This window comes from Syntrophales bacterium, from assembly GCA_023229765.1.
Classification (GTDB): Bacteria; Desulfobacterota; Syntrophia; order Syntrophales; family UBA5619; genus DYTH01.
Genome location: JALNYO010000029.1, coordinates 1 through 45,973, shown reverse-complemented (window position 1 = coordinate 45,973; position 45,973 = coordinate 1). Strand labels below are relative to the sequence as shown.

The 45,973-nt window shown below is 54.4% G+C and carries 44 protein-coding genes and 2 pseudogenes; 23 read left to right on the top strand and 23 right to left on the bottom strand.

The window, feature by feature from the left end:
- Positions 1 to 128: 128 nt before the first annotated feature.
- Positions 129 to 671: a (4Fe-4S)-binding protein gene (locus M0P74_13440; protein MCK9364588.1), complete on the bottom strand. Its 543-nt coding sequence runs from the start codon at positions 669 to 671 to the stop codon at positions 129 to 131.
- On the bottom strand, positions 661 to 2,625 hold the full coding sequence (locus M0P74_13435) for an aldehyde dehydrogenase (protein MCK9364587.1): 1,965 nt from the start codon (positions 2,623 to 2,625) through the stop codon (positions 661 to 663). The genes M0P74_13440 and M0P74_13435 overlap by 11 nt, the downstream gene beginning before the upstream one ends.
- 438 nt (positions 2,626 to 3,063) lie before the next feature.
- Here M0P74_13435 and M0P74_13430 point away from each other — a divergent pair, with 438 nt between their 5' ends.
- The gene (locus tag M0P74_13430; protein MCK9364586.1) at positions 3,064 to 3,522 is read left to right on the top strand and encodes a redoxin domain-containing protein; all 459 of its coding nucleotides are present in this window, start codon (positions 3,064 to 3,066) and stop codon (positions 3,520 to 3,522) included.
- An 8-nt stretch (positions 3,523 to 3,530) separates the two neighbouring features.
- Here the strand turns inward: M0P74_13430 and M0P74_13425 are convergent, their stop codons facing one another.
- Both M0P74_13425 and M0P74_13420 read right to left on the bottom strand, forming a co-directional pair.
- Positions 3,531 to 5,123 (bottom strand): methyl-accepting chemotaxis protein, encoded by a 1,593-nt coding sequence (locus tag M0P74_13425; protein ID MCK9364585.1) that lies wholly within the window; start codon positions 5,121 to 5,123, stop codon positions 3,531 to 3,533.
- 478 nt (positions 5,124 to 5,601) lie between these two features.
- Complete coding sequence (locus M0P74_13420; protein ID MCK9364584.1) at positions 5,602 to 6,984, bottom strand: S8 family serine peptidase; 1,383 nt, start codon at positions 6,982 to 6,984, stop codon at positions 5,602 to 5,604.
- Positions 6,985 to 7,175: 191 nt separating this feature from the next.
- On the opposite strand from M0P74_13420, the gene M0P74_13415 reads away from it, so the two are divergent.
- The 6 genes from M0P74_13415 (at position 7,176) to M0P74_13390 (ending at position 12,605) form a co-directional block, all read left to right on the top strand.
- Positions 7,176 to 7,886, top strand: coding sequence for a phosphoglycerate mutase family protein (locus M0P74_13415; GenBank protein MCK9364583.1), 711 nt, complete (start codon positions 7,176 to 7,178; stop codon positions 7,884 to 7,886).
- A gap of 190 nt (positions 7,887 to 8,076) precedes the next feature.
- Positions 8,077 to 9,288 (top strand): acyl-CoA dehydrogenase family protein, encoded by a 1,212-nt coding sequence (locus M0P74_13410; GenBank protein MCK9364582.1) that lies wholly within the window; start codon positions 8,077 to 8,079, stop codon positions 9,286 to 9,288.
- 11 nt (positions 9,289 to 9,299) lie between these two features.
- Entirely contained in the window at positions 9,300 to 9,986 is a 687-nt protein-coding gene (locus tag M0P74_13405; GenBank protein MCK9364581.1) for a TetR/AcrR family transcriptional regulator, read from the top strand.
- 331 nt (positions 9,987 to 10,317) lie between these two features.
- Complete coding sequence (locus M0P74_13400; protein MCK9364580.1) at positions 10,318 to 11,385, top strand: phosphotransferase family protein; 1,068 nt, start codon at positions 10,318 to 10,320, stop codon at positions 11,383 to 11,385.
- Positions 11,386 to 11,488: 103 nt separating this feature from the next.
- On the top strand, positions 11,489 to 12,250 hold the full coding sequence (locus M0P74_13395; GenBank protein ID MCK9364579.1) for an SDR family oxidoreductase: 762 nt from the start codon (positions 11,489 to 11,491) through the stop codon (positions 12,248 to 12,250).
- 58 nt (positions 12,251 to 12,308) lie between these two features.
- Positions 12,309 to 12,605 carry a hypothetical protein gene (locus M0P74_13390; GenBank protein ID MCK9364578.1) on the top strand — a complete coding sequence of 99 codons (297 nt, stop codon included), beginning with the start codon at positions 12,309 to 12,311 and terminating at the stop codon, positions 12,603 to 12,605.
- Positions 12,606 to 12,660: 55 nt separating this feature from the next.
- Here M0P74_13390 and M0P74_13385 read toward each other — a convergent pair whose 3' ends face one another.
- Positions 12,661 to 14,100, bottom strand: a complete 1,440-nt coding sequence (locus M0P74_13385; GenBank protein MCK9364577.1) for a pyruvate carboxylase subunit B — start codon at positions 14,098 to 14,100, stop codon at positions 12,661 to 12,663.
- 202 nt (positions 14,101 to 14,302) lie between these two features.
- On the bottom strand, positions 14,303 to 15,787 hold the full coding sequence (locus M0P74_13380) for an FAD-dependent thymidylate synthase (protein ID MCK9364576.1): 1,485 nt from the start codon (positions 15,785 to 15,787) through the stop codon (positions 14,303 to 14,305).
- Positions 15,788 to 16,266: 479 nt separating this feature from the next.
- Here M0P74_13380 and M0P74_13375 point away from each other — a divergent pair, with 479 nt between their 5' ends.
- Both M0P74_13375 and M0P74_13370 read left to right on the top strand, forming a co-directional pair.
- Entirely contained in the window at positions 16,267 to 16,713 is a 447-nt protein-coding gene (locus M0P74_13375) for a putative zinc-binding protein (protein MCK9364575.1), read from the top strand.
- A 335-nt stretch (positions 16,714 to 17,048) separates the two neighbouring features.
- Positions 17,049 to 17,279: an addiction module protein gene (locus M0P74_13370; GenBank protein ID MCK9364574.1), complete on the top strand. Its 231-nt coding sequence runs from the start codon at positions 17,049 to 17,051 to the stop codon at positions 17,277 to 17,279.
- On the opposite strand, the gene M0P74_13365 is transcribed toward M0P74_13370, so the two are convergent.
- Positions 17,261 to 17,530, bottom strand: coding sequence for a hypothetical protein (locus M0P74_13365; GenBank protein ID MCK9364573.1), 270 nt, complete (start codon positions 17,528 to 17,530; stop codon positions 17,261 to 17,263). The genes M0P74_13370 and M0P74_13365 overlap by 19 nt on opposite strands.
- Positions 17,531 to 17,691: 161 nt before the next feature.
- Between M0P74_13365 and M0P74_13360 the strand changes: the two genes are divergently transcribed.
- From M0P74_13360 to M0P74_13340, 5 genes are read left to right on the top strand one after another with little or no spacing between them, the layout of a single operon-like run.
- Entirely contained in the window at positions 17,692 to 17,883 is a 192-nt protein-coding gene (locus M0P74_13360; protein ID MCK9364572.1) for a hypothetical protein, read from the top strand.
- Positions 17,874 to 18,494: a site-2 protease family protein gene (locus M0P74_13355; GenBank protein MCK9364571.1), complete on the top strand. Its 621-nt coding sequence runs from the start codon at positions 17,874 to 17,876 to the stop codon at positions 18,492 to 18,494. The genes M0P74_13360 and M0P74_13355 overlap by 10 nt, the downstream gene beginning before the upstream one ends.
- Before the next feature lie 14 nt (positions 18,495 to 18,508).
- The gene (locus M0P74_13350) at positions 18,509 to 19,216 is read left to right on the top strand and encodes an ABC transporter ATP-binding protein (protein MCK9364570.1); all 708 of its coding nucleotides are present in this window, start codon (positions 18,509 to 18,511) and stop codon (positions 19,214 to 19,216) included.
- The gene (locus tag M0P74_13345) at positions 19,200 to 21,584 is read left to right on the top strand and encodes an ABC transporter permease (protein ID MCK9364569.1); all 2,385 of its coding nucleotides are present in this window, start codon (positions 19,200 to 19,202) and stop codon (positions 21,582 to 21,584) included. Before M0P74_13350 ends, M0P74_13345 begins: the two co-directional genes overlap by 17 nt.
- Positions 21,585 to 21,587: 3 nt before the next feature.
- Positions 21,588 to 22,796 (top strand): HlyD family efflux transporter periplasmic adaptor subunit, encoded by a 1,209-nt coding sequence (locus tag M0P74_13340; protein MCK9364568.1) that lies wholly within the window; start codon positions 21,588 to 21,590, stop codon positions 22,794 to 22,796.
- A 69-nt stretch (positions 22,797 to 22,865) separates the two neighbouring features.
- Here M0P74_13340 and M0P74_13335 read toward each other — a convergent pair whose 3' ends face one another.
- The 3 genes from M0P74_13335 to M0P74_13325 all read right to left on the bottom strand — a co-directional run bounded on the left by M0P74_13335 (position 22,866) and on the right by M0P74_13325 (position 24,747).
- Positions 22,866 to 23,012 (bottom strand): hypothetical protein, encoded by a 147-nt coding sequence (locus M0P74_13335; GenBank protein ID MCK9364567.1) that lies wholly within the window; start codon positions 23,010 to 23,012, stop codon positions 22,866 to 22,868.
- Entirely contained in the window at positions 22,970 to 24,118 is a 1,149-nt protein-coding gene (locus M0P74_13330; protein MCK9364566.1) for a glycosyltransferase family 9 protein, read from the bottom strand. The genes M0P74_13335 and M0P74_13330 overlap by 43 nt, the downstream gene beginning before the upstream one ends.
- 143 nt (positions 24,119 to 24,261) lie before the next feature.
- Positions 24,262 to 24,747: a hypothetical protein gene (locus M0P74_13325; protein MCK9364565.1), complete on the bottom strand. Its 486-nt coding sequence runs from the start codon at positions 24,745 to 24,747 to the stop codon at positions 24,262 to 24,264.
- Between the two features lie 320 nt (positions 24,748 to 25,067).
- On the opposite strand from M0P74_13325, the gene M0P74_13320 reads away from it, so the two are divergent.
- Complete coding sequence (locus tag M0P74_13320) at positions 25,068 to 25,859, top strand: FkbM family methyltransferase (protein ID MCK9364564.1); 792 nt, start codon at positions 25,068 to 25,070, stop codon at positions 25,857 to 25,859.
- A 39-nt stretch (positions 25,860 to 25,898) separates the two neighbouring features.
- On the opposite strand, the gene M0P74_13315 is transcribed toward M0P74_13320, so the two are convergent.
- The 8 genes from M0P74_13315 to M0P74_13280 form a co-directional block, all read right to left on the bottom strand.
- Positions 25,899 to 27,059 carry a glycosyltransferase gene (locus M0P74_13315; GenBank protein ID MCK9364563.1) on the bottom strand — a complete coding sequence of 387 codons (1,161 nt, stop codon included), beginning with the start codon at positions 27,057 to 27,059 and terminating at the stop codon, positions 25,899 to 25,901.
- An 8-nt stretch (positions 27,060 to 27,067) separates the two neighbouring features.
- Positions 27,068 to 28,024, bottom strand: a complete 957-nt coding sequence (locus M0P74_13310) for a hypothetical protein (GenBank protein ID MCK9364562.1) — start codon at positions 28,022 to 28,024, stop codon at positions 27,068 to 27,070.
- Between the two features lie 7 nt (positions 28,025 to 28,031).
- A complete protein-coding gene (locus M0P74_13305) occupies positions 28,032 to 28,871 on the bottom strand; it encodes a class I SAM-dependent methyltransferase (GenBank protein MCK9364561.1) in 840 nt (279 codons plus the stop codon).
- A complete protein-coding gene (locus M0P74_13300) occupies positions 28,858 to 29,781 on the bottom strand; it encodes a glycosyltransferase family 2 protein (protein MCK9364560.1) in 924 nt (307 codons plus the stop codon). Before M0P74_13300 ends, M0P74_13305 begins: the two co-directional genes overlap by 14 nt.
- 248 nt (positions 29,782 to 30,029) lie before the next feature.
- Positions 30,030 to 30,944 carry a glycosyltransferase family 2 protein gene (locus M0P74_13295; protein MCK9364559.1) on the bottom strand — a complete coding sequence of 305 codons (915 nt, stop codon included), beginning with the start codon at positions 30,942 to 30,944 and terminating at the stop codon, positions 30,030 to 30,032.
- Between the two features lie 59 nt (positions 30,945 to 31,003).
- Positions 31,004 to 31,834, bottom strand: coding sequence for a glycosyltransferase family 2 protein (locus tag M0P74_13290; GenBank protein MCK9364558.1), 831 nt, complete (start codon positions 31,832 to 31,834; stop codon positions 31,004 to 31,006).
- 264 nt (positions 31,835 to 32,098) lie between these two features.
- The gene (locus M0P74_13285) at positions 32,099 to 32,425 is read right to left on the bottom strand and encodes a hypothetical protein (GenBank protein ID MCK9364557.1); all 327 of its coding nucleotides are present in this window, start codon (positions 32,423 to 32,425) and stop codon (positions 32,099 to 32,101) included.
- On the bottom strand, positions 32,422 to 32,841 hold the full coding sequence (locus M0P74_13280; protein ID MCK9364556.1) for an FkbM family methyltransferase: 420 nt from the start codon (positions 32,839 to 32,841) through the stop codon (positions 32,422 to 32,424). The genes M0P74_13285 and M0P74_13280 overlap by 4 nt, the downstream gene beginning before the upstream one ends.
- A 477-nt stretch (positions 32,842 to 33,318) precedes the next feature.
- Here M0P74_13280 and M0P74_13275 point away from each other — a divergent pair, with 477 nt between their 5' ends.
- Complete coding sequence (locus M0P74_13275) at positions 33,319 to 34,080, top strand: DUF268 domain-containing protein (GenBank protein ID MCK9364555.1); 762 nt, start codon at positions 33,319 to 33,321, stop codon at positions 34,078 to 34,080.
- Here the strand turns inward: M0P74_13275 and M0P74_13270 are convergent.
- Entirely contained in the window at positions 34,044 to 35,273 is a 1,230-nt protein-coding gene (locus M0P74_13270; protein MCK9364554.1) for a glycosyltransferase family 4 protein, read from the bottom strand. The genes M0P74_13275 and M0P74_13270 overlap by 37 nt on opposite strands.
- Positions 35,274 to 35,317: 44 nt before the next feature.
- The gene (locus M0P74_13265; protein MCK9364553.1) at positions 35,318 to 35,854 is read right to left on the bottom strand and encodes a YtfJ family protein; all 537 of its coding nucleotides are present in this window, start codon (positions 35,852 to 35,854) and stop codon (positions 35,318 to 35,320) included.
- Positions 35,855 to 36,119: 265 nt separating this feature from the next.
- On the opposite strand from M0P74_13265, the gene M0P74_13260 reads away from it, so the two are divergent.
- The 7 genes and pseudogenes from M0P74_13260 (at position 36,120) to M0P74_13230 (ending at position 42,698) form a co-directional block, all read left to right on the top strand.
- A complete protein-coding gene (locus M0P74_13260; protein MCK9364552.1) occupies positions 36,120 to 37,604 on the top strand; it encodes a long-chain fatty acid--CoA ligase in 1,485 nt (494 codons plus the stop codon).
- A gap of 68 nt (positions 37,605 to 37,672) precedes the next feature.
- Positions 37,673 to 37,843, top strand: a pseudogene (locus M0P74_13255) (GIY-YIG nuclease family protein).
- Positions 37,844 to 37,855: 12 nt separating this feature from the next.
- On the top strand, positions 37,856 to 39,208 hold the full coding sequence (locus tag M0P74_13250; protein ID MCK9364551.1) for an acetyl-CoA C-acyltransferase: 1,353 nt from the start codon (positions 37,856 to 37,858) through the stop codon (positions 39,206 to 39,208).
- 112 nt (positions 39,209 to 39,320) lie between these two features.
- Positions 39,321 to 39,440, top strand: a pseudogene (locus M0P74_13245) (hypothetical protein).
- 78 nt (positions 39,441 to 39,518) lie between these two features.
- Positions 39,519 to 40,613 carry an acetyl-CoA C-acetyltransferase gene (locus M0P74_13240; protein MCK9364550.1) on the top strand — a complete coding sequence of 365 codons (1,095 nt, stop codon included), beginning with the start codon at positions 39,519 to 39,521 and terminating at the stop codon, positions 40,611 to 40,613.
- An 80-nt stretch (positions 40,614 to 40,693) separates the two neighbouring features.
- Positions 40,694 to 41,476 (top strand): enoyl-CoA hydratase-related protein, encoded by a 783-nt coding sequence (locus M0P74_13235; protein ID MCK9364549.1) that lies wholly within the window; start codon positions 40,694 to 40,696, stop codon positions 41,474 to 41,476.
- Between the two features lie 73 nt (positions 41,477 to 41,549).
- Entirely contained in the window at positions 41,550 to 42,698 is a 1,149-nt protein-coding gene (locus tag M0P74_13230) for an acyl-CoA dehydrogenase (protein ID MCK9364548.1), read from the top strand.
- A gap of 176 nt (positions 42,699 to 42,874) precedes the next feature.
- On the opposite strand, the gene M0P74_13225 is transcribed toward M0P74_13230, so the two are convergent.
- The 3 genes from M0P74_13225 to M0P74_13215 form a co-directional block, all read right to left on the bottom strand.
- Positions 42,875 to 44,923, bottom strand: coding sequence for a heterodisulfide reductase-related iron-sulfur binding cluster (locus tag M0P74_13225; GenBank protein MCK9364547.1), 2,049 nt, complete (start codon positions 44,921 to 44,923; stop codon positions 42,875 to 42,877).
- 66 nt (positions 44,924 to 44,989) lie between these two features.
- Positions 44,990 to 45,223 (bottom strand): hypothetical protein, encoded by a 234-nt coding sequence (locus M0P74_13220; protein ID MCK9364546.1) that lies wholly within the window; start codon positions 45,221 to 45,223, stop codon positions 44,990 to 44,992.
- Positions 45,224 to 45,289: 66 nt separating this feature from the next.
- The gene (locus M0P74_13215) at positions 45,290 to 45,766 is read right to left on the bottom strand and encodes a 4Fe-4S dicluster domain-containing protein (protein MCK9364545.1); all 477 of its coding nucleotides are present in this window, start codon (positions 45,764 to 45,766) and stop codon (positions 45,290 to 45,292) included.
- Positions 45,767 to 45,973 lie beyond the last annotated feature (207 nt).

Sequence of the window (45,973 nt, the reverse complement as noted above, 5' to 3'; positions counted from 1 at the left end):
CCCGCATTGATAGCAGAACTTGAAAACCTCTCCGCCGTTTTCCTTGATGACGTCTATTATCTCCCTGTAAGGAGCTACTGTCTCCATTGCGTTCCTCTATGCTCTTGTTTCGCCTTGACTTTTGCTGATCAGCACTTGCTGGACATTGATATCCGGGCAACGGTATCCGCGATCTTCTGCAATCCGTATTTGTCGATCATCGCTTCCAGGCCTGTTTCCACGTCTCCAAGCTTTTCGCCTTCTTCGACTTCCTCTTCGCGCTCTTCGTAAACCAGGGCTTCATTGATGCACCACTGAACGCACAGGGGCTTCTCCTGGGGCGGATCGGCCTCGCACATATCGCATTTCAGCGGAAGACCGGAATCCGGTTCCTTGAAAAGCGTCCGGGAGGGGCAAGAAACCCGGCAGAAGGCGCACTCGTCGTATTCCTTTCCGTCAATTACATATTTGTCTCTCCCCATGCATTCGGCGGAGGAATATTCACCTGCGTAAACAGGAACATATATGTCCTTGAGGGGATCGCGTATCACCCGAATCCGTGATCTCTCCGGATTGTTGCTGCTGTATTGCGGGTTCGCGTGAAAGGCGGAGCAGATCATCTCACAGGCCCGGCAACCATTGCACTTATCAACGACTACCTTGATTGTCTTGATTTTCTTCTTAACCTTCATTTTTTATGATCCCTCTTCGTTCCAAATCTTCGCTGACGTAATCCATCGCCAACTCATGTAAAGACTCTTTCGTGGGAATGCCTTGACTATTCCACCCCTTGAATTTGTAGTACTCATCCCGGAGCTGCTCTTCCAGCTCGGGGAATCTCTTCTTCCAATGGTCTTCAGGCGGCTTCTCGTCGGCCCTTCTCAGGCCTCTTCTACTGTTAATCGCCCGCAGCAACGTCCGGTTCCGCCTCGCTATTTGCGAAAGCTCGGCCTCGCCAATATCCATCCCGGTCGCCGCGGAGATGAAAAGCGGGTAATTGTGTATATGATATGGAGGTTTCAGAGGAAATGATGATAAACCGGCGCATACCCCAAGGGCGTCATCAATGTAGTGCATCTTTTCCATCCAGTCAACAATTTCACAGGACATCCCAACCGTCGGGTAATAGGGGTTTGAGTTTTCTCCGCGTGGTTCCCAGTCCAGAAAATACTGCTTGAATTTTTCATCAGGAACCTGGAACCAATCCTTTACAAACTCTTCCCGAGCCTCCTTCGTGTCAAAAGGCGCCTGGGGGAACTGTCCTTCAATCTGGGTAATGCCAATCTTTTCGCCGGTCGAATACATGAGAAAATAGATGGGATTCAGCATTCCCAGTTTGAGAGGAAGTTGCTCATGTTTCTTGATATTATTGTGGGCATAGGCTTCCGCCCCCTTGCCAATCTGCTGGGCGGCCCAATAGGTGCCATTGGCCAGAATATCGCCAATACCCTCGCGCCGCACAATTTTGTCGAGCAGCCAGTAAAATCTGTCCTTGTTATCGGTCGGGAATCCCGGCATATCCTGGTCGGTCAAAATGCCGGCTTCGTAAAGCTCAACGGCGAAGGCCATGGTCTGCGGGGCGGAAAATGCGTCCACTCCATATTCCGTGGCTTTCTGGGCAATCTTGAAGCCAAACTCCAGATCGGACATGGCCGCCATCGTGTAGGTAAGTTTGGAGTAGCATTTCATCATATAGACCGGCGTATTGGGAACGGAAACAGTTGCCCCGCATTTCATCGGACAGTTATAACAACTTATCAACCGCTTCCGGGCGTTTTCCTGGGTTTCCCTCCAAGTTTTTTCTACTTCCTCTGTCCAGAAACCTTTTCTCCGAGTACGGGCATTCCCCCAGGCGAAGTTCTCTGTATGCCACGACTCATCATGGATTGCCATCTCCTGGGGCGACCCGAGTCCGGTTAAAATGGCCGGCACCCCGGGAATAGGATTTTTTTCGCGGAATTGAATATATTTCAGCACATCATTGCAAAGACCCATATATTGGGTCGGGTTGGCAATATTGATGTCCTTTGTTCCCCGGACAACTATCGCCTTTAAGCCCTTGTCGCCCATAACGGCGCCGACTCCCCCTCGGCTGGCGCTGGAGCGGCCCTGCTCGATGGAGGCATAATAGACCCTGTTTTCTCCGGCCAGACCGATGGAGGCCACCTGGGCTTTCGGTTCTTTCAACTCCTGCCGGATAAGCTCCGCCGTTTCCCCAGCGCCCTTCCCCTGCAGATGAGAGGCATCGCGTATTTCTACCTTGTCGTTGTTTATCCACAGATAAACAAGTTTGGGAGACCTGCCGCGAATGACCACCTTGTCATAACCCGCGTACTTCAATTCCGGGGCGAAAAACCCGCCCATCATTGAAAAAGCCATTAACTTGGTCTGGGGAGAGAAGGTGGAAACGATGGTGCGATTAGCTCCGGGGGCTGGGGTGCCGCATAAAAGACCGGTGCCGAAAATCAGCAGGTTTTCCGGAGAAAAGGGATCGGCATCGGCAGGAACCCTGTCCCATAAGAGCCTGGCATTAGTGCCCAGACCACCCAGATGAAGTTCAGTCAATCCTGGATCAGTCTCCACCCTGTCAACGCTGCCCCGAGATAGATCAACTTCCAAATTAAATCCTGTCTCTGCGTACCTCATTTTCTTCCCCTTCTAAATTATCTTAATTTGTAATGCATTTTTCGTTTGATAATGGAAAGGTTCAAATCAAACACTGCCTCGCCGCGTCTTTCGAACAGATTTTATAGAACGTGTCAAGCACTTTTTTAAAACCCTCAGATTCAGCCAATTATAAGTCCCTATCCTGCGAGGTAATTGCAAAACTCCCCATTCTTGTCATTCCCGCAACGATTCTGAGCGGGAATCTGGTTCTAACTACTTGAAAAACCATATTCGTCCCCGAATGCCGTTATCGGGGATAGAGACATTCGGGAATGACAAATGGTTTTGCAATTGCCTCCTGCGTCAAAAAACAACATCAATCATATTATTGACTAACCGACTCAACAATTGTATTGTCTTCATGTAACGACAGCGCGTTTCGATTAAAACAATTTGTCCGTCGCAAGGAGGCTTATTATGGCTAACGCAGCGAAAGAGGGAAAGAAGGTTAAGGATTTTACTCTAAAGGATCAGAACGGCCAGGATTTTCGGCTTTACGAATGCCAGGGAAAACGGGTGCTGCTCTCATTTCATCCGCTGGCCTGGACGCCCGTCTGCGCCCAGCAGATGCAGGCGCTGGAGAAAAGCAAAAAGGCCATGGACAAGCTCAACACCGTCGCCCTCGGCCTCAGCATCGACAGCGTTCCGTCCAAGGCGGCCTGGGCCAAAAGCCTGAAAATCAAAAACACCAGGCTTCTCGCCGATTTCTGGCCGCACGGGGGGGTGGCCAAATCCCTGGGAATTCTCCGGACCGAAGGTTTTTCGGAAAGGGCCAACATCATCCTGAATGAAACGGGCAAGGTCATTTTCATCAAAATCTACCCGCTCCGGCAGCTTCCCGATATCGAGGAAATATTGGCGGCGCTGCAGGGCTGATTCAACTTTTAGAAATCCTTGAAATCTCCTTCATCCAGGGGGATTACCTGCTGGGGCGTGGGCGCCCTCAGCGCTCTTCCACCCTTACTCTTCGGCGGCTGGCCAGCGGCTCTCTTTACAGTTAAGGCCAGAGACTTATGACCATCCTTCGGTAAAACCTTCCTGGCCATTCCATATCCTGTCGGTGGCGCCGGGACGCCGGCATCCTTGGCGCCGCCTATCACCTGCTGCAGATCAGCCACATAAATCTTCAACTGCTCGGCCTGGGCCGTCAATTCCTCCGCGGCAGCAGCCGATTCTTCCGCGTTGGCCGCCGTCTGCTGGGTAACCTTGTCCATCTCCGCGATCGCGATGTTCACCTGTCCTATCCCCTGCGACTGCTCCTGCGAGGCCGCGGCAATCTCATCCACCAACTGTTCAACCTTGACCGAAATCGAGGCATTCTCCTGAAATGCCTCCTGGGTTTGATGGGTCAGCTCATTGCCGTGCTCAACCGCCTTGATGGTGCCTTCTATCAGTTTCCCCGTGGTTTTGGCCGCCTCCGCCGCCCGCAGCGCGAGACGGCGCACTTCATCAGCCACCACGGCAAAGCCGGCGCCCGCCTCGCCGGCCCGCGCCGCTTCCACAGCCGCATTCAGGGCCAGCAGGTTCGTCTGAAAGGCAATCTCGTCAATCGTTTTGATAATTTTGCCTGTTTCCTGGCTGGAACGCGTAATCTCCTCGATGGCCTTCACCATGTTCCCCATCTGTCCATCTACCTTGCCGACGATTTTCCGCACCTCGCCCATCATCGTTTTGGCGTGGACGGAATTGTCGGCATTCTGTTTGGTCATCGAAGACATCTCTTCCAGCGAAGAGGATGTCTCTTCCAGCGAGGCCGCCTGTTCCGAGGTCCCTTCCGCCAATGCCTGGCTTGACGAGGAGATTTGCCCGGCTGCCGCCGCCACCTGCTCGCCACCCTCGGCCAGCGCCGCCGCCACCCGTTGGATGGGGCGTATAACCACCCGGCCCAGCATGAGGTTGAGCAGCAAAATCTCCAGGATAATCCCCACGCCGGAGGCAATGAGGGAGTTCCAACCGATTGACGTCAGGGCCGCGACAACGCGATCAGACCGCAAGGATACGGATACCGCGCCAAATACATCGTTCTCCTTGGCTGTATTGTGACAAGAAAGGCAGTCCTTCTTGGCAATAATGGGAAGAACAAACCGGATCAGGCTCTTGTCCCTGTAAACATTGAATGTTTCCTTCCCCGTGGAGAGTACCAGCTTTTCCAGCTCATCCTGCGGCTGCCCCCCCTGACGCTCTTTGAACTGCGCGGCGACGGCAGGGTCTCGGATGGCATGAACGCTTTCCACATCCTTGCGAGCAGCGGTGGCTTTCAGGAACAGCCCCAAGCCATTCATATCGCCCGTTTCGCCATAAGCCGTCACGGTATCGCCGATAGTCACCGCGATCTGCCTGGAGGCACTCAAGGTTTCTGCCTCCATCGCCGCTCTGGTTTTGCTGTAAATCTGGTACGAAGAGGCCCCCAGGATCACGGTAAGGCTGACAAAAACGAGCAGGGTAATCTTTATCTTCAATGACATGTCTTTCAACATCGGCTGCGACCTCCTTCAGGTAATAATAACTTTCATATACCCGTAACTGCCTCTATCATCAACAAACCCGACATTGCAAGACCGAAAAACCCCGATCAACCAGAAGCTTCTGCTGCCGGCGCCTTTATTTATCAGGGCCGACTGGGCAAACAAATAACAGCACAAATACAGTCGCAAATTCAATACCGTTCAGCAATCTATCAATATCAAGCCGTATCCCCCGCCGCCAAAAGAAGGCGCATCGCGGGGAGACGGTGCAAAGGTTGCAGTTAAGCGATGGGAAAAAGATTTTACAGGAAAAAGTATTGATATAGGCAATTGCAAAACCATTTTTCATTCCCGAATGTCTCTATCGGGAAAGCGAAGCTTAATGTTCATAATATGGTTTTTCAAGTAGTTAGAACCAGATTCCCGCTCAGAATCGTTGCGGGAATGACAAGAATGGGGAGTTTTGCAATTACCTCGATATATTTGATTTTTAATTTATCCGCAGTTTGCTGTCCTGAACGGCTGCCTTAATTTGCTGAATGCCGCTTTCCGGAAATTTCGACAAATAATCAGCGATGCGGTTGGCGGCAAAGGCAGCGGAAATCGATGTTCCGCCATAAATACCCGGATCGCCTTTGTAGCCCACCGGCAGTTCAGCGAAGCCGGGGGCGTACAGGCTTACAAAACTGCCGTAATTTGATTTTTCCCAGGTTTTGCCATTGGGATATACCGCCCCCACGCCAAGCACTGAGGGATAGGCTGCCGGATAAACCGGTTGCCCCGTGGGCTCATTTCCCGCAGAGGCCACAATGATCATCCCTTTTGCCGCGGCATAGTTCAATATTTTTTCCAGGAAGTCGCTCCGTTTTTCCGATCCCCAGCTCAGACTCATCACCCGGGCGCCATTTTCAATCGCAAAATCTATCCCCTTCAGGATCGTAAAATCGGTCGTAAAGCCGTTGTCATCCATCGCCCGGATGGCCACCACCGGAATCTGCCCTCCGCCCTCAGCTTGCGCCCCAATGGGTTTGACCAGACCGGAGGCAATTAACGCCATCTGGGTTCCATGCCCGAGATGATCAGACAGGGGCCAGGCGGGAATAACCGCGTCAAAGGATGCGATCACAAAACCGTCCGGCCCTATTCCCTCCTGCAATCCCGTATCCAGCACCGCCACGGGAACCTTGCCCTCCTTGCGAAACACCTTGGCGATCTCCCCGGTCGGCAGGGATAGGTCGGCGCGATATGGGTAAAAAGACGGATAGGCAAAATCCGGTTCCGCCTGAACAATGCCCGGCAGGGTCTTGAGCCTGGAGATGATTGCCGGAAGATCCGCATCCGGCGGCAGGCGAATTTTGTAAATGCCCAGCGTTTCATTCTTGTCTATGACCCGGCCGCCGCTCGTTTTAAGAAATCCCCCCAGATCCGCTCCGGATTTTACCTGCAAAAGCAATTCATCGCGAACAAAAAGCGTTCCGTCCTGCGGGTCTTTCGCAAGTAAAAAGACGCGGGGATTCAGCTCCTGAATCAGCTCCTTTTTGCCGGGCCTGAATATCTGAATTTCCGCAAGCCTGAAGGAGGCGGGCGTTTGCGGCATTTTTTCCCAAACCAGGACATGATCATAGGATTTTAACAGAATAGCCATGGTCTCCCAGAGATCGCGATTTTCATAAGCGGCGGAAACGCGGGGATTTACCTGTGGATCAACGCGCACCCGGACTCCCTGCTGCGCCATCCCCCGCAAAATGTTCTGCAGGGGCTCATCAACGGCGCGCAGATCAATCCTTTCCCCGGCTAGTCTAAGATCAAAAGCCAGGGCATGGGAAGCCAGCAATGTCAGAATTGCGACGGAAATCATTATTATTTTCAGCATGGACCCTCTATTTTCATGAAAGCAATGGCTGCATTCTATCCTGAGCCGGGCTGAAAAACAAGGCCTATCCGACAGCCGCCCCGGTGGGCGATGGAACCTCTCGTTTTCAACCGCTCATCTCGATATTAAAAACGAGCGCTCGCTCTATAAAGTTATTGACACCCCTTACACGCTGTAGTAAAAGCATAGACATGGGAACTATCTACATGATCCGTCACGGACAGGCATCCTTTGGCAGCGAGGACTACGACCGCCTTTCCCCCAAGGGAATAATACAGTCCCGGGTGCTGGCCGAGCATCTTGCGGCAGTCGGCGTCGCCGCCGATATTCTTTATTCGGGCAAGATGAAAAGGCAGGTCGACACAGCTCAACAGACGGTGGAAATGTATAAAAATGCCGTTCCCGCTATCCAGGCCCCCCGGATCGACAAAGCCTTTAACGAGTACGGCTCTCAGGAAATTCTGCTGTCGTTTGTAAGGGAAATCGCCGGCGAGGAGTCCTCGTTGCCCGAAAACATCCTTCAGAAATATGCGGACAAAAAGAAATTCCAGGAATTATTCGAGCAGGTTTTATCCGGCTGGGCAACCGGAAAATACAAAAAGGAAGGCCTCCCCACCTGGGAGGAATTTACTTCTCGAGTCTGGAACGGAATAGAAAAGATCATCAAAGATCATCCTGCGGGCAGGACAATCCTCATCTTCACCTCGGGCGGGCCAATTTCCGCGGCCCTCCAGAGGGCGCTTAAACTTTCCAACGAGGAGACGATCCGGCTTGGCTGGCAGATAGCCAACGCCTCGATAACAAAATTTCTTTACAAGGGTGATCGCTTTACCATGGCGTCATTCAATGAAACCGCACACCTGTCCCTCCGGAGGGAGCAGGAGCTCGTCACATACAGGTAGCGGATTAATGTCTATTAACATTTCGCCGCGCTGCGGCTGGATTGCTGGCTATATGAAATTCGAAAATTACGGAGTTTAACGTTCATAAAATGGAGGGACGCGCTCCGTCGGGTCCTCCGGCTGGGTCAGGCTTCAGCCTGACTGCATGAGCAGTTACTTGCAGATAATAACTTTTTTCTTTCAGGAGGCAATGATGGATTTTTCGCTATCGGAAAAGATGCAGGCAATAACCGGAATGATCAGGGAATTCGTTGACCGGGAATTGATCCCGTTGGAGGCGGAATATTTAAAGAAACCCTTCCGGGAGCTGCTCCCCGTTCTCGAAGAAAAACGGGCGATGGTCAAGCGGATGGAGCTCTGGGCGCCCAACCAGCCGCAGGAATACGGCGGCATGGGGCTGAGCCTCTTGGAGCACGGTCTCGTCTCGGAGGAACTCGGACGGACGCCCATTGGCCATTATGTCTTCGGCTGCCAGGCGCCCGACGCCGGAAATATGGAAATACTCTACAAATATGGGAACGAGGCACAAAAAGAACGCTGGCTGAAACCCCTCGTCGCGGGTCAAATCCGGAGCTGTTTTTCGATGACGGAGGTTAATCTCGCCGGTTCCAACCCCGTCATGATGGACACGACCGCGGTAAAAGACGGCGACGACTATGTGATAAACGGCCAGAAATGGTACACCTCGTCCGCGGACGGCTCCGCCTTCGCCATTGTCATGGCGGTGACCAACCCCGACGCCCCGGCGCATCTGCGAGCCAGCATGATTATTGTCCCGACGGACACACCGGGCTTTAACCTGGTGCGCAACATCCCCGTCATGGGGCACGCGGGGGATGATTATTTCAGCCACGCGGAGATCCTCTATCAGTCCTGCCGCGTGCCGCAGCAAAACCTCCTCGGCCCCGAGGGGATGGGCTTCGTGATCGCCCAGGAGCGCCTCGGTCCGGGGCGCATCCACCACTGCATGCGCTGGCTCGGCGTTTGCAGCCGCGCGTTCGATCTGATGTGCAAGAGGGCGTCGGAACGGATTATCACCTCCGACGGAAAAACACTTGCCTCCAAACAGATCATCCAGGCGTGGATCGCTGAATGCGCCGCCGCTATCCAGGGGGCGCGGCTGATGACGCTCAATGCGGCGTGGAAGATCGACAATTTGGGGGTGAAAGAGGCCCGCGAGGATATTTCGCTGATCAAGTTCCACGTGGCCGGAGTGATGCAGAATGTTGTCGATAAAGCCCTGCAGGTGCATGGCGGACTGGGAATGACCGACGATGTCATCATCCCGTTTTTCTACCGCCATGAACGGGCGGCCCGTATCTATGACGGCGCCGATGAGGTGCACAAGATGTCCGTCGCCCGGCGGATCTTGCGGGAATACGCCGGCAAAACCGTTAAATAAAGGAACACGACGTGCAGGGTTTTCAGGCATTCAAAAATTCGGTGAACCTCTCCAGCGAACAGATCTGCAGCGAGTTTCTCAGCGCGAACAGGGAGCAGATCCGGATAAAGAAGGACGAAACCGCCGTCCGCAATCTTGTCCGAATATTCGACTCAACGCTTGCGCTCAGCAGCAGCAAGGGCTTTCAGGCGATGAGCGTGCGCGATCTGGCCAAAGAGGCGAACCTCAGCATGGGGGCGCTCTATTCGTACTTCAAAAGCAAGGAAGAACTGCTCGCCATGATCCGCAACCTCGGCAGCCGGCTTATGAATACGGCGCTATCCGGCGAGATAAGGCCGGATTCCGCTCCCGGCGAACGGCTGGTTCAGGCAATAGAGACCCATCTATACATGAGCGAAATCATGAAACCCTGGTTCTACTTCAATTACATGGAGGCCAAAAACCTCCGGCGGGAGGAGCAGAAAAAGGCCATCGAGATGGAGCTATACACAGAGGGCATCTTTGTGGAAATCATCAAAGACGGCATCGCGGCGGGATGTTTCCGGGCGATTGAGCCAATTCTGACCGCCGCGGTTTTAAAGGCGATGCTTCAGGACTGGTACCTGAAGCCCTGGAAATACCAGAAACGCGCCGTCTCCGTGGAAGACTACGCCCGTTTTCTGATTGAAATGATGGACTATTTCCTGAAGGAAAACTAATGACGACGCGCCGTCATAAATAAGGATAAAATTGGAGGAACGTGCTTAAGTCGCGTCCGGGGCGGTTGTCTGAAAAGGAAACTACATAGAGCCAATTGCAAAATGTTTTATGAACATTAATCTGCGTTTTATGAACATTAAACTTCGTTTTGTCATGCCCGAGTGCTTTTGTCGGGCATCCATGATTCAAGGCAGTTAGATGCTGGATTTCCGCCCAGAGTTTACCCCCGCGCAGGCGGGGGCGGAAATGATAGACTTGCGACTTTTGCAATTACCTCTATAAAGCAAAATTTATGCACGCATTTACAATCCCAAGTCGAAGGAGGGGAAAATGGATGTAGCGGATGAGACACGCCCGATTCGCGAGGGCGAAGAGTTCGACATAAAAAGGGTGGAGCAGTTTCTCAAGGACAATATCCCGCAATTGAGCGGCGCACTCACGGTATCCCAGTTTCCCGGCGGCCACTCCAATCTTACCTACCTGATTCGCGTCGGCGAGCGCGAGCTGGTCTTCCGCAGACCGCCGTTTGGCCGCAAGGCAAAAACAGCCCACGACATGGGGCGGGAGTTCCGGATGCTCCAGGCGCTCCGCCCGGCCTTCCCCTATTGCCCGGAGCCGCTGGCCTACACGGATGACGAGACGCTTATCGGCTGCCCCTTTTACGTCATGGAGCGGATAAAGGGGCTGATCATCCGCCGGGATTTGCCGAAATCGCTCGCGCTCCAGCCGGAAGAAGCGGCCCGGCTTTGTGAAAAACTGATCGATGTCTTCGTCGAGCTGCACCAGGTCGATTACCGGGAAATAGGGCTGGAAGACTTCGGCAAACCGGCGGGGTACGTCAAAAGGCAGGTTGAAGGATGGTCAGAGCGCTATCGAACGGCCAAGACCCCCGACGCCCCCGATTTTGAAGGAATAATGGCCTGGCTGCACGAAAAGATGCCGCTGGAAAGTCCCCACGTTTCGGTGATCCACAACGACTACCGTTTTGACAACGTGGTTTTGCACCCGGACGATCCGTTTCGGATAGTTGGCGTCCTCGACTGGGAAATGGCGACGATCGGCGATCCGCTGATGGATCTCGGCGGGGCGCTGGCCTACTGGACCAATCACGACGACCCGCCCGCTATGCAGGCCATCCGGATGATTCCGACGCACCTGCCCGGGATGTTTACGCGGCAGGAGTTTATCAAACGCTACTCGGAGAAGATGGGAATCCCCGTTGAAAAAAGCGATTTCTACTATTGTTTCGGAATGTTCCGGCTTGCCGGAATCGTCCAGCAGATATACTGGCGCTTCTACCACGGCCAGACCAAAGACGAGCGCTTTAAACTGATGATCGCCGCCGTTCAGGTTCTCGAAGCAGCTTGCAGGCGGCTGATCGAGAAATCGGCATTGTAAATTGTTCCATAGTTAAACACTCATGACGGCACGCCTTCACAAAGGGGATTAAAATTGGAGGGACGCGCTCCGTCGCGTCCGTAACGATTGTCAAAAGGAGGAAATGATGGATCTGTTCAGTCTAAAAGGAAAAACGGCATTGGTAACGGGCGCCAGTCGCGGCATCGGCGAGGCTATCGCTTGCATGCTCTCCGCCCACGGGGCCCGGGTGATTCTGGTCAGCAGAAGGCCGGAAAACCTCCAGCGCGTGGAGACGAAAATCAAGGAGGCAGGCGGCGAGGTTGAATCGCTCGTCTGTAATATGGGGGACATTGAGCAGATTCAGACATTGTTTGCCGAAGTCGCGAAACGTTTCCCAAAGCTCGACATTCTGGTGAACAACGCCGGCGCCAACCCGTCCTTCGGCGACGCGTTGAGCATTGAGGAAAAGGCCTGGGACAAGACCTTTGCCGTCAACCTGAAGGGACCCTTTTTTGCCTGTCAGTGCGCCGCCCGACTGATGCAGAAATCAGGCGGGGGGGCGATCGTCAATGTCGCCTCGATAAACGGCGTCCGGCCCGCGCTTTTTCAGGGGGTTTACTCGATCACCAAGGCGGGGGTTATCTCCATGACGAAGGTCTATGCCCGAGAACTTGCCCCGTACCACATCCGGGTAAACGCCCTTCTGCCGGGGCTCACCGACACCAAATTTGCCTCCGCGCTGACGCAAAGCGAGGAAATCATGAAGATCGCGCTGCCGATGATTCCGCTGGGGCGAATCGCCAAGCCGGCGGAAATGGCCGGGGCGGTTCTCTACCTCGTCTCCGATGCGGCATCCTACACGACGGGGATGTGCCTGACGGTTGACGGCGGCATGCTGGCGTAAAAGGGGGCGAAATCATTTGTGAATGGGCGACCACAGGGGGCCGCCCCTACGGGGATGCATGACCGAAAACGATAACGTTCATCGCCGCCGTTCCATCCGTCTGCCGGGTTACGATTATTCAACAGCGGGCGCCTATTTCATCACCATTTGCGTTGAAACCCGAACATGTCTGTTCGGTAGAATTGTAGGGGCAGGCCCCTGTGCCTGCCCTGAACCCAATGAATCAGGGAATATGGTAAAGGAGATTTGGGATAAAATACCCCTGTTTTATCCTGGCATCGGCATAGATGAATTCGTTATCTTGCCCAATCACATCCATGGCATCGTTCTTGTAGGGGCAACCCCCCGTGGTTGACCGAATTCGTGATTGAACAAATTTAAAGGGGCGACCACAGGGGGTCGCCCCTACATTATTTTTCTTTCGTGGGGGCGGGCTTGACGCTGTCCGGCATCGGTTCTATCCCGTATTTCCATTTCAGAAACTGCTCGCCGGTCGCCGGGTATAGTGCGTAAGTAAGCAGATCTTCATCATTTTTTGCCAGATCGCCGATCTTCGCCCTTGCGTCTGCCAGTTCCGGCTCGATATAATCGGCGGGCCGGCCGGTAATCGGCGTCTGACCGCGCTTGTTGCGCTTCAAAACGATCGTCTGCACCTCGGGATCAATGGGGGTCGGCGTTTTTCCGTACAAACCGTAAATCAGGTCCTTGAACTGGTTGTTAATCATCTTGTACCGGCCGGCCACGACATTCATCACCGCCTGCACGCCGACAATCTGGGAGGTCGGGGTAACCAGGGGCGGGGTACCCGCTTCCGTTCTGGTCCGCGGAATCTCGGCATAAACCTCGCCAATGCGATCCAAGGCGTTCATCTCCCGGAGCTGGCTGACCAGATTGGAGATCATGCCGCCGGGGATCTGGTGTTCCAGGACGCCGGCGTCGATCAGGGAAAGCGTATTCGATGCCAGATTCTGCTTATACTTGGGGGCAATTTTCTCCAGGTGGTCGCCCATTTTAATCAGCTTGTGCAGATCCATGCCGGTGTCCCGCTTTGTCCCCTGCAGAGCTACCATCAAGGGCTCGATGGCAGGCATCGAGGTGCGCAGCGCGTAGGGGGCAAGGCAGGTATCGACAATGTCCACGCCGGCCTCGATCGCCTTGATATAGGCCATCGACGCCATCCCGCTTGTGTAGTGGGTATGCAGGTGCAGGGGGACCTTGACGACCTTCTTCATCTCCGTGATCAGATCGTAGATATCGTAAGGCGAGATGATCCCGGCCATGTCCTTGATGCAGACGCTGTCCGCCCCCATCGCCTCCAGTTTTTTGGCGAGCTCGACATAATACTCCATGTTGAAAACCGGGCCGCCGAGATGACGCTCCGTCAGGGAATAGGAAATCGCCCCCTCGAAATGCTTGCCGTTCGCCTTGATCCGCTCGACCACCGTCTCAAAGTTGCGCAAGTCGTTGAGGGCGTCGAAAACGCGGAACACGTCAATTCCCACATCGCAGGCCTTATCGACAAAGAGCCGGGCCACGTCGTCGGCGTAATTGCGGTACCCGACAAGATTCTGCCCCCGCAGCAGCATTGAAAACGGTGTCTTTTTTATGTATTTTTTGAGGATTTTCGGCCTCTCCCAAGGATCTTCGCCAAGGAAACGGTGCATTGTGTCAAACGTGGCGCCTCCCCACACCTCCATCGCCCAGAAACCGGCTTCATCCATCTGTTCGGCAATGGGCAGCATGTCTTCCGTCCGCATCCGCGTCGCATAGATGGACTGGTGCCCATCGCGAAATGTATTGTCCTGTATCTTCACAGGATTAACAGGTCCATCCTTCATAATATCAATCATCTCTATTCTCCTTTACCCTCATTTTTATAAAAACCCCCATGCCCGTGTCGGGCACAACGAAGTATGAAAATCCCCCCTTACCCCCCTTTGGCAAAGGGGGGATGGGGGGATTTTCATACAAACGAGATCATCCGCAATCCCGGACGTGTTTAGCAGAAGTGAGCCCCAATTACAACTTGAACAATGAGCAGCCCGCCCGTCCTCATCCCCCCTTGCCGAATACGTCCGCATAGATAGCGGCAAATTCATCCTTGCCGCCGGCAAGCAGCGAGGCAAGCGGCAGCGCCTCTTTCCCGAGATTTACTATTCTTGCCGCCATCTGGCGGACATCCCACTGGGCGTGACGATCAGCGCGAACACGGGCAATATGGTAAAGCTCCCGGGCGTTTACAGTCATGATAACCCGGCGGCGGTGGGCATTCGTCAGGAGATAGGCGGCGGCAGTCGGGCCCGTTTCCGCTATCTTCCGGGCAACCTTTTCCGCTTCGAGACACAGCTTGCGCAAGTCAGCCTCCCTGCCGATTGCCGTCACGGCCGGGGGAATCGTCACCCCGAGCGCCGGGTTATACCCCTGGACAGAAAGCGTCGCCATTCTGTGGCGCTTCAACTGAGCATAGCAGGAAGCGCTGACGACAAGTTCAAACGTCAAAGACGCGTGCTCAAACTCCCGGGGTGCGGCGTCGTGGGCCCTCATTTCCTGAAGCGCCGTTTTGAAAAGACCCTCCTTTTCGCTTAAGGTCATCCGCTCGACGATGCGGGAACACTCCGCAAAAGAGAGGTTGGAAGCGGACATCAACAGCGCCGACGCGATTTTGTCGTCTCCCCGGGGGTCAAAAGACAGCAGGCGGACGACGCTCTGCGCCTCGCTGTCATCCATCCTTCCAGCATAGTCGGATATTTTGTCGGCCAGCCGCGACGCCTCCGCGCGCAAGACCTCCGCCCTTTCGCGGTCGTAGGGGGTGGGGCTGGTGTAGCGGACAAGCGACGGGGCGATGCCGCTTACCGCCTCGTAAAGCATGCCGCTGAACCTTCTCGCCTCGGCGAGGGGCGAGGCGGCAAGGCGGCGGATCATCAGTTCGGCATTCCGGGCGTTGATCGTCATCCCCAGTTGCGCCTCGGTCGCAAGCGCCAGACAGTAGCGGGCATCCTCCTTGGCCCAGCCCTCCAGCAAAGCGACATTCGCCGGATCCGCGGCAAGTTCTTTATTTTTTTCAAATACATACGGTCTGAGCTGCCCATATAGTTCATGGTAAAAGACGTTCTGCCGGCGGATGGCGGCAACAAAAATCTCCTCCAATCCGGCGCCACGAACCTCATCCGGAATGACGAAATCATCGGCGAGCAGCACATAACGCTGCGATTTTTCCGTATAGGAGACAAGCCGCGATCGCTCTATTTCCTCGACAAGCAGCCTGGACACGCCGATAATGTCGATGTTGAAGACGGCGTGCTCGGCGATGGAGCTGTGCCCCATTGCAAAGACAATATTTTTATTGGAGAGGCGGGCCTTTTCCACCTCGCCCCGCGCGCTTGCCCGCAACTCGTTCACCGGCGCCGGATTGCGGCTGATCCGCGCATAGGCGGCGGCGATCGTCTCCGGCGTCAGATCCCGGCGTTCCGGCTGCAAGTATTGAAACTCATTTATGATATCACGGTCTATATTGTGTCCGGCAAGAAGAATCTTCACTTTTGACTGCTCCCAAATTTCATTTGAAAAGTTGGCGTACCTTACCATCCCCCAAGGCAAGCGGCAAGAAATTATTGCCCTGCTGCCCGCTCTATTCATCAGCAGCCGAAACCGCGCCTCCCCCGTCGCTCTTCCGGCGGCCGCCTCGCAATTTTTGACGCGTCGTCTTGCATTAAAGGATGAATCTGACCCCTGCCATTTACGTATAAAGTCCAATAAAGGCATATATAATACTATTAACTATGCTATATTAAATGTTTATTAAATTCTTATATATTTATATTGCAATATATAAGAATAGGTATATAAGCACCTTTCGTGCTGAACGATTTGAGTCAGATAAAACGGGAAGGCTCAACCTGGTAGGCATTGCCGGGCTTGCGGCAGGCGAACCAGGGAAGCTTTGCTTCAACCGCGGAGGCTGCGGTTGAAGCTGAGGGGTATGCAGCCTTGGATTATTTATTTGAGGAGATTGTAAAATGGAAAAGATACCGGTTCAGGAAATCAAAATGGAGATGGCCAAGAAAACTATCACGACTCAGCATGCGCAATTCGGCAAAACAATTGGAGTAAATGGCTGTTTTGGGAGCTCCAACCTGGGGCAAATGAGCGGATTTATTCCCAGGGATGTCGTCAAGGCCATTCCTGATGCCTTTATGCGTTGCCCCTTGGCCCTTTTCCCGGAAATTGAAGGGCCGAGCCAGGTTTTGCTGTACGACGACTATCAGGTTGTCATCGACGGATGCGAAGCCCGCTGCATAAAGAAGGCACTGGAGAAGGTCGGCGTTAAGGTTGATTTGAGCTATGCGCTGGATGAGGATTTTAAACTCGAAAAGAAGCCGGGCCCCGATTTTGATCAGGCGAAGATGGCGGAAATTACCCAACGGATCATTGCTGATATTGAGAGGCTCAAACAAGCAAAATGATCGCGTAAACGATTTTTGGTCAATTAATTCAGCGCAGAGGGAATAATTTAAGGGCCCGCCCCGCCATCGAATTGCGATGGCGAGACGCCCCCTTCCCGCCTGTCCCGTAGGTCGGCGACAGCGATCATATCCGACTTATGTCACTGTCAGGTTTTGCGATGCCGACTCTCTTAATGTATTTGTTTCCTGTAATATTTTTCTCTTTTCATTTTTCGCAAATTACAGTACGATCGAAGGGAAGTTAGGGGAAGCCAGATCAGTATATTATTTTTGCAACCGCAAGAAAGCGCAAGAAAGCAGATCGATATCTGGGAAAGAAGAGGTACGGTGGCGATATGAGTCTTACTGCAGACAAAATTGTAACTGATGCAATGGCGCTTCCCCCCGTGCTCCGGGCGTTCGTGGCGGAAAAGCTGATAGAGAGCCTCGATGAGTCGGCAGACACCCCCTTGTCGGTAAAATGGAAAGAAGAAATCCACCGACGTTGTGCCGAGATCGACAATTCCGTAGAGACTCTGCGCAATGCCGAAGAGGTGTTCAAAAATGCCTATGCATCGCTGACATGAGGACTGTTGTATTTCAAGCTGACGCTGAAGCCGAGATGATCGAAGCGGCTGCTTATTACGAGACTCGGCAGCGGAATCTCGGCAGACGTTTCCTTGCTGCTGTGCAGGATTCCCTCAACCGCATTGTAATTAATCCCCAGCTTTATCCTCTTGTCGAACTCGATGTCCGTCGCTGTCTTACGCGAACATTTCCTTTTGGCGTTTTGTTTCGAGACCGTCTCGACAAGCTCGAGGTGATTGCGATCATGCATCTTCGTCGTGATCCTGATTGCTGGAAAGAAAGATAATTGGACACCCGCTGGCATCGCCGCCGTCTATTCATACGATCGCAAACACCCTTCACGCATCGAACCCTTAAAAAAATTGAAGCCTGAAATGGCCTTACCATTGCCTTGACAGAGACAGTCGAACAATGTTAGAAATAACTCAACTTATGAAAAACGCTGAACTTACAGACATTGTCCCCCTGGTAAAGCATCTTTTCTGGTGGGTGCCGGAAAATGAGCTTAAGTCGCTCAGCCCAGACGCCATCGTTGAAACTGCACTCAGCAACGGCAACGAGGATAGTGTGGCTAATTTAGTGGAGAAAAATATATGGGGTTGATAAATCTGCTGTTCAAGGATCCGCTGACGTTTTTTCTGGTGGCGATTCCACTTTTGTATTCAATAATTTTTCATGAACTGGCCCACGGCTGGGTCGCCTGGAAACTGGGGGATCCGACGGCAAAAAACGCCGGCCGACTGACCTTGAATCCGCTGAGCCACCTTGAGCCGATCGGCACGCTGATGCTGCTTTTCGTCGGCTTCGGCTGGGCCAGGCCGGTGCCGATCAATATGGGCTACATTCGCACCCGCTCCGGACTGATCATGGTCGCGGCGGCAGGCATTGTTGCCAACATGATCATGGCTTTTATCGCTGTCTTGCTGATCAAGCTGCTGGCCCCGGAATCTTCCAGTTCGCTCGGCCTGCTTTTGTACTACATGATGCAGATCAACATCATGCTCGCGGCGTTCAACCTGATCCCGATCCCGCCCCTGGACGGCTCGAAGATCCTGATGGGGTTTCTGTCGCACCGGACCCAGTACGCCCTCTCCCGCCTCGAACCATACGGGTTTTTCATTATCATCGGTCTTCTGTACATCGGGGCGCTTGACCCGGTGATCAAGTTTTTTCGGTGGATTATCATGACAATTATCGGGTTTTTTATTTTCTGAACAATGGTCTATAGATGAGCGACACGGTATTTCAGGTAACAAATCTCGCCAAGGTGTATCTGATGGGAGAGGTAGAGGTTCATGCCCTCCGAGGGGCGAATCTCGAGATATTTGCCGGGGAGCTGGTGGTGCTGCTCGGTCCCTCGGGAAGCGGGAAATCTACACTGCTGAACATCATCGGCGGCCTGGATACGGCGACCAGCGGGACGGTGTTTTACCGGGAAAAGGAACTGACGTCCGCCGGCGAGCGGGAGTTGACCGAATATCGCCGCACCAGCGTCGGGTTCGTTTTTCAATTTTACAACCTGATCCCAAGCCTGAACGCGCTGGAGAACGTTGCCGTCGTCACCGAAATCGCCCACAACCCGATGAGGCCGGAAGAGGCGCTGACGCTGGTCGGCCTGGGCGAGCGGCTCGACCATTTTCCCGCCCAGCTTTCCGGAGGCGAGCAGCAGCGGGTCGCGATCGCCCGCGCGATTGCGAAGAATCCGGCGGTGCTGCTCTGCGACGAGCCGACCGGCGCACTCGATTCCCAAACAGGAATCGTCGTCCTCGAGGTCCTTGAAAGAATCAACCGGGAGCTCGGCACGGCGACCGTTATCATCACCCACAACGCCGACATCGCCGGGATGGCGGACCGGGTCATCCATTTAAGCAACGGCCTCATCACGGAAATCGCGGAAAACAAGGTGAAAAAATCGTCAAGTGAACTTCAGTGGTGAGTGCGTGAAGTCGCTCGATCGAAAAATATTCCGGGATATCCTGCACCTCAAGGGGCAGGTCTTCGCGATCACCCTCGTGGTGGTAAGCGGCCTGGCGACCTTCATCATGTTCATCAGCACGATCGATTCGCTTTCTCTTACCAGGGACGCTTTCTACCGCAACTACCGCTTTGCCGACGTCTTCGTTTCGCTGAAGCGGGCGCCGGAGAGCCTGAAGCAAAAAATCGCCGAGATTCCCGGCGTATCCCTTGTCGAAACAAGGGTCTGCGGCTACGCCAAACTTGACATCGCCGGTTTTGCCGAGCCGGTGACGGCGCGGCTCGTGTCGCTGCCGGAGGAGGGCGAACCGCTCTTGAACCGCCTCTACTTGAGACAGGGCAGACTGGCCGATCCGACCCGGGACAATGAGGTCGTAATCAACGAGAGCTTCGCCCTCGCCCACCGTTTTGAGCCCGGCGACCGTTTCGCGGCGATCATCAACGGCAAGCGCAAGGAGCTGGCGATTGTCGGCATCGCCCTTTCCCCGGAGTTCGTGCTGCTGATGCGTCCGGACGCGACCAGCCCCGATTTTAAGCGTTACGGGGTGCTCTGGCTGGGACGCAAGGCCCTTGCCCAATCGTACGACATGGACGGCGCCTTCAACGACGTCGTCCTGACCTTGTCGAGGAACGCCCGCCCCAGCGATGTTATCGCCGCGCTCGACTCGGTTGTCGATTCCTCCGGGGGACTGGGCGCCTATCCCCGCAAGGATCAGATCTCCCACCGGCTGCTCACGGGCGAGTTTCAGCAGCTCCGGCAGAGCGCCCGGATCTTTCCGACGATCTTCATCTTCGTCGCCGCCTTTCTCTTGAATGTCGTCATGAGCCGGACGATCAACATGCAGCGCGAGCAGATCGGCATCCTGAAGGCGTTTGGCTACACGAACGCCGCCATCGGCTTCCATTACGCGAAGCTGGTCGTTCTGATCATCCTGCCCGGTCTCTGCGGAGGCGTGGCGGCCGGAATCTGGTTCGGCCGAATGCTGGGAGACATCTACATGGCCGTTTACCGTTTCCCCATGCTTATCTATACCTTATATCCCCATGTCGTCATTGAGGCGCTCTTGATCAGCATCCTTGCCGCCCTGGCCGGCACGCTCTTTTCCCTGGCCCGGGCGGCCCGGCAGCCCCCCGCCGAGGCGATGCGGCCCGAGCCGCCCGCCCGCTATCGGGTGACATTTCTCGAAAAGGCGCTACTCGGCCGCATGCTTTCTCAGCCCTCCCGGATGATTCTGCGGAACCTCTCCCGCAAACCGGTAAGAACCCTGCTTTCGATAATCGGGATCGCCGTTGCCTGCGCAACGATGATCGCCAGCGGTTTCTTCAAGGATTCCGTGAACTTCATAGTTGATGTCCAGTTTGTCCGCTCGCAGAAGGAGGATATGCGGATAAGCTTTGTCGAGCCATCCTCCCTTAAAGCCTTGTACGAGCTGAAGAATCTGCCGGGCGTGCGGAATGCCGAGGGCTTCCGCCGGGTTCCGGCGCGGTTCGTCTCCGGCCATAAAAGCTACCGGACGGCAATCTACGGGATCGAGCCGGGAAGCCGCCTGCATCTGCTTTTGGACACGAATCTGCAGCGGGTGGCGATTCCTCCCGAAGGCATTGTTATCAATGACTATCTGGCCAGAATGCTCAACATCCGGACCGGCGATCTGCTGACCGTCGAGATTCTCGAAGGGGCAAAACCGGTACGCCGGATTCAGGTCGTCGGCACGGCCAAGCTTTTTCTCGGCGTGCTGGGATACATGGATACAGGCGCCCTCAACCGGTTGCTGCGGGAGGGAAACGCGCTTTCCGGCGCGTATCTGCTGACCGACTCCCTGCAGAACGAGGCTCTGTTTCGGACTTTCACCGAGATGCCGAGGGTGAGCGGGATTGTTATTAGACGTAATGAGATCCGAAATTTCCACGATGTGCAGGCACGGGGTATGCTCTTTTTCACGTTCATTGCGACGCTGATGGCCTGCTCGATCGCCTTCGGCGTTGTATATAACAGTGCCAGGATAGCATTTTCAGAACGAAGCCGGGAACTTGCAAGTCTCAGGGTGCTGGGATACACACGCGGGGAGATATCGTATATCCTGCTGGGCGAGCTGGGGCTGCTCACGCTTGCCGCCCTGCCACTGGGCTTTATCGCCGGGCGCCTGCTGTGCGCGTATATCGCCGGGGCGCTCGCCTCCGATCTGTTTCGCGTTCCACTGATAATAGAAATGCATACATACGCACTGGCCGCCGCCGTCGTGCTGATATCGGCCTCCTTTTCGGGGCTGATCGTCCGCCGCCGGTTAGACACGCTCGATCTTGTCGAAGTATTGAAAACGAGGGAATAAATTATGAAAGCTGCAACACGAAGAACGCTTCTTTTGACCATCATCATCCTCGCCGTTATCCTGGCGACAATTTACGGTTTTCTGCCCAAACCAATCGCGGTCGATCTCGTCGCGGCGGAACGGGGGCCGCTCCGGGTGGCAATAGAAGAGGAGGGCCGCACCCGGCTGAAGGAGAGGTTTCTCGTTTCCGCACCGGTTGCCGGATATATTACCCGCAATCGTTTGAACGTAGGGGATGCCCTCCGCAAGGGACAGGTTCTGGTTTCTATAGAACCGCCCCGGTCGCAGCCGTTAGACAGGCGCACCCGCGAGGAGGGGAATGCCCTCGTACTCGTAGCGGAAGCCGGATTCAAGGCGGCGCGGGAAAAGGAACAGGCCGCGCAGGCCGATGTCGAGTATAGCGAAAAGCGGGTCGAACGAATAAGAAATTTATATTTAAAACGGTATGTTGCGAAGGATCAGCTCGATCAGACGGAGGCAGAGGCAAAGAAGGCGAAGGCAGTTCAGCTCGCAGCCGCGGCTGCGGCTGAAGCCTCCCGCTTCGAGCTCGAACGGGCAAAGGCGGCGCTTAAAAACGTCTCTTCCCGCGTAAACCATGAAAAGCCGGAAACCCTGAAGATTGCCTCGCCGTTAGACGGGGTTGTCTTCCGGGTGCTTCGCAAAAGCGAGGGGCCCGTCAGCGCCGGGGAACCGCTCCTGGAGATCGGCGATGTCCGGGCGCTTGAAGTCCGCGTCGAGGTGCTTTCCTCCGACGCGGTGAGGATAAAAAAGGGGACAAAGGCGGTTTTTAAACGCTGGGGCGGCGAGGAGACGCTGGAAGGGGTTGTCCGCACCGTGGAACCGGCGGGATTCACCAAGATCTCGAGCCTCGGCGTCGAGGAGCAGCGGGTGCTGGTGCTTGCGGATATTGTTTCTCCTCCGGAAACATGGCGGGCAGTCGGCGACGGCTACCGCCTCGATGCGAGTTTTATCGTCTGGGAAAAAGAGGGGGTTTTACAGGTTCCGGTCGGGGCGCTGTTCCGTTCCGGTCAGAACTGGGCCGTTTTTGTTGACGAAAACGGGCGGGCAAGGCAACGAGTCCTGAAAATCGGTCAGCGCAACGGCCTGGCGGCAGAGGTTGTCACCGGCCTCAAGGAAGGCGAGCGGGTCATCACCCATCCCGACGATGCGGTGAAAGACGGCGTGCGCATCACCGGGGGGGCAGGTCTTTAATTTAAGCGTTTTGCTCTTGCGAGTTGGCTGAGCATTTTGAAATAAAGGAAAAAAGCGTCAATCATTTCGTCATTTTAAACAATCCTGCATGATCGCGATATGCTCGCCGGCAAAGGCCGGCTGATCCAGAAATCCCTGGATCCGTCCTTTCGTGACGGCGTCGATCTCGTCGCTCATGATGTTTGCCGTGTTGTACCGACCTTGCATCGCCAGCATTCTTTCTCGCCTTCGCTGCTTTCCCCATCAGCAAGCAGCGCTTCCCTGATAACGTCCTGCACCTTCCCTAACTCCATGTTTTCCAGACACAAGCTCTTTCCGCCGCCGTTGCAGCCCTTGAGAGAGCACGGCGCACAGGACATGCCGGATACGACCACGCGGTTGTTTTTTCCCGGCGGCGTCCAATAGCGCCAGTCGGAAGGGCCGTAAATCGTCACGGTCGGCGTTCCCACCGCGGCGGCGATGTGCGGGGCGGCGGAATCTACGCCGACATGCAGGCGGCTGCAGGAAAGAACGCCGGCAAGCTCCGCGAGCGTCGTGGCGCCGGCAATACTGAAGGCCCTGCCGGGGCAGGCGGCGACGATCGCCTCGGCCCGCTTTTTTTCACCGGACGAGCCGATGATGACCACTTTAATTTTATATTCCGCGTACAGCCAGTCGATGATCCGCACCCACTTTTCAGCCCCCCATTCCTTGTATGACCAGCGGGAAAAGGGGTTCAGGGTAATCCAGCTTTTTACGGCGCTTCCGCCAACCGCAACGGCCGCTGAAAAGCCGGCCTCTCCCAGGAAAACAGGAAGCCCCAGAGAGGCGATAATGTCCGCCGCCCGCCGCCGCGCTCCTTCTGACAGGTTCAGTCTGGGAACGGCATCCTCGGTTTCTATCCCGAAGGCCCGCAGGATATACAACGACTGGTCGGCCGCTCCAACTGCGAGCGGTTTGCCGTTCCAGCCGACCAAGTGGGTAAACAAATGGTTGCGCAAACCGCGCATAGACGGATAATAGAGGGCGGCGCGCCGGGGCGACCCGGTCAGAAAGGCCATGTACCCCCCCCGTTCATCCGCCCGGAAGTCGAAGACGAGGTCAAAATGTTCCCGGCGAAGCGATGATATCAGTGAAAACGAACTAATAAGGTCTTTAACAAGCGATTTTCCGCTTTGGGGAACCTCGAAGGTTTTCGGTGGCAGTATTTCGGCATCCAGAAGAGAGGCACTCCCCGCCCGCAGCAGGACGGACAGCTCCACTCCGGGCCAGGCTTTGCGTATCGCGGCAAGCGCAGGCAACGTCCAGACGACATCCCCGATATCGCCCAACTGGATTATCAAGACCCGGCCAATGGACGGGAGCTTGCCAAAAAAATCAGAAACATTCACTATTTAAATTAAAAAGCGTTTTTTCGGCACAGGCTTACGCCCTCGTCTTTAGTGTTGACGAATCGCCGATTGCTTTTTCCTCAATAAATTCGCCGTCAATTATCATTTTTAACTAAAGAAAGATGACGTTTACCTTGTAAATGCGTCATCCATCGGTCAGCACTCTTCCCTCTGTTAATAGCTGTAAGTGTTACCTTGCCGCCAGGTTCGTAAATGATCGCTGTTTTCATCATTCTGCCGGAAATATAGTCAGATGAGAAATGAAGATTGCCACCTTCAAACTCAAGACCATGAATAAAATAGCCAAGCTGCCAGTCCTCATCAGGGATGAAATCATTTTCAGAATAGCCTCTTGGGGCTGCATAGGTAAATGACATCAAAGACAATGAAAATAGAATCCCGATAGCCGATATGTCCGGTTCGTCCTCTTCAATCTGGAAGACAATTTTGTGAAAAGAGCCCCTATCTCCTTCATAGCCTGGCGTTTCCTGAAGCTCATTTGACAGGATACTGATGTTGATGATCCCAATAGTATTCTCCAAAAGCTCTAAAGCCTCTGCTCTGTTTATGTCGTTGCTCATAAGTTGCCTCTCAAGGATAATCAGTTTTGAATAGCGAGAAAAATCACCTCTGCTGTGAATCTAAAAGCATATATGTATCCAAAAATCAAGCGTATTCCACATGGCGAGCAGAATAATATAGCTCAGTTACGCCAAGGCAATTTGTTTAATCCATAATTCGAATAAGTTGTAGCGAAGCTTCTTCTTTCTGTGTTATGTTTTGGCAGGGGTAACTCCTCTGTTTGCAATAACACGCCGCAGCCCAAGAGAAGAAGCAACCGCCATTGCTTAAAACATTATAGACCATCATTAAAATTAATTATTTACGGAAGGAAATCAAAATGTTTACCCGGATGTCCTTTATAAATAGGAAGAGAAGAGACAGGGCATGGAATCTTTTTAACAAAATCGAGAAGAACCGTCTTGGCGAATTTGAGGAAAACGGCGAAAAACGTTTTGTTGAAAATATCCTGGAAGAATTCGAGAAAACTGACGCCGAAAGGGTGATTTTTGATGTCGGCGCGAACGTAGGACAGTATTCCACCATGCTGACCAGCGTTGCCGCTGCCCGCAACATTAAAATAAAGCTTCATCTCTTCGAGCCTGCAAAACCATGTTTCGCTGAACTTACCAATAGATTTTCTCAATCGGACAACCTCATTCTCAATAATTTTGGGGCATCTGACAGCAACGGCACAGCCAGAATCTTTTACGATGAAGAAAAGAGCGAAGGGGCGTCCCTGTATCAGAGAAATCTTCGTTACTACAATACAGAAATGAACAAATTTGCAGAGATTGAGCTTCGCAGACTTGACGACTACATAAAAGATAAAAAAATAAACCACATAGCCTTCATAAAACTCGATATCGAAGGTCATGAATTAAACGCTTTTAAGGGCCTCGGCGAATATTTGAACCATGATTTCATAGACTTTCTGCAATTTGAATATGGCGGCACAAATCTGGACTCTCATACGAGTCTGATGGAGTTATACCAGTTTCTCACAGATCGGGGCTTCCTGGTGGCTAAAGTAATGCCCACAGGTTTAGAGATCAGAAGCTACAGCCCCTTCATGGAAAATTTTCAGAATGCCAACTATATGGCTGTTTCACCGACAAAAATAAAAAAATGACCCGTTAAAAACATCCTTCTGTGCGGATTCACCGGGCTGTTAAATGCGCAGAAGTTTCAACAGCGAAAAAATCGTCTCAAACCGCTTCTCCCAGGTATGGGCCGCAAGGGCCCGCCGACGCCCGGCGGCGCGGATAGCCTCGGCTTCCTCCGGATGCGCGAGGAGCCGGTTAATCGCCCTCACGAGATCGTCAAAACCTTGATAAACAACAATTTCTTTCCCGAGATCGTATATTGGCTCTAATTCTTGGTGATATTCAGTAAGATAGAGACCACCGCTCATTGGGATCTCGAAATCTCTTCCTTTGAGGCAGAATGTTTCATTATGTCCCTCGACCCCTCCGAAGCCAAGATTTATTCGGCTTTTCGAGTAGATATGGACCATTTCCTCCGTGGACAGGGGACCATTCGGCCAGCCGTATCCAAAGGCCTCGACGTGGATTCCCTCCTGTTGCAAACGACTGATCGTCTCGGGGCGATTGCCATAGCATTGGCCGACGAAGGAAACATCAATCGTCTTTTCACAATCGCAGGGCTTGTGAATATCAGGGTTGGCCCCCTCGGGAAGATAAACGGGAAGCGCCCCATCGACGCAGTACTTTTTCAGGGCATCCTCGGTGCTCGTCCAGCACAGATCGAACAGGGGGCAGATATCCCGTGAGCCGAAGGCAAGTCCACATCTGACTTTGCCCACGAAATGTTCCTTGTCGTTCAGGCTGAAGTGAATCAGCGGAATTCCCCAGGAACGAAGGGCCCTAATCGTTTCCGGGGAAACTATCTCCCCGGAGAGATATGTAAAAATAACGTCAGGCTTTTCCGCTTTTGCCCAGCGCCCAATACGCTCGACAAGATTCCGATTCATCTTCGCCTTCAGGCTCTTTCGCCAATCATGGCGGGTGTGGGGAAACTCGTCGAACCAGTCGTAATGACGCACCCGCCCGAGCTTTTCCAGCGCGGGCAGCAGCGAAGAGTTTTCCCAGTTGTAGTTGTGAAAAATGGCGATGATGGAAAGCTCACCCGGCGGTTTCGGGGCAAGATCGGGAAAACGTTCTTTGATTGCCGAGAGGATCGCGGCGTCATCGGGAATTTTAAGGCGCCGCGCTTCAAAGGCGGCCTCGTAGCCGGCAAGCTCCGCCTTGAGCCTCCTCGTGTTATTCCACTGGCGAAATTTTTTGCGAGTCTTTTTTAATGGATCATCCATGGCTTATTTTAGATTGCCGCGCCGGATAAAAGCCGCCGGGAATTCCTGATTGTGTACATCCTCGCCCCGTTCGACTTATCTTCCCGCCCGTTCATCATGTTCAGGATATGCCCGGCGTCAATCACGGGGATGGAGAAACGTTCGGCAACATCGACGCAGATCATCAGCGCCCCGACGCCCGCGCCGGCGAGACAGAGATCAGCATCCGGCGGCACCCTCTTGAGGATATCCTCCCTGATTTTATCCCAGCGGGTCGCCACATATTCAGCGGGGATTTCGGTAAAAACGATCTCCGGCCGACTCGAAAAAACGGCAAACCAACGGCGGCACATCTCTGGATTGTACTCCGAATTAAGAATGCACAGCCTTTTCCCATCCACGGCACGGGCAAAGGCCTCCGAGGTCAGATAGGCATAAACCGCATAAAAAGGCAGATAGTTGCTCCCGTTGATAGCTGCGCCATTGATGCAGAGGAAATCCCAGAAGGAAGAGGCCGTGGGCGCTTTTTTGAATCTTTTGAAAAATGATAACAAACCATTTCTTCGGTTCAGTTCGATATTGTCGGGGAAAACCAGAGGCGCCAGCCTGCCCCTTGCGGCAAGCCTTTTTAACGCCTCGATATGCATCGGCATGGCCCGCCGGATCGCCGCTACGGATTCAGCCTGTTTATAGAGGCCGTTGCAGCCCAGGGTGAAATTGTAGAAGGCATACTCCCCGTCGGCAAAACGGACGACCGGCGACGGCAATTTACCCTCCATCCCCCGGCAAAGATATCCGTCCAACAGCTCCGCATAGTCGGTTGCTTTTGCGACGCTTTGGTGAAAAAGGCAGGTTTCCTGCTCAACAATTTCGGGAACATTGGCATCAATAACCGGCTGGTTGTCGATATCCGGCAGATCCAGCCTCGCGAAGCGAAACTCGCCGCTGCGCAGGCACTCATCCAGATAGCCGCCGTTTTTATTCATAAAGCCCTCATCCTCGCCGCCCGCTCCTCTTTTGCGCAACGACGGCATAACTGTGGCCCGAATAACAGCGGGCGATCATCCGGGAAAAGGGTTTCAGCAGCATTTTCCTGTCGAGCCGCTCCTTGACATATTCGGAAAGATAACTTTTATCGCGTATCGTATCGAACCCATACCTGGCAAGGAACCGCTTCTGGGTATTCGGAGTAAAGTGATGAAAATGATACGGAAGCTGCCACCCCTTCCATTGAGCCCACATTTTTTTAGCGTCCGTCCCCTCATAATTGGGCACATCAACAACGAGGATTCCGTCCGGCTTCAGCCATTGCTGGGCCTTTTGCAGGTATTTTGCCGGCTCGCGCGCATGTTCGAGAAAGTGCCACATGGTAATGACATCGAATGACTCCGGCGGATAATCAACATTGTCCACAATCCCGACCTCTACCGGGATCCCCAGCGTTTTGCGGACATAGGCGGCCGAATCGGCGGATATGTCCATCCCTTCAACCTGGTAGCCGAAAAGCCGGCAGGCATAAAGGAAATACCCCATGCCGCAGCCGATATCGAGAATTCTGCCAGTTTTTTTTATCCCGCGAAAAAAACGGATCCGGTGTTTTTCCTGGGATATACGTCTTTTCAGCTCCGGCGAGTCAATCTTCAGACCTTCGTCGTACTGGCTTTCAAAATAACCGCTGCGGTAAAGCTTGTTCAACTCCTCCGGATCCGGGCGCGGATCGAGAACGCCCAGCCCGCATTCATTACAGCGGTAAACGCTCCATTGCCCCTGTTGAAAAAGAAGGCTTCTCGCGGAACTGTCGCAGAGGATGCAACGTTTTTCAGCTCTTTCCATCAATCACCTCGTTCTGCGTCATCTCGTTTAGCGTGTCGCAAATCGCCCGGTATTTTATCCGTTTTCCTTCCGCGGTTGCCTTGTCCTTCGTAAAGGGGATAGACAGCCTCAGCGTAAATAGCCGGAAACTGGCCTTCCGGAGATCGGCTCGGCGGATCCGGGCGACGGCGCCGGGCGAGTAGTGTTTACGATAAAACAGGTACTCCGCGAAAGTCTTTTTTCTCCATACCTCCGCAGGCAGCGACCGCCGTTCGCTCTGACCTCCATAATGCATAACGCCGGCGTCTTCGATATACCCGATCTCATAACCCGCCCGTCTTACCCGCAGACAGAGATCCTGATCCTCGCCGTAAAGCGTAAAGCTTTCGTCGAAGCCATTGAGTTCCCTAATCAAATTGGTACGGGCAATCATCCCGGCGCCCATGACGCAGGCGATTTTTCCCTTCAGCCCGGCAACCTCCGCTCCGGCAAACTTCTGCCCTGGATAGCGGAGGGAAACAGATTCCTGCAAACTTCCGTCAGGATTGACTAATTTGACGCCGGCCAGACCGATTTTCGGGTTGGCATCCATAAACCGGACGCACATCCCGATAATCCCGGACCCGACCAGTTTAGTGTCCGGATTGAGATAGAAGATATATCGCCCCCGGCAGAGGGGCAGAACCTGGTTGTTGGCGGCGGCAAATCCGCGGTTTTCCTTATTTGCCGTCAGCCTGATCTTTTGGTGATTCTTGCGCAGCAGCTCCGCGCCCCCGTCCGTCGAGGCGTTATCGACGACAAAGATCTCCCGCGCCGGGCCTTCATCCCGCTCCACGGAAGAAAGGCACTCCCCGATCAGGTCCGCCGTATTGTATGTGACGATAATAACAGAAACGTCCGGCAGTTCCACCCCAGCGGCATAACAGCTCATCGGCTCACCTTATTTTTACTGACGCGGAAAATTTTCCGTTACGCCAAATACCGTCCTTACCAAATTCAAACATTTGAGCCAATTGCAAAACTCCCAACGCTGTCATTCCCGCGACGCTTCTGGGCGGGAAAACGAAGTTTAATGTTCATAATCCAGTTTTTAACTATTTGAAATCATGAATGCCCGACAAAAGCATTCGGGCATGACACGGAGTTTTGCAACTACCTCATTTGAGGGCATTTTCCCGTTCACAAAACCCCCGTCAGATGCATGGCCAAAAGCTTTCCATAGACCACGAATTTATCGCGTAATTCTCTGTTTAACCCGAGCGTCAGAAGGGTGCCGCAGGTCGTCAGAACCCAGTTTATAAAAAGGCGCACGCTGATGACAAGGCGAAAAAGCAGATAAACGGGACGGCTTTTCCATTTCCGGAAAAATTGATAGCGCGAACGGTAGAATTCCACCCGCGAACGGATATTCCCGCCGATACTCTGGCCCTGCAGATGGTATATCTGCGCCTCCGGGATGTAGAAACTCTTCCAGCCCGCCTTGCGCATCGCAAGCGCCCAATCCGTCTCCTCAAAAAAGAAAAAATAGCGCTCGTCGAACATCCCGACCGCGTCAATCGCCTGCTTGCGTACCATCAGGCAAGCGCCGATGCAGGAGTCAACCTCCAAGGGGACGTTTACGTTATAGCGCTTACTCGGGAATTTAGCGGGCCAGAGGTACTCCAAAAGGGACGTATTCATGAGCAGCGTAAAAAGATTGGGAAAATTGGCGATGGAGTTTTGCCTGCTGCCGTCGGCATTGAGCAGTTGACCGCAGGCCATCGCCGCCTCCGGATGGGCCTCCATAAAAGCGAACAGCCTCTCGCCGGCCTGCTTGCAAAGAATGGCGTCGGAATTGAGCAAAAGCGCGTAGCGGCCTTTCATGACCCGGAGCGCCTGGTTGTTGGCGGCGCCGAAACCCCTGTTTTCAGGGTTTTCAATCACTTTTACGGCGGGAAAACTCTCCCGGAGCATCGCGACGCTGCCGTCCGCCGAGGCGTTGTCAACGACAATCACCTCCAGGGAAAGCCCCCGGACGGTCTCCGCAAGCGCCGAGAGGCAGTTTCTCAGCAGTTCCCTCGTGTTCCAGTTGACGATGATGATCGATATATCCATACGCTTTCAACCTTGACGGTTTAAGAAACTTTTGACGAGAGCGCCAGAATTAGCCATTTTTATGTTTGTTTCCCACCGTCCTTACGGCGCCCTTTGACCTCCCGGCTCATCTCGGCAAGCTTCGCGTACTTAAAGAATTTATTGACCGAATCGGTCACGGCAAGAGTAAAACCCTGCGGACCATCCAGAAAACCGCCCCTGAACAGATAATCCTGAAAAAAGGTGATTTTTGCCCGCAGAAATGCCCCAAAAATAGTCGTCCTGCGGCCCGCCGCAAAAGCCTCCTCGGCCCCGAGCGTGGAATAACGATTTATTTTGGGGATAATCATCTCCAGACGACTTTCCGTATAATGGTCGATCGGGACAGCAAGCTGTTCAACCAGACCATCCACAACAACGGCTTCGTGCACCATCGTCCCGGTCATCTGTCCCTTGCCGTTTTTAAAGAGACGCGCAACCCTGTCCGGCCACCAGCCCGCATGCCTTATCCATCGTCCCTGAAAATAATTCCGGCGGGGAAAGCTGAAGCCAGCGGCCTGCCCCGCCCCCGCTACAAGCTCCCGGATAACGCGCGCCGTTTCCTCCGGAATTCGTTCGTCCGCGTCCAGGACAAGCACCCACGGCAGCTTGCAGCGGTCTATCGCCAGTTGTTTCTGGGGACCGAACCCCCGCCATTCTTCCTGATATATCTCGCAGCCATAGTCGGCGGCGATCCGCAGCGTGTCGTCGGCGCTTCCCGAATCGACCACGACAATCTGGCCGGCAAAAGAGACGCTCTCTAAGCAGGCGGAAAGGTTTTTCGCTTCATTTTTGGCAATGATCGCAACCGAAAGTGGGCATTCCCCCCTCACCGTTCGTCCCTCCATCCCCTTCATATAGCACTCATCCATGAATAACTCTTTGAAGGTCTGAACAAACCTGCTGGGCGCCTCCGGATGAATCCCCCGGGGTGACAAACCTGAGCGGGTCTGCCGCCGTCATCCTGAATTTCGCTGCAAGATAGAGAAACCAGTTTGACATGCTCTTGACAATATTAAAATATCTCACAGTTCACATCCCTCACCCACAGCTTGCCAGGTTTTTCCCTTTTTCACGCTGCCACCGTTTCACCTTTCCCATGGTTCGGACAAGATATGATCAATTAATCGACTTGTTCAACAGAATTTTACATATATATCACCCCACAACTGGGGGTCCTTTTCAGCATCAATCCTCTGATACAACTCTTCAGGATTCATCCATTGTCGATCCAGAAGCTCCATTGACTCGCCCCAAGAAGCATTGAAAACCGCGGGACCGATAGTCACAAGATGTTTGATACAGCTTTCGGCATCGGGGAGAAATTCCCGGGTAAACTCAAACGACAGATATGGAACAGGCGCGGACAGCCCCCTTATTACGGACAGCTCGAACCCCTCTACATCTATCTTGCAGAACTTCGGCATCCCATATTGATCAATCAGACGATCAAGGGTTGTCATTCGTACCGCGATTTTTTCCCCCACTGGTTATTGCCGGCAAATCTTCCCTTCGTCCTCCATTTGTCCGACATCGTGGAAATCGTCGGTTCATCCTCGCATACGGCAAGCTCGCCCGTGCCTTCCGATTCACCTACCGCCGCATCGACAATAACAACGTTTTCCTGTTTGCCGAAAAGTTTTCGCAGTCTTTGCAAACAGAGCGGCTGAGGTTCGATACTGACGACTCGGCAACCAATTTCTGCCAGAACGGTGGTTCTGTTCCCCAGATTGGCGCCGACGTCGAAACAGAGCTCTCCCGGCCCGGCAAACGTGCCGTAAAAGGCTTTCATTTCCTCTTTATGCCGCACTTCCTCCTCACGTTTTTTTGCCGATTCATTCCATCTGGATAACCAGTGCCACGGAGAAGCTATTCCCATATCTTATCAACCTCATAAAAACAATGATCGCGCCTTTTTTGCGTCGATCAGAATATTTTCTTAATAATCAAGCAAATAAACAGGAGACCTGTCCGCATTCTCCTGGCCATAAGCAAACACAGTTGCCGACAATTAACAAATACAGCCGCTTTGGCAATAACCGTTTTCTCACGGCATTGTCAACTGCTTTACTACAAAAAGTGTACCCCGCCGTCAGAACCGACCCAATCATTTTTTCACGATCTTATTGGTGACAATAAATATAGTTGTATCCCCACGAAACAGTATGGAGGACTGGATGAAATTATCGATGGAACGTATTGTCACTTCAATTTACAAAATGTTCCGCTTGTTTTTTTCTTTCATCTTTAGCAGCAGAAATTTACTGTCCCGCTGTTTTTCGTTGACAGGAACCTGACCGCCCTTTATGATCACCCTCGAACAATACACGGCCACTTATTTTGTAAAGGAGTTTTCATGCACCTGAGTGTTATCGTCAAGGGAATGCCTTTTTTCACGTTTATCAAAAAAATGCCTGCTTTTCTGAGTGAATATGCCATAATCCGGCGGCAGGCGGCCTTGTCCCGGGAAACCTTTCCGTTCGGGAAAATCTACCCCTGCCTTCAGGAAAAGGATCAGCAAAGCGGCGTCCTTGCCGAACATTACTTCTACCAGGATTTATACGTCGCCCGGAAGATCTTTGAGAATAAGCCGGAAAAACATGTGGATGTCGGCTCGCGTGTCGATGGCTTCGTCGCCCACGTAGCATCGTTCCGGGAGATAGAGGTCCTGGACGTCCGCGACCTCCATATCGCCATTCCCACCATCCGCTTCACCCGCGCCGATCTCTCCGCTAAAAATTTTTCTCTGAGCGACTACTGCGACTCGCTTTCCTGCCTCCACGCCTTGGAACACTTCGGCCTTGGCCGTTATGGCGATCCGATTAATTACGAGGGACATCTCCCCGGCTGGAAAAACATGGCCAGCATACTGAAAAAAAACGGGAAATTCTATTTTTCGGTACCTATCGGGGAGCAACGGATTGAGTTCAACGCCCACCGGGTTTTTTCGTTATCCTATCTACTGAAGCTCTTTGAGCAATATTATCGCATCGACTCGTTCGCGTATATAAGCGACGGCGGGGAATTTATCGCCAATGCGGCACTCGACACCGCCGCCATCAACAATAATTTTGGCTGCCATTACGGATGCGGCATCTTCGAGTTGACTAAGCGCTGATCTTTCAATATTTCCCGATATATATTAACGACTTTATTGACAACGACATCCCAGGAGTTCGCCGCCGCCGTTTTAAGCGCCGCCATTCGCATGCACTCGCGAAGCTCGCGGGAAAGCAGCATCTCTATTTTATCGGCAACGAGGTCGCTGTTTGCGGGCTCTTCAATAACAAACCCATTTTCCCCCACTTCCACAAGATCCTTCGCGCCCACCCGACCGCTGATCAGAACCGGCAACCCGGCGGCCATCGCCTCCAGAACAACCATCCCGAAGGTGTCGAAGCGGGAGAGCATCGCATAGAAATCACCCGCCAGGTAGTATTCGGGAAGCTCTTTTCGCTCCACGGCGCCGGCGAAGATTACGGAATCGGCAATGCCCTGCTCCGTGGCAAGACGCCGGTAGTTTTTCTCATCGCCATGCCCGACCACGAGCAGCTTGAAGGATGCCGCCGGATTTTTTCCCCGGAGGCGACCCAAGCCGCGCAGCAAATAATCAAGCCCCTTGACGGCAAAATTCATCGATACGAAAAGAATCAGCGTCTCTTCACGGCCAATGCCGTAACGCTCCCGTATCGTCCGGCGACATTCTCCCCTGTCCCTGCTTTCATACGGGGCTGTCTCCACACCGGGATGAACGATTGTCACTAAGGACTGATCTATTTGATACTCTTCAAGGAATATTTTTCGGACCAGGCCGGAGACCGCCAGAAAACGACTGCACCCGCCGCGCAGGACAAGCTGATCCTCGACGCCGGCCAGCGATCGGTCGAACAGGCTCAGCCTTTTTTTTCTGACCTCCCGGATCCACCAGTGGTGGGGAATGCCGTGCATCGTATAGACATCCGCCGCAAATATCCGGTCATGGGTGTGGACGATATCGAAGGGGCCCGCCGCGGCGATGCGGCGCCCGGCGAAAAAGGCAAAGCTCGGCGAAATGAGTGATCTGGGAAATTTTACGACCGGCACCTTGTGGAAGGTCACCCGCTTAGATGAGGAAACCCAGCGGTTGGCGAAGACATGGACTTCGAACTCCGGATGACGTGCAACCCGCTCGGTCAGCTCCGCGGCAAACCCTTCCGCCCCGCCGACCATTCCGTACTTGGGGATTACAACCGCTATCCTTCGCCTCTCCTGCATCTCGTTATGCCCAACATTAATAAAAACCCACAGAAAAAACGGCGGAGAAGCTTGCACGCAAAAGCCTCTCCGCCGTCGGGCGCCGATAAAGCGTTTGCGTTCTACTTCGCCTGATATTCCTTGATAATATTGATCATTTTGACAAGTTCGTCTTGGGGAAGCTTGCCAGAGCTGACGAAGCGGCAGATGCGCTCTTTATCCAGGATGACAATGTCGGAAGCGTCATCCTTTACTCCCCACGCGTTGAGAATCGCCTGGTCGTAATCGAGGAGGATGATGGCGCCGGTCTTCTTCTGTTTGCTCTTGATGGCCGCCTTGATCAGGAAATTGGGCATCGCGCTCGCCTTGAGATTGACGATCCCAAAACCCTCGTAACGGGTCTTGTCCAGCCCGCCCGCATCCTTCTCCTTTTTCAACGCGTCTTCCACATGGTTGTTCGTGTCCTTCTCGTCCGGATCCACATAGGCGATGTACAGAACCTTGCCTTTGAATTGCGGGTGCTCCAGAGAGTATTCCTTGCCGGTCGGATCCTTCAGTTTGAAGTCCGCGGCCTTCTCCCCCACCTGAAGACCGGCGGCAAACGCTGCCGAGGCGCTCCATAATAAAGCAACCACCACCATAACAATCGCTTTTTTCATCTTTTACCCTCCTTTGTCGTTGCTATATGACCGCTTGCCTTTAAGCCAACCTTTACGGACGCGACAAAGCGCGTCCCTCCCTGTCTGATAAACACATTGCAGACGTCCATGCTCTGAGGTGACATTCCCCAGCAAGGCGCAGTCACTATAGAAAAAACGAATGGGCAAAGCAAGGAAAAACAGTCTTTTCCCCTGCGAATTTTGCTGTAATATTTTTGTCTTCTGTGCTACGGAAAATATTATTTTTCAAGAGGGTAAAAATATCATGAGAGAAATGCATAATCTGGCAATGATGTTGGAAAAAAGCGCGGCGCAATATGCCAAGCGGACGGCGTTAATCAGCAACGACGCTCGGCTGACTTATCTGGAGCTGGAAAAAGCGGCCTGCGCCCTGGGCAGCCATTTGCGATCACTGGGTTTGGGCAAGGGAGATAAGGTGGCGATCATGCTTTCGAACTGCCCTGAGTTCGTGATCGCCTATTTCGGCGTGCAGAAGATCGGCGGCGTCGCCGTCACCCTGCACACGCAGTCCACCTCCTATGAGCTCCGCTATCTGCTGGGGAACAGCGACTCCCGCTGCCTGATTACCGAGGGGGAGATGGCGCGGCGTTTCGAGGAGATCCAGGCAGAATTGCCACTTTGCCGCCACCTCATTACAACCGGCGCCCCAGGGAAACCATCCTGCTTTCGGGATATTATCGCAAAGGGCCCCTTCACGATCGGAATTCCCGAGCTGACAGGCGACGATCCGGCGGCGATGATCTATACCTCGGGGCTTACCGGGAAACCCCGCGGCGCCGTTTTGACCCATCAGAACCTCTACACCCAGTCGGAGCTGCTCCGCACAGTCGTCAACAGCGATGAAACGGATATCGGGCTTGCCGTGATCCCGCTCTTTCACTCCTTCGGCGCCGTCGCCAACATGATTTCGCCAATCCGGATCGGGGCGGGGGTCGCTCTGATGGAACGCTTTACCCTCGACGGGATATTCAGCATGATTGAAAAGGAAAAGGTCACCTACATCGCCGCCGTTCCCCGACTCTTCCTCGGGATGGTTTTCCACGAAAAAGATGGAAACTACTCGCTTAATTCGCTGAAGGTCTGCATAACCGGCGGCGCGGCGATGCCGGCGGATTTTATCCCGCTTTTCGAAAAGAAATTCGGCGTCCGGATCATGGAGGGCTATGGTCTGACCGAGGCCTCGCCGGTTTCCTCCTTCAGCCGCTTAGACATGCCCCAGAAACCCGGATCGATCGGAATTCCCATACCGCGCGTCGCCGCCCGGATCGTTGACGAAACGGGGCAGGAACTCCCCCGGGGAGAGGTCGGCGAGCTGATCCTCAAGGGTGAAAATATCATGCAGGGCTATTACAAGGACGAGGCGGCGACCGCCCAGGTTATCAAAGACGGCTGGCTTTCTACCGGCGATCTCGCCCGAATGGATGAGGAAGATTACATTTTCATCACCGGCCGCAAGAAGCGGATGATTATTACCAGCGGCTTCAACGTCTATCCCCGCGAGGTGGAAGACGTGCTGAATCTACACCCAGCCGTTCAGGAAGCGCTCGTCGTCGGCAAGGAGGATCTGCTTCGGGGAGAAACCGTCAAGGCGCTCGTCGTTAAGAAACCGGACGCGCAGCTTGAGGAGCGGGAGCTGCTGAAGCATTGCCGCACTTACCTCTCCTCATACAAGGCGCCACGGGCGATAGAATTCGTGGCAAAGATCGACCATCCGGATCCATTGCCCTGAATATCTGCCACAACGGCAATGAACGCTAACTTAGCACAGCGTCATTCCGGCGAAAGCCGGAATCCAGGATGGCATCAGTGAATAAACAGCCGGCAGTATATATACTGGCAAGCAAACGAAATGGCACTCTTTATGCTGGTGTAACTTCAGACCTTGTTAAAAGGATATGGGAGCATAAAAACAATATAGCAGAGGGCTGCGCCTTTAGATTTAGCAGCGAACGGCTAGCAACACAAGGAGAAGATGAATACATGGAAAAGATCCCCCAGAAAATAGAACAGCAGCTTTCAGAAAAATACGCCCATGCCCCGATCGCCGAATACGGAAAACGCCAACCCGATTTTTCGACAATGGGACGTAAGAAAAAGGCGGCCCCCGGCCTGCGCGAGGTGGTAATCGTCGAGGCGTGCCGAACGCCGTACGGCCGTTTTGGCGGGGCGCTGAAGGGCTTCACCGCTCCGGAACTGGGCGCCCTGGCGATCAAGGAGGTGCTCCGCCGCACCGCCGGCAAGGTAAAGCCGGAAGAGATTGACTACGTCTTCATGGGACAGGTCGTCCCCGCCGGCTGCGGACAGGTTCCCAGCCGCCAGGCGACGATCCTCGCCGGCCTGCCGGAAGCGGTCCCCAGCATCACGGTGAACAAGGTCTGCTCCTCCGGAATCAAGACGATCGATCTCGCCTGCCAGATGATCCAGCTTGGCCGGGCCGAGATCTGCATCGCCGGCGGTCAGGAGAGCATGAGCAACGGCCCCTACGCCCTCCCCGACATGCGCTGGGGAGTCAAAATGGGCCTCCCCTCCCGCCCCGCCATCGATCTGACGGTAAATGACGGGCTCTGGTGCGCCTTCTACAACCGCCACATGGCCATCCATGGCTCCGAGGTGGGCGATGAATTCGGGATCAGCCGCCAAGCGCAGGATGAATGGGCGCTCCATTCGCAGCAAGCCGCGGCGGCCGCGATGCAGGCCGGCCGGCTCGATGACGAAATCTTCCCGGTGGAGATAAAAAGCGGGAAAAACACCGTCATTTTTGACCAAGACGAAAGCCCTCGTCCAGAGACGACAATAGAGGGGCTCGCGGCGCTGCCCCCGGTCTTCAATCATAAAAGCTCCGTCACCGGCGGACCGGGCAGCGTTACCGCCGGGAACGCCCCGGGGATAAACGACGGCGGCGATGTCTGCCTGCTGATGAGCGCCGAGAAGGCGGCCGAACTGGGGCTCAAGCCCCTCTGCACGATCCTTGATTACGCGGAGGTTTCCCAGCCGCCCAAGGATATCGCGACGGTGCCGGGGCTCGCGATCAAAAAGCTGTTGGAGCAAAATGAGCTTACGCTGGAGCAGCTCAAGCTGATCGAGATCAACGAGGCGTTCGCGGCGGTCGTTCTCGTCAGCGCCCAGCCGATCCTCGGGATGTCAAAAGAGGAGATGTTTGCCAAGGTCAACGTCAACGGCAGCGCCATCGCCTACGGCCACCCGATCGGGGCCACCGGGGCAAGGATCCTGATGACCCTCGCCTATGAACTCCGCAGAAGGGGCGGCGGGCTCGGCGTTTGCGGAATCTGCTCCGGCGCCGCCCAGGGAGACGCGATGCTGATTCGCGTATAGAGCAAGTTGCGATCTGTGAACGGTACTTAAAACAGGAGGGTGCGGCACGCCGGAAGGCAAGACTGACACTCATAAATGTCAACAGCGGATGTATCACAGGAGGAAATTTAAGATGAAAGATATTGTGATCGTAAGTGGGGCAAGGACGGCCGTAGGCAGTTTCGGCGGCTCGCTCAAGGGGGTCAAGGCAGTCGATCTGGGAGCGCTGGTCATCAAGGAGGCCATCAAAAGGGCCGGTCTCCGGCCTGATCTGAATGCGGAGATAAATTCTTATCGTCCGGACACTTTTAAGGATGTCGCCCAGACCGAATTGCAAAAGAAGTTCTACGATTATCCGGCAGATGCCCGTCCGGTTTATTTCGACGAATGCATCATGGGGAACGCCCTGACGGGAGGCCAGGGGCAGAATCCGGGCCGCCAGGCGGCGATCTACGCGGGGCTCCCCGAGGAGACCAACGCCATCACCGTCAACAAGGTGTGCGCCTCCGGCATGAAGTCAATCACCCTCGCGGCACAGGCAATCAAGGCGGGCGATGCGGAGATAATCGTCGCCGGCGGCATGGAAAACATGTCCAACGCCCCCTTTGCCCTCCCCGACGCGCGCTGGGGATACCGGATGAGCATGCCTTTCGGACAGTTGGTTGATCTGACCGTTTACGATGGACTTTTTGAGATCTTCCACGGCTACCACATGGGGATAACCGCCGAAAACATCGCCTCCCGCTACGGCATCAGCCGTCAGGAGCAGGACGAACTGGCGCTTCTGAGCCACCAGCGGGCAATGGCGGCGATCGCCAGCGGCGCTACGGCCGACGAAATCGTCCCGGTCGTGATTCCGCAGAAAAAGGGGGAGCCTGTCATCTTCGACCGCGATGAACGGCCGATGGCGACATCCCTCGAAAAAATGGCCAAGCTTGCCCCCGCCTTCAAGAAGGACGGCGGCACGGTAACCGCCGGGAACGCCTCCGGGATCAATGACGGCGCCGCGGCCCTCGTTGTAATGTCTGCCGACAAGGCGAAGGAACTGGGCTTAAAACCGCTGGCCCGCATCAAGGGCTACGCCGCAGGCGGCGTTGATACGGCCTACATGGGGCTAGGGCCGGTCCCCGCGACCAGGAAGGTGATGGCAAAGCTCGGCCTGACGATCAAGGATTTTGACATAATCGAGCTCAACGAAGCCTTTGCCAGTCAGGCCATCGCCTGCATGCGGGAGCTGAAGATAACTACGGACAACTGCAATCTGAACGGCAGCGGCATCTCGATCGGCCACCCGGTCGGCTGCACCGGCGCCCGCATCACCTACAGCCTTGCGATGCAGTTGCAAAAGAAGAACTCCAACCTCGGTCTTGCCACGCTGTGCATCGGCGGCGGTCAGGGGATGGCAGTCGTCCTCGAGCGGGTTTAAAAAGGGGGACATAATACTATCGCCGGGCTATCATCCCGAAAAAAAGGGTTTGTGTCCCCATTAAAAAAGGAGGAAAGACAGTGGACTACAACAACATTCTCTTTACCGTCGAAGCCGGGGTGGCGACCCTGGTTTTCAACCGCCCGAAGGCGCTCAACGCCATGAATTCCGAGACGCTGGGCGAGCTTCTCGACGCCGTCAACCAATGCAGGGCCGATGAAGCGATCAAGGTTCTGATCCTCACCGGTTCCGGCGAAAAGGCGTTTGTCGCCGGGGCCGATATTTCGCAAATGCAGAATTTCCGGCCCCAGCAAACTGTCTCCTTTATGGAGCTGGGGCACGAAACCCTCCGGCAGATGGAGACCATGCCGAAGCCGGTAATCGCCGCGGTGAACGGCTTCGCCCTCGGCGGCGGCACGGAGATATCGCTGGCGTGCGACTTCAGGTTCGCGTCGGAAAAGGCGATCTTCGGCCAGCCGGAGATTTTGATCGGGATCATTCCCGGCTGGGGCGGCACCCAGCGGCTTCCCCGCCTCATCGGTCTCGGCCGGGCCAAGGAGCTGATCATGTCCGGGGAACAGATCAGTGCCGCCCGCGCCTATGAACTCGGCCTTGTGAACCGCGTCTATGCGCCGGAAGCGCTCCTTCTCGAAACGCAGAAGTTTGCCCGCAAGCTTGCCGGAATGCCCAGTTTTGCCCTCAAGATGATAAAACACAGCATCAATTTCGGCTACGATCTGGCGCTCGACAACGCCTGCCGCCTCGAGGTGGAATGCTGCGCCCAGTGCTTCAGCACCGACGACCAGAAGGAAGGCATGACCGCCTTCCTCGAAAAGAGAAAACCCGTGTTTACTGGAAAATAGGGACAGAGCCCCTATTTATTTCCTGATTTTCCCGGAAAGAATAGGGGCTCTGTCCCTAATAAAGGAGAATACTATGAACTTTGCACCCACGGATGAACAGAAAATGGTTCGGGACATGGTACGGAAATTCGCCGAGGACAACATCCGGCCCGTCGCGGCGGAGCTTGATCGGACGCACCGCCACCCCGCGGAGATCTGCCGCAAACTGGGGGAGATGGGGATTATGGGGGTCGCCGTACCGACGGAATACGGCGGCGCCGGGATGGACAACGTGACTTACGTAATGGCCCTGATCGAAATATCAAAGGCCTGCGCAAGCGTCGGGGTGATCACCTCGGTCAACAACTCCCTCTACGGCTATCCGATAAAGACATTCGGCACGGATGAACAGAAAAATAGATACCTCACCCCCGTCGCGAGCGGAAAGGTTGAGGGCTGCTATGGACTTACGGAATCATCCGCCGGCTCCGACGCCGCCTCCCTCAAATGCCGGGCCGAACTGAAGGGCGACCGCTACGTCGTAAACGGGGCCAAGATGTTCATCACCAACGGCAATGTCGCCGACTACTGCGTCCTCGCGGCGACAACCGACCCTTCGGTCGGCTACAAGGCGATCATCAATCTGATCGTCGATCTGAAAAACACCCCCGGCTTTCATGTCGGCAAAATCGAGGAAAAGATGGGCATCCTCGCCTCCGGCACGGCGGAGCTCGTCTTCGAGGATGCCGAAGTGCCCGCGGAAAACCTCCTCGGCAAACCCGGGCAGGGCTTCAAACAGATGCTCTCCGGCCTTGACGCGGGGCGGATCGGCATCGGGGCCCAGGCCTGCGGAATCGGCAGGGCGGCCCTTGACGACGCTCTCGCCTATGCTAAGGAAAGGGTTCAGTTCGGCAAGCCGATCGCAACTTTTCAGGCGATCCAGTTCAAGCTCGCCGACATGGCGACCGAGCTCGACGCGGCGGAGCTGATGCTGCTGCGGGCCGCCTGGCTCGAAGACAACGGCCTCGATTTTGAAAAAGAGGCGGCGATGGCCAAGTACTACGCGTCGGATGTCGCGATGAAGGCGGCGATCGAAGGCGTGCAGATTTTCGGCGGATACGGTTACATCAAGGAGTATCCGGCCGAACGGCACATGCGCGACGCCAAGATCTGCCAGATTTATGAGGGGACAAACGAGATACAGCGGATCGTCGTATCCCGGAAGCTTCTGGGAATGAGGTAAAAAAACACCCCCCCCGGGGGCTGGCATACCGGGGGGTTGTTTTTTTAAGTGGTGTTTTTGGGGCCTCCGACGACCACCCCGGACGCGACTTAAGCGCGTCCCTCCAGCATGTACATATTTTATGAACATTAAGCTACGTTTTCATCGTTCGTTGTGCCCGCCCCAGGCAGGGGGGTTTATGCCTCCGGCAGCGCGCATACATCCGCCGGCGGCTCTTTTTTCTCCAGCCCCATCGCCTCCCAGACAATCTCCGCGATGTCGAGCGCCACAATGTCCTCTTCCTTTTTGCGATCCTTTAGCCCGTCCGAGAGCATCGTCTGGCAGAAGGGGCAGGCCAGCGCCACGCCGGATACGCCTGCGGCGATCGCCTGATCTGTGCGCATATTGTTGATCCGATCGCCGATATCCTCTTCCATCCACATCCGCCCCCCCCCCGCGCCGCAGCAGAAGCTGCGCTCCCGGTTCCTCTCCATCTCCGCCAGCGTCAACCCCGGCACCGCCTTCAGAATTCCCCGCGGCTGCTCATAGAGCCCGTTATAACGCCCGAGGAAACAGGAATCGTGGTAGGCAAAGAGCTTATTAACCGGTTTTTTAAGGGTGATTTTACCTTTATGGAGCAAATCGGCAATGATCTCGGTATGGTGAAAGACCTCAAAATTGCCGCCAAAGTTTTTATACTCCTTTTTCAGGATGTTGTAGCCATGCGGGCAGGTGGCGATAATCTTTTTTACATTGTAGCCGTTCATCACCTCGATATTCGCCTGCGCCAGGCTCTGGTACAGATATTCGTTCCCGCCGCGCATTGCGGAATCGCCGCAGCAACCCTCCTCCGTTCCCAGAATCCCGAAGCTGACCCCCGCGGTCTGCATGATTTTGGCAAAAGCCGTCGCGGTTTTCTTCCCGCGATCGTCAAACGAACCGGCACAACCGACATAGTACAGATACTCGACGTTGGGATCGTCCGCCAGCGTCTTTACCCCCACTTCCTTCGCCCAGTCGCCGCGCAGATGGGAGCCCATTCCCCATGGATTGGAGTTGTTTTCCATGTTCCGGAAGGTAAGCTGCAGCTCCGGCGCGAACTCCGCCTCGGTGAGCACCTTGTACTGACGCAATTCAACAATCTTAGGAACATGTTCCACATAAACCGGACAGACTTCCTGACAGGCCATGCAGTTGGTGCAGGCCCACAGGGCATGCTCTTCCAGACTTTTCCCGACGATCGCCTCCCCCTGTCTTTCTTCCGGCGGAAGCTTCAGCAGTTTCACCCCCTCGCTCCAGAGGTGCGCCTTCAGATCCTGGGTCATCTTCCGGGGCGAAAGCGGCTTTCCCGAGAGGTGGGCCGGGCAGACATCCTGACACCGCCCGCAGTTCGTACAGGCCTCGAGATCCAGAAGCTGTTTCCAGTTGAACTCGCGCAACTCCTTTACCCCGAAGCTTTCGGCATTTTCATCCTCGAAATTGGTGATCGGCTCCAGCGCCCCTTTCGGCTTCAGCGAACGGTAATAGATATTGATGGGCGACAAAAACATGTGCTGAAGGCGTGTCCGGCTGAACATGATGAAGGTAAAAATCGCCAGCGCCGGCAGCATGTGAATCAGGGTGCGATGCCAGATCAAAAGCTCGTTCAGCGGGGTGCTCGGCAGGATCAGCGCGATTTTGGAAAGGGGATAGCTCACCGGCGCCCAGAAAAGCCAGTTCGGCGGCAGGGCGGCGCCGACAGCGGTTATCCGGTAGGCCTTGACAAAATAACCGGTGAGGATCAGCGTAAGACCCCAGACAAGGATCAGCGTATTGTCAGGCTTTGTTTCGAGGCGCTCCGGCTTGAGGATGTAGCGACGGTAAACCGCCATCAGCCCGCCCGCGATCAGCATCAGACCGCCGATCTCGGCAACGAAGGAGGCGAACAGAAAGATTCCCTGCGGGGGGTTTGTCAAACCGGTGAGGAATGAAAACAGGCGGGTAATCTTCCCCGCAAAAAGCAGGATCGCCCCCCAGAAGATCAGAAAGTGCATCGTGCCGGGATAGGCCTCGCCGCCAATCCGGCCATTGGCTAACATTACCCGGAGCATCTCCTTCATGCGGACTGACCCCTGATCGGAGCGGTCTTCATCATTGCCGAGATGCCAGAGACGGATATGCTGCCACCTGAAACCTTTAACATAAGCCGCTGCCAAACCTGCAAAAAGCACCAGGAAGGCGATAATGACCGGCATAAAAACCTTCATTATATAAACTTCCTGACGTTCCCAAAAAAGCCTGTAAAGAGAATCCATCTTACAACCCTCGATAATTTAGATATGCCCAACCACCCGGGGATAAAATGTAATCAGGTGCGCCGCAAAAAAGGTCAGCGCGATGCAAACCACGATTACCACCATCAACCTTATAAAATCAGAGTACTTTTCGTCCAGACCATAGTCAAAAAGGGCATACCTTGCCCCATTGACGATGGAGTAGATAAGCCCCGTCAGTACAGCTACTTCCAAGATAATTGCCAATCCCCTGAAAAGCGTCAGTGTTCCCATCGGTTTTTCCTCTAAAAATAAAATAGCGGTTTACGGTTACCAGTTACCGGTTTCGTTTTCCCTGGTTCAGTGCAGCGTCCCCTGTGTAACCTGTCTTTGGATTCGGCATTCGGGGCACAGGTCGAACGGTATGTCGATCGTCCCCGCCGCCCGGGTCTTCGCCTGCAAGTGCCTGACCATCGCCGCGGGAAACATGAGAACCCCGCAGTCGCCGCATCTGGTCATTCCATCCTCGAAAACAACGATTTCTTCCTCTTTTCGGGCTTCTTCCGCAGCCTTGAGCAACGTCAGACATTGCTCGGGACACGCCGTTTCGCACTCCCGGCACGCTGTGCAGCGCTTAGGGGCGAAGATAATCCGGTAGGCGTCCTCTTCGTCACTCTGCACGATGGTCAAGGCCTGCTCCTGGCAATTAACCGCGCAAAGGCCGCACCCCGTGCACTTTTCCCCATCGATGGCGGGGAACACCCCCGGCTTCGCCCAGGCGCCTTGCAGCAGCTCCCTGCGACTCAGCTTTTCACCAGATTCAGTACGTGCAGCCATCGGCCATCCCAACCCCCACCCTGACCCTCCCCCTTCAAGGGGGAGGGAATCGTGATTTCCCCCCCGTCGCAACGCAGGTGGAGACCTTTGAAAAACGCCCCTTCTTTGTCATTCCCGCGCAGGCGGGAAAGCGAAGCTTAATGTTCATAATCTATAAGTTCCCGAAAAGACCAGATTCCCGTTTTCACGGGAATGACAATTAACAAC

Excerpts from the sequence above, each read along its gene's own strand:
- M0P74_13280 (MCK9364556.1), bottom strand. The coding sequence starts at position 32,841 with ATGGGAATAGCTTCTCCGTGGCACTGGTTATCCAGATGGAATGAATCG.
- M0P74_13400 (MCK9364580.1), top strand. The coding sequence starts at position 10,318 with ATGGATGTAGCGGATGAGACACGCCCGATTCGCGAGGGCGAAGAGTTC.
- M0P74_13325 (MCK9364565.1), bottom strand. The coding sequence starts at position 24,747 with ATGAGCAACGACATAAACAGAGCAGAGGCTTTAGAGCTTTTGGAGAAT.
- M0P74_13355 (MCK9364571.1), top strand. The coding sequence starts at position 17,874 with ATGGGGTTGATAAATCTGCTGTTCAAGGATCCGCTGACGTTTTTTCTG.
- M0P74_13420 (MCK9364584.1), bottom strand. The coding sequence starts at position 6,984 with ATGCTGAAAATAATAATGATTTCCGTCGCAATTCTGACATTGCTGGCT.
- M0P74_13385 (MCK9364577.1), bottom strand. The coding sequence starts at position 14,100 with ATGATTGATATTATGAAGGATGGACCTGTTAATCCTGTGAAGATACAG.
- M0P74_13340 (MCK9364568.1), top strand. The coding sequence starts at position 21,588 with ATGAAAGCTGCAACACGAAGAACGCTTCTTTTGACCATCATCATCCTC.
- M0P74_13290 (MCK9364558.1), bottom strand. The coding sequence starts at position 31,834 with ATGGATGAGTGCTATATGAAGGGGATGGAGGGACGAACGGTGAGGGGG.
- M0P74_13360 (MCK9364572.1), top strand. The coding sequence starts at position 17,692 with ATGTTAGAAATAACTCAACTTATGAAAAACGCTGAACTTACAGACATT.
- M0P74_13410 (MCK9364582.1), top strand. The coding sequence starts at position 8,077 with ATGATGGATTTTTCGCTATCGGAAAAGATGCAGGCAATAACCGGAATG.
- M0P74_13395 (MCK9364579.1), top strand. The coding sequence starts at position 11,489 with ATGATGGATCTGTTCAGTCTAAAAGGAAAAACGGCATTGGTAACGGGC.
- M0P74_13435 (MCK9364587.1), bottom strand. The coding sequence starts at position 2,625 with ATGAGGTACGCAGAGACAGGATTTAATTTGGAAGTTGATCTATCTCGG.
- M0P74_13310 (MCK9364562.1), bottom strand. The coding sequence starts at position 28,024 with ATGAATAAAAACGGCGGCTATCTGGATGAGTGCCTGCGCAGCGGCGAG.
- M0P74_13350 (MCK9364570.1), top strand. The coding sequence starts at position 18,509 with ATGAGCGACACGGTATTTCAGGTAACAAATCTCGCCAAGGTGTATCTG.
- M0P74_13370 (MCK9364574.1), top strand. The coding sequence starts at position 17,049 with ATGAGTCTTACTGCAGACAAAATTGTAACTGATGCAATGGCGCTTCCC.
- M0P74_13215 (MCK9364545.1), bottom strand. The coding sequence starts at position 45,766 with ATGGCTGCACGTACTGAATCTGGTGAAAAGCTGAGTCGCAGGGAGCTG.
- M0P74_13275 (MCK9364555.1), top strand. The coding sequence starts at position 33,319 with ATGCACCTGAGTGTTATCGTCAAGGGAATGCCTTTTTTCACGTTTATC.
- M0P74_13390 (MCK9364578.1), top strand. The coding sequence starts at position 12,309 with ATGACCGAAAACGATAACGTTCATCGCCGCCGTTCCATCCGTCTGCCG.
- M0P74_13365 (MCK9364573.1), bottom strand. The coding sequence starts at position 17,530 with ATGCATGATCGCAATCACCTCGAGCTTGTCGAGACGGTCTCGAAACAA.
- M0P74_13265 (MCK9364553.1), bottom strand. The coding sequence starts at position 35,854 with ATGAAAAAAGCGATTGTTATGGTGGTGGTTGCTTTATTATGGAGCGCC.
- M0P74_13300 (MCK9364560.1), bottom strand. The coding sequence starts at position 29,781 with ATGAGCTGTTATGCCGCTGGGGTGGAACTGCCGGACGTTTCTGTTATT.
- M0P74_13305 (MCK9364561.1), bottom strand. The coding sequence starts at position 28,871 with ATGGAAAGAGCTGAAAAACGTTGCATCCTCTGCGACAGTTCCGCGAGA.
- M0P74_13375 (MCK9364575.1), top strand. The coding sequence starts at position 16,267 with ATGGAAAAGATACCGGTTCAGGAAATCAAAATGGAGATGGCCAAGAAA.
- M0P74_13415 (MCK9364583.1), top strand. The coding sequence starts at position 7,176 with ATGGGAACTATCTACATGATCCGTCACGGACAGGCATCCTTTGGCAGC.
- M0P74_13320 (MCK9364564.1), top strand. The coding sequence starts at position 25,068 with ATGTTTACCCGGATGTCCTTTATAAATAGGAAGAGAAGAGACAGGGCA.
- M0P74_13335 (MCK9364567.1), bottom strand. The coding sequence starts at position 23,012 with ATGCTGGCGATGCAAGGTCGGTACAACACGGCAAACATCATGAGCGAC.
- M0P74_13425 (MCK9364585.1), bottom strand. The coding sequence starts at position 5,123 with ATGTTGAAAGACATGTCATTGAAGATAAAGATTACCCTGCTCGTTTTT.
- M0P74_13230 (MCK9364548.1), top strand. The coding sequence starts at position 41,550 with ATGAACTTTGCACCCACGGATGAACAGAAAATGGTTCGGGACATGGTA.
- M0P74_13315 (MCK9364563.1), bottom strand. The coding sequence starts at position 27,059 with ATGGATGATCCATTAAAAAAGACTCGCAAAAAATTTCGCCAGTGGAAT.
- M0P74_13225 (MCK9364547.1), bottom strand. The coding sequence starts at position 44,923 with ATGAAGGTTTTTATGCCGGTCATTATCGCCTTCCTGGTGCTTTTTGCA.
- M0P74_13250 (MCK9364551.1), top strand. The coding sequence starts at position 37,856 with ATGGAAAAGATCCCCCAGAAAATAGAACAGCAGCTTTCAGAAAAATAC.
- M0P74_13220 (MCK9364546.1), bottom strand. The coding sequence starts at position 45,223 with ATGGGAACACTGACGCTTTTCAGGGGATTGGCAATTATCTTGGAAGTA.
- M0P74_13430 (MCK9364586.1), top strand. The coding sequence starts at position 3,064 with ATGGCTAACGCAGCGAAAGAGGGAAAGAAGGTTAAGGATTTTACTCTA.
- M0P74_13260 (MCK9364552.1), top strand. The coding sequence starts at position 36,120 with ATGAGAGAAATGCATAATCTGGCAATGATGTTGGAAAAAAGCGCGGCG.
- M0P74_13440 (MCK9364588.1), bottom strand. The coding sequence starts at position 671 with ATGAAGGTTAAGAAGAAAATCAAGACAATCAAGGTAGTCGTTGATAAG.
- M0P74_13295 (MCK9364559.1), bottom strand. The coding sequence starts at position 30,944 with ATGGATATATCGATCATCATCGTCAACTGGAACACGAGGGAACTGCTG.
- M0P74_13285 (MCK9364557.1), bottom strand. The coding sequence starts at position 32,425 with ATGACAACCCTTGATCGTCTGATTGATCAATATGGGATGCCGAAGTTC.